This is a genomic window from Streptomyces sp. NPDC059080, assembly GCF_042739975.1.
Lineage (GTDB): Bacteria > Actinomycetota > Actinomycetes > Streptomycetales > Streptomycetaceae > Streptomyces > Streptomyces benahoarensis.
The window spans coordinates 49,489-89,977 of the sequence record NZ_JBHYGX010000003.1; the positions used below are offsets into that span (position 1 = coordinate 49,489).

The window sequence follows — 40,489 nt, forward strand, 5'->3', positions numbered from 1 at the left end:
GGGGGGGTGGGGGCGCGCCCCCCGCGGGGGCTTAAATAAACAGGTCCAACCCCTCGTGTTTGGCCTGCAAACCCCCCGGGGGGGGCCCCCCACCCCCCCCCCCCCGGGTCAGCGACCGCGAAGCAGATGCTTGCGGATCTTGCCTACCGAGGTGCGCGGCAGTCCTTCGACGACCTCCACACACCCCGGAACCTTGAAAGACGCCAGCCTTTCCGTGCACCACTCGATCAACTCGCCCTCGGTGAAGGGGTGTTGACCGTTGAGTACGACGAAGACCTTCACCGTCTCGTCCCGGATCGGGTCCGGGATCCCGACCACCGCCGACTCGAAGACCGCGGGGTGCGCGTTGACGACCCGCTCGATCTCGCTCGACGACACGTTCTCGCCCGCGCGCTTGATGACGTCCTTGCCGCGGTCCACGAAGTGCACGAACCCGTCGGCGTCCGCCCGGACGTGGTCCCCGGTGCGCAGCCAGCCGCCGCCCAGCGCCTCGGCCGTCGCCTCCGGATTGCCCAGATAGCCGGTCATCAGCGTGCGCCCCGGAACGCCGCCGACGAGCAGTTCGCCGCTCTGGCCGCGGACGACGTCCCGCAGCCGCTCGTCGACCACCCGCAGCCGCGCGCCGGGCACCGGGCGGCCCATGCTCTGGTTGCGGCGCTTCCCGTGCAGCGGGTTCATCAGCGGCGGCGCGACGGTCTCGGTCATGCCGTACAGCTGGAGCAGCGGCACCTGGAACCGGCCCTCGAAATCCGTCAGTTGGGCGTCGGTGACGTTCTGCGCGAACAGCACCGCCCGCAGCCGGTGCGCGGTGTCGTGCGCCGACGGCTGCTGCGCCAGGATCATCCGGATCGGCGCGGCGAACAGGCTCGCCACCGTCGCGTTCAGCCGCACCGCCTGCTCGGACCAGCGCGAGGCGCTGAACCGCGGGGTCAGGGCGATCGAGGCGCCGGTGACCAGCGCGGACATCGAGGAGTAGTACTGCGCGTTGCCGTGGAACAACGGCAGCACGATCAGCTGCCGGTCCTCCGGCCGCAGCCGCAGCTGCCGGGCCACCACCTCGCCGGAGTGCAGATACGCCGTGTGCGGGACGACGACGCCCTTGGGGCGGCTGGTGGTGCCGGAGGTGTAGAGCACGCCGAGCGGCGCGGACGGATCGTCCACCGGCTGCGCGGGCCGGGCCGGCGCCGTGGCCAGCGCCCGCTCCAGGGACTGCTCCCCGGTTATCAGCAGCTGCTCACAGCAGGGCGAGTCGATGGCGGCGACCTGCGCGGCGGTGAGCAGTTCGGGCTGGGTCAGGCTCAGCCGGCACTCGGCGTTCGCGAGGACGTAGGAGAGTTCGTCGGCGGTGGAGAGGGGATTGGTGGGGACCATGACGGCGCCCGCCTTCGCCGCGCCGAACCACGCGTCGAAGAACTCGGGACGATTGGTCAGATGGACGTGGAAGCGACTGCTGGGCCCGATGCCCCGGCTGACCAGAAGGTCGGCCATCCGCTCGGCACGGCGGTCCATCTCGCCGTAGCTGATCGTCGTGACCGCACCCGACTCGTCCAGGAAGGAGAGGAACGGGCGGTCCGGATGGCTCCGGGCATGTCGCCGCAGGACACCGTGGACGGTGTCCTGTCCTGGGCTGCTCTGCCGTAGTGGTTGCACGCGGACCAGAGTCCGCGGCGTAGATCAGTTCCGGCGTAACGAACCATCAACTTGCCATTAACTGACGGCTGATGGGATTTCCGTACGGTGCCCGGAACGGCAAGAAGCACCGGACGGCGAACCGTCCGGTGCTGAGGGGGAGAGGTGCGGAGGGAGGGGGCGGGCCCGCAGGGCGGAGTCGGGGGAACTCCCGGGCCCGCCCCCTCCCGGGCCGACCGCCTTCAGGGGGGCGGTCGGCGGATGGGCCCCGCGGCGGCGGCGCGGCCCGGACGGGGGAGGAACGTCCCGGGACGCGGCCGTGAGGGTCGCCGCGAGGCGGTCAGGGGGCAGTGGTCAGTGGCGGGCCGTGCCGTGCCGCCCGGTGCCCGGCCGGGGCTCCTGGTGGCGGGGGCAGCGCGCGCAGCGGCACGGCGGGAACGCGGCGCTGATCGCGGGGTGCGGCGGCGCCCCGCCCAACGGCACGTCCACGTAACGGACTTCGGTCCGGGCGGACGTCGTCGGGTCGATCCGGTACACGTTCAGGGTCATGCGGGGCACGCGGCACCTCCGGCGGGGACCGGGGCGGTGGCGCGATCGGCGGGCGCGGGCCGGGCGGGGCGTACGAGGGCAGGGGGCATGGGGGGCAAGGTCCTCTCCGTCAGGCGGGGATACGCGGGGAGGGCCGGGCGGGACTCACGGAATGGGGCGCCGGCCGACGCCGGACGGCAGACCTGCCGCGGCGACTGCCCGCCATGAAACCGTCCCCGCCGAGATGCGGGCACCCCCGCCTGGGTGCCCCCGTAAGGGGGTGACCGGCGAGGCCGCGACGCGTCGGGGGAGGACCGGGCTCCATGCCCCCCCAGTGAAGCCGGGGGCTCAACTCCCCGTTAAGGACCGGACGAGCCGCGCGAAGGGACCCTACCGACCGGCGGCCACACGGGGCAACACCCCAAGAGTGATGGCCCTTTCCGCCTTCCGGTACCGGCGTCCCCTGGCATCGGGTGATCGGGCCGTGACAGGATGTGCCCGGGAGTCCCGACGGTGGACTTAACTCGCCGTTGGGTCCGTGGAGAGGGCCGCGCACGGGCCGGGCGACGGCACGCGCAGCCCGCCACGGAACGGCCGGACACGGGGGAAGGGCGGCGGGATGGCTGCGAAGGACCACACGGAGCACGCGGAGAACGGGAACGAAGGCGGCGTGGCGGGCAAGGACGCGCGGAGCGTGACGGCACGCGGCGACGCGGCGCGCCAGGACACCGGCACCCTCGCCGACCGGCTGGGCCGCCTCTTCACGCACATGCACCCGCCCGGCGCGCCGTACACCAACGCCCATGTCGCCGAGGAGATCAGCGGCGACGCGGCGCAGTACGGCGGGGTGCGCCTGACCGAGCAGTACCTCTCCATGCTGCGCAACGGCCGCCGGCGCAATCCCTCTCCCGAAGTCCTGCGCGCCCTCGCGAAGTTCTTCGGCGTCCCGGCCGGATATCTCCTGGGCGATCTGTCGCAGCCGCAGGCCGAGAAGGTGGAGGAGGAGGTCCGCTTCCTCGCCGCCATGCGCGATCAGCGGGTCCGCGCCATCGCGCTGCGCTCGGTGGGCCTGCCGCCCGACGTCCAGGAGAGCCTGACCACCATCATCGACCAGTTCCGCCGCCAGATGGACCTGCCGGGCAGGGGTGGTGCCACCGATGACGGTTGACCTGCCCCGGACCGACGGACCGGACCGGCTCTTCGCCACTTGGCGGCGGGCGCACGACGACGGGATGACCATGCGAGTGGGGCGGATACGCAGGCGCTGCAAGCGGCTCGTCAAGGAGCTGGCGCTGCCCGCCACGGTCGATCTGCGGGGCCTGTGCGACCTCGTCGCCGCGCGCGTCGGAGCCCCCGTCCACCTGGTGCCGATGAGCCTCGACGGCGTCGCCTCCGGCATGACGGCGGCCACCGACGACGCCTACTGGGTCTTCTACGAGAGCCGCACCTCGCCCTGGCACCAGGCCCACATCGTGCTGCACGAACTCGGCCACCTCCTCCTCGGCCACGACCGGAACCCCGCGCTCACCGAGGACGCGCTGCGGCTGTGGACCCCTTCCGTCGACGCGGCGACGGCCCTGCGCCGGATGGGCCTGACCCCGGGCCTCGCCCGCCACCACGGCTACGACAACCCCGCCGAACGCGAGACGGAGGTCCTGGGCACCCTCCTGATGGAGCGCCTCGCCCCGCCCACACAGGAGCCGTCGCCCCCGCCGCACGGCCGCGCCGCCGAACTCGCCGCCGCCCTCGGCCCGGCCCTCCAGCACCTCCGCCGCCCCGCCGCACCGCACCCCCCGGACACTGCGGCCACCGACGACGGTCCCGGCCCGGCCGACGGCGGCACGGGCCCCGGACCGGCCGCGCCCTCCGGCGACGACGGCGGTGACCCAAGTGCCTGACCTCTTCGACGTCCTCTACCTCTGCTTCGCCGCCGTCGCCTGGACGATCGTCGGCTACAAGACCACCGCCTGGCTCCGCGACCGCGCCAACGCCGACCTGGGCCTGGCCTGCGTGATGACCGGCAGCGTCGCCACCGTCTTCCTCTTCTCCGCGCCCAGCCTCTACCGCGCCTTCGATCGCCTGCTGGGCATCGCCAACCTCGCCATGGTCTTCCTCTACTCCGCCGTCATGGTCTTCGCCGTCGGCGCACAGGTGATGCTGGCCCGCTGGGCGGCGGGCGAGGGCGACGCGGCCCGCCGCCGCGCCCGCACCCGGGCCCGCGCCACGATCGCCGCCGTCGCGGTGCTGTGGGCGGTGGCCGTCACCGGCTTCGCCGTCGGCCGCCCCGACGCCGTCGAGCACCCCCGCGACTTCAGCACCGCCTACACCGGCGCCCCCGGGGTGATGCTCTTCCTCGGTCTCTACCTGGCCATCTTCGGCGCCAGCCTGGCCGCCCTGGGCTCGCTCTGCCTGCGCTACGCCGCCACCCTCGGCGCGTCCTGGCTCACCCGGGGCCTGCGGGTGATGTCCGCCGGGTGCCGCCTCGGGCTGGTCTACTGTGCCGCGAAACTCCTCGGCTTCGTCCTGTCCTGGGCCGGACGCCCCGCGCCCTGGCTCTCCAACGGCGTGGCCCCGCTCAGCGCCTCGGTCGCGGCGCTCCTCGTCCTCGCCGGGTTCGCCCTCCCGGCGGCCGGTCCCCGGGTGACGGCCTGGCGCCGCCTGCGCCGCCTCACCCCGCTGTGGCGGCAGGTCACCGAGCAGAACCCGGAGGTCACGATGGAACGCGGGGCCTGGCCGGGGCGGTGGCCCTTCGCCGACCTGGAGTGGCGGGCCAACCGCCGGATGGCCGAGATCCGCGACGTCCAGCGCTCCCTGCGCCACCACGTCGAGTCCGACACCCTCGACATCGCCGGGGAACGCGCCCGCGCCGTGGTGCCGGACGCCCGCCAGCGGGCGGCCGTCGCCGAGGCCGCCGCACTCCGCCGCGGCCTGGAGAACCGCGCGGTGGGCCATGTGCCCCCGCACGGCGCCGACACCGTCGTCGTCGCCCACGGCGGCGGGGACGGCCTGCTCGCCGCCGAGTACGAGCATCTGGCCCTGGTCGCCGACGTCTACCACTCACCGCTGATCGACACCGTACTCACGGAGCTGCGCCAGCGCAGCGCGGCGGCCCGCCACTGACGGCGGCACACCGACGGGGTGGCCCGGTACGGGGGTCCGGGCCACCCGCACCGCCTCCGTCGCGGGCGGCGCCTCCTCCCGGCTTCGGGCCGGGGGCGCCGCCTGCGACCGGGGGAGCGGGTCACCGCCCCGGCCACCCGGAGGCCCCTCAACTTCCCCTTTCCGAGGCTCCCTTGGGTGCGTACACCCTTTCGGATGTCAGACCCGGCAAAAGGCTTGCCGCCCGCGCGGGGCCGGGCTGTACTGATGCCGACGGTGCCCGGCGCACCGCTCCGGCCACCGGCCACCGCGTCCCACGCAGCGGCGCGCGGGTGCCCGCGACCGACGAGTCGACCACGGGGGTCCACGATGTCGCCACGCTCCGAAAGCACCACCCCGCCCGGCGTGTTCGCCGCCGCTCCGGCGCCCGGGCGGCCGTGATGACCGAGACGTCCGAGCCGGGGACCACACCGCCCGAGGGCGCCCCTCTTCCGTCGGTCGCGGTGGACGAGAACAAGGGCCTCGTCGTGGTCGGCAACCGTAACAACATCACCTATCAGCAGGGCGGATACGTCGTCACCCCCGGTCTCGGTGACCTCCCGCTGCGCCCGGCCCTCCCGCTGTCCACCGCGCCGCCTCCGCCGCTCTTCGGCCGCGACGAGCTGGTGGCGCAGGTCCTCGCCGACCTGACCGGCAAGGGAGCGGCGCAGCTCCACGGCGAGCCGGGCGTCGGCAAGAAGGCCGTCACCGAGGCGGTGCACGCCGCCCTCGCGGCGCGTGGCAGACGGGGCCACATCCTGCGCCCGCTCACCGGCACGGACACCACCCTGGCGTCCGTCGAACGGCGGCTGGCCGGGGTGTTCTTCGGGCAGGAGTTCCTGCGGGAGGTCGACGAGTCGCTGCTGCGCACCGCCGTCGCCGAGGTCACCGACGTCCATCTCACCCTCATCGACTGCCCGCTCGACCGCTCCGATCTGACCCGGCTGCGCCAGACCTTCCCCGGCTGCACCTTCCTGCTCACCTCCCGGTACGCGACGCTGCCGGACTCCTCCGCCGTCCACCACGTCCAGCCGCTCTCCCGGGACGCCGCGACGGAACTCCTCGGCGCCGAGCTGGGGCTGCCGCTCGGACCGGTCGGCCTGCAGAACCTCCAGTTCGACCACGTCTACCGGATGTCCGAGGGGCGCCCCCAACGCCTGTGCCGGTACGCGGCGTTCATCAAGGGATCCGACGAGTGGCGGGCCAGGGTCGCCGAGGAGCCCCACGGCCGGCCACCCCTCGTCGACCCGGAACAGCTCACGCCGCTGCACCAGGCCGAGGCGCTGGCGGTCGCGCTGAGTGAACCGGCCCGCCGGGTCCTGGTCGCCCTGGAGACGTTCGCGACGCCGCTGCCCGCCGCCTGGTTCGAGCCCGTCACCGGCGGGTCCCAGGACGCGGACGCCGGCCGGGAGTTGTGCGACCGCCGACTGGTGGTCCGGTACGGCGACACCTACCACCTCACCGGCGACGCCGCCGAAGCCGTCCGCCACCAGGAGTGGCCGCCCGCCGATGCGGGCGTCGCCGCGGAGGGGCTGATGACGGCATTCGCCGCCGAGGGCGGACCGCCGCCCCCGGACGCCCATCTCTATCTGACCGTCGCCCGGGCCCTGCGGGACGCCAAGAAGTGGTCCCTGACCGTCCGCTTCGTCCACGCCGCCGTGCCGATGGCGCTGGCCGCGGGCCGGGGCCAGATCGCCCTGCAGCTCTACGTCCTGGGCAAGGCCGCCGCCACCCGGGGCGGCAGCCAGCAGGACGCCGAGCACTACACCCGTGAGGAGAAGCTGACCCGCAACCTCCTGGAGGGCGACAAGGCCGCGGCGGCCGCCGCGCTGCTGATCCTCGCCCCGGCCGCGGGCCAGGCCGTGACGCACGGCGGCAAACTCGCCGGCTATATCGGCAAGGTCACCGCCACCCTCTCCACCAAGGCCGGTGCCACGGTCGCCGCGGTGAGCGTCGCCGCGGCCGCCGCCACCGGCGTGGTCGTCGCGACGAGCAACAGCACACCCGCCGGATGCGCAGAGGCCCGGGCGGCCGTCACACCCGACAGTCACAGCTCATCCGTCCGCACCTCCGACGACCTCGCCGCCAGCTACCGGCGGACCGCCACGGACCTGGACGCCGCGGCCGCCAAGGCCACCGACACGACGATCGCCTCCGGGATACGCGGCCGGGCGGTCAAGCTCCGCACCCTGGCCGACGCCCAGCAACGCGACGGCGACGGCCTCGGCGACGTCCACCCCGATGTCCGGTCCGCCCTCCTCAGCGCGAAGGAACTCCGCGAAAACATCCAGTCCCTTCGGGTGGTGATGAAGGTCTGCCCCGAGGAGTGACGCACCGCCGGGCACGGCGGCACCCGCACTCCGCCGCCGTGCCCGCGCGGACCGGGTCGCCCGTGGCCCGAGATCCCTCCCGGGCCGTGGGCGACCACCACGTGCTCTTCGCCCACCGACGGGCAGGGCCGTGCCCCGCCCACCCGCGCAGACGTCACCAACCCTTGCCCGGCAGGGAGTTCGCCCACCGCTGCCCGGACAGTCGTTCACCAACCTCTAGGGTCGGACACCATGCAGAACACCGCCGAGACCGGCCCCGCAGACCCCGTTGACGTGACGCCTCTTCTCGATGATCCGCATGCCGCGTACGCCACGCTGCGCGCGAGCGGGCCCGTCCACCGCATCACCGGCCCCGACGGACAACCCGCCTGGCTCGTCACCCGCTACGACGACGTCCGTGCCGCGCTCGCCGACCCGCGGCTCTCCCTCGACAAACGCCATGCCGCGCCCGGTGGTTACCGCGGCTTCGCGCTGCCCCCGGCGCTCGACGCCAACCTCCTCAACATGGACCCACCGGACCACACCCGGGTGCGCCGACTGGTCGTCCGCGCCTTCACCCCGGGCCGTGTCGAGGCCCTGCGCGCACCCGTACGCCGCGTCGCGGACGACCTCCTCGACGCCGTCGAACCGGCCGGGCGCGCCGACCTGATCGCCGACTACGCGGGCCATCTGCCGATCATCGTGATCTGCGACCTGCTCGGCGTACCCCGCGCCGACCGGCGGGACTTCCGCGCCTGGACCGACCGGCTGATCACCCCCGATCCGTCCCGTCCGGAGCTGATGAAGCAGACCATCGGCGACCTGCTCGCCTACTTCACCGGCCTCATCGCCACCAAGCGCGCCCACCCCGGCGACGACCTGCTCTCCGAACTCATCGCGGTTCGCGACGCCCCGGACGACGCCCCGGACGGCCCCCCGGACGGCACCCCGGACGGCGCCCCGGACGGCAGCGCCGCGACCGGTGGCGACCGGCTCTCCGAGGACGAACTGACCTCCCTGGCCTTCCTCATCCTCTTCGGCGGATACGAGAACACCGTCCACCTCGTCGGCAACGCCGTCCTCGCCCTCCTCGACCATCCCGAGCAACTGCGCGCGTTGCGCCGCAATCCGGCCGAACTGTCGAACGCGGTCGAGGAGTTCATGCGCTTCGATTCTCCGGCGCCGCTCGCCATCCGGCGGTTCCCCCGCGAGGACCTGGACATCGGCGGCGTCCGCGTCCCGGCGGGCGACTGCGTGCTGCTCTCCGTCGGCTCCGCCAACCGCGACGAGGTCCGCTTCCCCGACGCGGACCGCCTCGACCTCGCCCGTGATCTCTCCGGCCACCTCGCCCTCGGCCACGGCATCCACTACTGCCTGGGGGCGCCGCTCGCCCGGATGGAGACGGCGGTCGCGCTGGCCGCGCTCGTCGAACGGTTCCCCGGGCTGCGGCTGGACGTCCCGCGCGAGTCGCTCACCCACCGCCGGACCCTGCGCGCACGTGGCCTGATCTCGCTGCCTGTGACGTGGTGAGCCGCCGACGAACACGCTTTCCGAGGCATAAGTGTTCTGCGATGCGGTAGAAAGGTGTGGAGACCCGCCCGGTGTGCATCCCCCGTCGCACCGGGCGGGTCGCTGTGCGTGGGGGCGCGCCGTGACGGTCCGTGCCAGGAGGTGCTTTCCCGGTCGCCCGACTGGCCCAGCCGCCCTGCGGGACGCCCGGCGCCTCCATAGCGTGATCGTTATGTCACTCGATGCGTTCCTGTCCCGGAAGGCCGGTGCAGTGGCGGTGCTCGTCGCCACCGGCGTCTCGTCGGCCTGTATACCGGCCCCGGCCCTCGCGGCCGACGCGCACCGCCCGCCCGCTCCGGCCGTCGCCGGGGTGCAGGTGGCCGACGCACCGGGAGTGCCCCACCTCCCGGAGGGCCTGTCCGCCCTGTCGTGGGCCGTCACCGACGCCGACTCCGGCAGCGTCCTGGCCGCCAAGGACCTGCACCGCAAGCTGCCGCCGGCCAGCACCCTCAAGACCCTGTTCGCGGTCACCGCGCTGCCGAAGTTCGCGGCGGATTCGGTGCACCGGGTCGAGCCCGCCGACCTCGACGGCGTCGGCTCCGGCAGCAGCGTCGTCGGCGTCGAGGCGGGCAGCAGCTACGCGGTGGCCGATCTGTGGCGCGGGGTGTTCCTGCGGTCGGGCAACGACGCGGTGCATGTCCTGGCGTCGATGAACGGCGGCTGGGAGGCCACCGCCCGTGAGATGCAGGCGAAGGCCCGGGCGCTCGGCGCCAAGGACACGACCGTGAAGTCCCCGGACGGGTACGACACCCCGGGCCAGGTCTCGTCCGCGTACGACCTGACGGTGTTCGCCCGGGCGGGGCTCGCCAACGCCGACTTCGCGCGCTACTGCTCCACCGCGCAGGCCGACTTCCCGACCTCCCACGGCGTCACCCGCATCGAGAACACCAACCGGCTGCTGTCCGGCGCGAGCGGGATACCCCGCTATCCGGGGATCATCGGGGTGAAGAACGGCTACACCACCCGCGCCGGGAACACCCTGATCGCCGCGGCCCGACGCAACGGCCACACCCTGCTGGTGACCGTCATGAACCCGCGGTCCGGCGAGGCCAACGGCGTCTACAAGGAGGCCGCCGCGCTGCTGGACTGGGGTTTTGCGAGCGTGGGCACCGCGGAGCCGATCAGTTCGATGACCCGCGCGGTGGCGCCGGGCCCGGACGCGGAGCCCGCCACGCACACCACCCGCACCGACGCGGACGGCAACTCGCCCTGGCGGGACGCGCTCGCCCTGTGGGGCGGCGGGGTCGGCGCCGCCCTCCTCGCCATGGGCGCGGCGCTGGCCCGGCGGCAGCACCTCCGCCGCCGGGCGGACGAGACGGATGGATCGCGGACGCGGTAGCGGGGACGGGCCCGGCGGTGGCGCGGGCCGTGGCGCGGGGCCCTCACCGGCGCCTCCGCCACGGCCCCGTCCGCCGCTTCCCGCCGCGGCCCCAGGTGCCGGAACCCTCCGCCGTCTCCCGTAGGCGCCCCGGCTCAGGCGCGCAGCCGGGGCGCCGAACCGGCCGCCGGGACCGGGTCCGCCGGGGCGTCGCGCAGCCGCGCCGTCAGGCCGTGGACCCAGGTGGTCAGGGCCGCGACGTCGATGCCGTATGGGGCGGTGTCCGCGTACGGGGTGAGGGCCGCCGCGCCGCGGTCGAGCAGGGCGACGGCGCCGGTGGCGTTGGCGCGGGCCGCGTGGGTGAGGCCGACGGCGAGCTGTGCCAGGCCGCGCCAGAGCGCGCGCTCCGGATCAGGGGCGGTCTTCCAGGCGTCCTCCAGCACCTCATGCGCATGGAACGGCATCCCGGCGTCGAGCAGCCGCTGCGCCTCGGTCAGCGTCGCGTCCGGCGTCCGCACGACGCCCTCGGGCTGGCGGGCCACGCCCGGGGCGCCGTACGGCAGCGGACGCCCGAGCGCGTCGCGGGGCCGCGCGTTGCGGGCCCGCCCGTCGGCGTCCCGGTCGCGGCTCCGGGCGGAAGGCGGGGGTGCGGCGGCGGCCTCGGGTTCGGCGCCGCCCGGCGCGTGCGCCTGCGTGGACGCGGCTTCCGGGGCTCTCTCCCGTACGGACGCGGCTTCCGGCGAGCCCGCCCGCACCGATTCCGCGTCCGCCCGCCCCGCCGCCTCCCCGGCGCAGAAGCGGCAGCCGTCCCGGCCGCCGTCCGCCCGGTCGTCGATCCGACCGCAGACCTCGCAGACCCGGTCCAGCCAGCAGGCCGGGTCGCCGCCCTCGTCACCGGTGGCGGCCGGGCGTGGCGTATCGGCGGTGGTCCGTCCGGTGTCCCTCTCCGTGTCACTCACCCTTCGATTGTGCGCCGCCCGGGGGCCGGTACGCGTACGGGTCAGGGCAGCCGTGCCGGGGACGAGGCGTCGGGGACGCGGAGGGCGGGGGAGCCGTGGCCGTCGGCGGGGACGGTCCAGACGTCGCTGGAGCCGGTCTCCTTGCCGGGCAGCGCGTAGGCGAGGGTGGCGTCGTCCAGCCAGGCGGCCTGGTCGTCGACGCTGCGGGTCTCGGCGAGCGGGTGCTCCTTGAAGGTGCGCAGGTCGAGGACGTACAGCCGCCACGGGTCGCGGGCGCCGTCGCGGACGCGTTTCTTGAACGCGAGGCGGGTGTTGTCGGGGGAGAGCGAGGGGCACTCGACGTTCTCGCGGAGCGTGCGGGCCTGCCATTTCCGCAGGTCACCCTTTACGAGGTAGGTCTTGCCGGCCGTGGAGACCGTCGCGTAGAAGGTGCGGTCGTCGCGGGCGAAGGTGACGCCCCAGTAGTTGACGTCGGGGGCGTGGTAGCGGCGGCCGTCGAGGGTGAGGGGGACGCCCTCCATGTTCTTGATCAGATAGCCGGTGCGGGTGTCGAGGATCGAGGTGCGGGTGGAGAACGACGTGGTGGCGTACGAGTCGCCGGTGGCGAACATCGTCCAGGACAGCATCCGGCCGGAGGCCGAGACCCGCGCCCGGTTGGGGATGCCGGTCAGCCCGATCCGGCGCTTCTCCCGCAGGTGCTCGTCGAGGACGACGGCGTACGAGCGCGGCGGGATGCCGGGGCGGCGCTGGAGGCACAGTCCGGTGCGGGCCGCCGCGTAGAAGCGGTCGCAGCGCGGGCCGCCGGTGGTGCGCTCCCCCGGCTCGCGGGCGGCGGCGGGGGAGACGGCGGTGCGGCCGGTGGCGGGCAGCCGGGCGACGCGTCCCGCACCGGCACCGGTGGAGCGGAAGTACAGCCGGCCGTGGTCGAGGCCGAACGCCGAGACGGGGTCGGCCGGTTCGGCACGACGGGCCGCGCCCACGGTGTAGGCCACGGCGACACCGGCCAGCAGCGCCCCCGTCACGGCCAGCGCGAGGACGCGCATCCGCAGCGGCAGCGCGGCGAACCGGGCCGCGGCCCCGGAGGGCGCGGGCCGGACGCCCGGGGAGGCGGCGTCCGGCTCACCACCTTCCGGCGTCGGCGCATCCGGTGTGGTGGCCGCCCCGCAGGGCGGGGGGCTCGCGGGTGTCTCCCGCCGCTCCCCGCCCAGGGTCTCGCGCCCTTCGGCGGACTCGGCGGACTCGGCGGATCGGGACGGGCGTTGAGGCGGATTCATGCGGGCGTGAGGTGCCTTTCCGTGCGGGGGAGCAGGAGGGCCGACGCGAGCAGGGCCACCGCCAGCGCGACGAACGCGGCGATCAGCGCCGGGCGGGTGCCCCACAGCGTCCAGGCGGCGCCGAACCCGGCGGACGCCAGCAGACGGCACAGCGCCTGGCCGGTCTGGAGCAGCGCCATGCCGCTCGCCCGGCGTTCGGCCGGGAGCACCGGTCCGGCGAGTGCCATCAGGACGCCGTCGGTGGCCGCGTAGAAGACGCCGAGGAGCAGCAGGACGGCGGCGAGCAGCGGCAGTCCGGCGCCGGTCGTCAGCAGCAGGAGGTAGCCGCCGAGGAGGGCGGCGTGGCCGACGAGGAACGGCACCCGGCGGCCGATGCGGTCGCCGAGCCGCCCGGCGGGCACCGCCAGCAGCAGATAGACCGCCGCGGCGCCCAGCGGCAGCAGCGGGAACCAGCTGACCGCGAACTCCAGCCGCCGCTGCAACAGCAGATAGAGGAACGAGTCGCCGATGGTCGCGGCGCCCAGCAGTGCGGCGGCGGCGAAGATCCGCCGGAACGCCGCATCGCGCAGCGGGGCCAGCAGCGCGGCGCGCGGCCGGGGCGCGGCGGGCGGCCGGGGCGCGGCGGGCGGCGGCACGGGCGCCGTCGCGCGGTCCGGGACGAGGACGACGAGCATCAGCACGCCCAGCAGCCCCACGCAGAAGCTGACGACGAAGACCGCGTCGTAGGCGTCGGCGGTGGCCCACAGCAGCGCGAACGCGGCGAGGGGGCCGAGCAGCGCGCCGGTGGTGTCCATCGCGCGGTGCACGCCGAAGGCGCGGCCGAGCGCGTCGGGCGGGGCGCTGAGCGAGATCAGCGCGTCGCGGGGGGCGGTACGGACGCCCTTGCCGAGGCGGTCCGCGGCGAGGGCGGCGCCGATGCCGAGGGTGGCGCCGCCGGACAGCAGCAGTCCGAGGCGGGAGAGCGCGGAGAGGGCGTAGCCCCATCCGGCGACGAGTTTGTGGCGCCCGCCGCGGTCGGCGGCGTGCCCGCCGAGCAGCCGGACGAGGGCGGTGGCGCCGTTGTAGAGGCCGTCGAGGAAGCCGAACTGAAGGGGGGAGAGGCCGAGTTGGATGACGAAGTACAGCGGCAGCACGGCGGTGACCATCTCCGAGGAGATGTCGGTGACGAGGCTGACCGCGCCGAGGGCCAGTACCGGCCCGCCGACGCGGCCCCGCGTCACCTTGGTCGCCGTGCTAGCCGCGTCCGTGGTCGCGAGATACATGGTGCCCGGTGCCCGCCTTCGGGATCAGTGGCAGGTGTAGGACGGGCTGCTGTCCTTGGTCTTGCCGTCCGTGCCGATCAGATCCCAGGAGTAGCCGGTGTCGGTGAAGTTGAGCTTCACCACCCCGAAGGTGTCGGTCAGCCGCTTCTGGCTGTTGGGCTGCACCTCCTCGATCTTGTAGGGGTTGGCGCCGCCCATGCCGCCAAGGAGTTCGACGATGCCGTTCTTGTCGTCCCGCTTGCCGTCCGGGGTCTGCGGGGCGAACCGCTCGTAGTGGTGGTCGTGGCCGTTGAGGACCAGATCCGCCTTGGCGTCGTAGAGCGCCTTCCACACGGGGCGGCTGACCGGTTCGTTGCCGTGCTCGCCGGAGGAGAAGAGCGGGTGGTGGAAGTAGGTGGCGACGCACTTCTTCGTGGTGGCCTTGAGGTCGTCCTTGAACCACTTCAGCTGCGTGGAGTTGAGGTTGTTGGTGTCGAGGGCGATGAAGTGCCAGTTGCCCTCGTCGTAGCTGTAGTACGGCTTGCCCTTGGGGTAGGCGATGTCACCGAAGTACCCCTTGTAGCCCTTGAACTCGCCGTCCGGGTCGTACGTCTCGTGGTTGCCCGGGATGGGGTGGGTCTTGTTCTTGAAGGCGCCCCAGGTCTTGTCGTAGTAGCGGGTGAAGTCCTTGAGGCGGGCGTCGTCGTACTGGTTGTCGCCCATCGTCATGATGAACTTCGGGTTGATCTTCTTCACCAGCGCGGCGGTCTTGGGGTGTTCGCAGTCCTTGTCGTCCGCGGTGCACTGCTCGGCGATGTCCCCGGCGGCGACGACGGTGAAGGCGCCCGCCGCGCGGTCCGTGGAGGCGTCGGCGCGCCCGGCGGGGGACCACATCAGCACGCCGCCGGCGAGCGCGAGGGCGGCGGCGCCGGCCGCCGGGATGCCGATACGGGGGTTCTTGTGCAGGGGCTTCTTGGCGCGGGGGGTGGGCGTCATTTCCGTCTCCTGGTTCGGCACGGGGGGAGCCGTTCCCGAGGAATCCTGACGCTGGGTCATGTACGGGTCAAGATGTCGGCCCGTCATTGTTAGGAAACTTTCCTACTCGCCTTTCGTGAAGGACGTCAAGACCCCAAATCCCCTTGTCACGGCCAAAGTTCGGGCGTGGAGGCGTACTCGGGGTGCGTGCGCCGGGCGGTGCGCCGGGGCCGGAACCGCATACGCCGGGGCCCCCGGAGGATGTCCTCCGAGGGCCCCGGCGGCGGAGCGTCAGACCTCGCGGATGCCGCGTCCCGCCCAGGCGGGTGCGGGCACCACGAGCCCGGTGAGCGTCCGGTGCGTCGCCTCGGGCAGCGGCGCGGAGCGGCCGGTGCTCTGGTCGACGTGGAGTGCGAACAGCTCCTCCGTCGCCACCGGGTGGTCACCCGGTTCGCCCACGAACATCTCGTGCGCGAACCGCACCTTCTTCGCGTCGACGCCCAGCACCGAGGTGCGGACCGTCAGTGCGCTGCCGCGCGCCACCTCGTCGAGGTACCGCACATGCGCCTCGACCGTGTACAGCGAGCAGCCCGACCGCGTGCGGTAGGCGTCGTCCAGCCCGGTCTCCGCCATCAGTGCGTCCGTCGCGAAGCCGAACACCAGGACGTAGTACGCCTCGCTGAGGTGGCCGTTGTAGTCGATCCACTCGTCCCGGACGGTCTGCCGGAAGAGGGGGAGCGGGGCCGTCATCGGGCGGTGCCTCCCAGGCGGCCGGTGGCGCGCAGCACGTCGATGACGCCCTGGTCGCGCTCGGCGACGAGATCCGCGTACGTCCGCTCCCCGGCGGCCTCCTCGCAGCCGTCGACCATCGCGTCGCGCAGCTCGCGGTCCAGCTCGGGGGCCTCCAGGCGGGTCCACGGCGACTTCAGCGACGGGCCGAAGTGGTCGAGCATGTGGCCCATGCCGCCCTCGCCGCCGGCCAGCGCGAAGGTCAGGCAGGGACCCATGAACGCCCAGCGCAGGCCCGGGCCCTCGGTGATCGAGTCGTCGATGTCCTTCACCGTCGCCTCACCGTTGGCGACCATGTGCAGCGCCTCGCGCCACAGCGCCTCCTGGAGGCGGTTGGCGATGAAGCCGGGCAGCTCGCGGTCCATGGTGATGACGGACTTGCCCGCCACGTCGTAGAACCGCGACGACCACGCGACGGTGTCCGCGGCGGTGCTCTCGCCGCCGACGACCTCGACCAGCGGAATCAGGTACGGCGGGTTGAACGGGTGGCCGACGACCAGGCGGCCGGGGTCGGCGCCGTCACCGGACTGGGGCTGCATGTCGGTCATCGGGTAGCCGGAGGTCGACGAGGCGATGACCACGCCGGGCGGGGTGGCGGCGTCCAGCTCGGCGAGGAGGGAGCGCTTCAGCTCCAGCTTCTCCGGGGCGCTCTCCTGCACGAACTGCGCGTCGGCGACGGCCTCGGCGAGCGTCGCGGTGACCGTCAGCCGGTCCTGCGAGGCGCCCTCGGCAAGGCCGAGCTGCTCCAGCGCGGGCCAGGCGGCGGCAACCAGGCGCCGCAGCTTGTCCTCGGCGTCGGGGGCCGGGTCCCAGGCGGTCACGTCGTAGCCGCGGGCGAGGAAGTGGGCGACCCAGCCGCCGCCGATGACGCCCGCGCCGATACAGGCGACGCGGCGGACGTCCTCGGGGGCGCAGGGGGCAGGAGTGGCGGGAGTGGCAGGAGTGGTGTCGGTCATGGGAACTCCAGGTGTTCCGGGTGGGGAGGGAAGGGGACGGTCAGCCGCGGGGCTTGAGGCCGAGGCGGGCGCGGGCCTGGTCGGGGGTGGCGACCGTGGCGCCCAGCAACTCGGTGATCTGCACGGCGCGTTCGACGAGCTGGCCGTTGGTGGCCTTCACACCCCGGCTGAGGTAGAGGTTGTCCTCCAGGCCGACCCGGACGTTGCCGCCGAGCAGGATCGACTGCGCCACCCACGGCATCTGCATCCGGCCCAGCGCGAAGCTGGCCCACTGCGCGCCCTCGGGCAGCATGTTCACCATCGACTGGAGCACACCGGGCTCGGCGGGGGCGCCCCACGGGACGCCCATGCACAGCTGGAAGACGGTCGGGTCGTCGAGCAGGCCCTCGGCCAGCAGCTGCTTGGCGAACCACAGCTGACCGGTGTCGAAGATCTCCAGCTCCGGCCGCACGCCCAGCTCCTGGATGCGCTTGGCGCCGGCCCGCAGCATGTCGGGGGTGGAGACGTAGAGGTTGGAGCCGTCACCGAAGTTGAGCGAACCGCAGTCCAGGGTGCAGATGTCCGGCAGCAGGTCCTCGACGTGCGGCAGCCGCTCAAGACCGCCGACGAGGTCGGTGCCCGGCAGGTGCTTCAGCGGCTCGTCGGGGTCGACGACGAGGTCGCCGCCCATCCCGGCGGTGAGGTTGATGACGACGTCGGTGCCGGTGTCCTTGATCCGCGCGACGGTCTCCGCGTAGAGCTTCGGATCGCGCGAGGGCGCGCCGGTCTCGGGGTCGCGGACGTGGATGTGGACGACGGCGGCGCCCGCCGCGGCCGCCTCGACGGCGGAGGCGGCGATCTGCTCCGGCGTCACCGGGACGTGCGGGGAGCGGCCGACGGTGTCGCCCGCGCCGGTCAGCGCACAGGTGATGATGACCTCGTTGTTCACGGGATTCCCTTCGGAGGGGGGCAGGGGAGGGCCGGCGCCGGGCGGCGGCGGCCGGTAGGACGTGCGGACTCAGTCCGCGGTGACCTCGCTCGCCACGAAGGCGAGCAGGGCGTCGTGCATGGTGTCGGGGCCGGTGCTGTCCGGCGCGGTGGCCAGGACCTGGGTGGCCAGACCGTCGATCAGCGCGGTCAGCCGCAGCGCGGTGAACTCCGGGTCCAGGTCGCGGAAGACGCCCTGGCCGATGCCGCGGCGCAGCACCTCGGCGACGGTGGTGCGCCACTGCCGGTAGTAGTGCTCGTGGAGGCGGCCGATCGCGGTGGAGCGGGCGGCCTGCGCCCACAGGTCCAGCCAGACCAGCCACTGACAGCGCTGCTGGTCGGTGCGGGGCGTCTGGAGGGCGATCAGATGCAGCAGCTCGGCGCGGGCGTCGGCCGCCGTGGCAAGGCCCGCGGCCCGGCGGGCGGTGTCCTCGTCCATGCACCAGCGCACCGCGGCCTCCAGCAGCTCGTCGCGGCCGGGGAAGTGGTAGTGCACGGCCGCGGTGCTGGTGCCGCAGGCCGCCGCGATGTCGGCGACCCGTACGCCGTGGAAGCCGTGCTCGGCGATGAGCCGGACGGTCTCGCGGACGATCTGGAGCGGGCGGCCGCCGTCCGGTACCGGCACCGGACCGGCCGCGGGCGGCGGCGCGGGGCGCTGCGCCGGGCCGAGGAGGCGGCCCGCGTCGACGCCGGTGATGCCGGCGATCCGGACGATCTCGGCGACGGTGAAGCGGCGGCCGCCGTTGAGCGAACGGGAGAGCTTCGAGGGGTCCATCACGATCCGGCGGGCGACCTCGCGGCGGCTGCATCCCAGCCCGTCGATCGCCTGCCGGACGCGTTCCGTGAGCGCCCCGGCGTCATCGGGCACCCGGGCTGCGGGGTTGTCCGTCATGGTCCGGGACCGTAGCAGCCGTGTTGAGATCATCGCAACGGTGAGAAGGAATCAAGCAATCTAAACTCGCTTTGAGCAGGGATTTTCTCGCGTTGTGGTGACTGACTGATGCGAAAGTCAGTCGCGGGAGCCGTGGGTCGGCCGGTGCGGGAGGGGCGCCCGAAAAGCCCTGATACCGGCGCGTATGGGACAGTGGCGGCATGGCTGACCGGGGAGCGAAGCGGCCCACCGTGTCGGTGCCGGACGACTGGCCCGCCCACCCGGATCTCACCCTTGCCCTCAACCGCATGGGCGGATTCGACTGGGACCTCGACCGGGGGCTGCTGCACATGGACCCGCCCGCGCTACGGCTCTTCGACATGCCCCCGCAGGCGTACGACGACCGGCCCGCCACCCTCGCCGACCGCGTCCCGCCCGGCGAGGCCGCCCGCCTCGACGCCCACGTCGCCCGCGCCCTCAAGGACGGCAGCGACTCCTACGGCGCCTACCGAAGGGCTCTGCCGACCGCTGCCCGCCGCCGGGGGCCTGCCCCTTGGACTCTCCGCTGAGTTCACCCGTCTGGATTACCCCGTCACCACAGTGCAGCTCGCTCCGGGTGACACGCTCCTGCTCTGCACTGACGGCCTCGTCGAGACGCCCGGCATTGATCTCTGCTCGTGGACCGGCTGGTCGATGTCTGGGGAGTGGAACCGCGGGGCGGCGGCAAGTGCGTATGGTGCGAGTTCAACTGCCCCTGACCGGGGGCCGAACGGCCACCTGGGCCGGGCGCCCGGCCCACCCGCCCCGCGGGCCGGGCCGCCGCGCCGCGTACGCACCCCGGGGGCACCGGACGCCGAGACATCGGCACGCGCGAGTGAAGGACGCACCATGGAATCGCGGTCGGCACAACAGTCGGCACAGGCACGTCAGCTGTCGGCGCGGCTGGACGCCGAAGGGGTCCGCAACACCGCCCTGACCTGGGTCGACAATGCGGGCATCGCCCGCGTCAAGGCCGTCCCGGCACACCGCCTGGAGCAGGTCGCCCACCGTGGCGTCGGCATGTCCCCCGTCTTCGACGTGTTCACCTCCGACGACGCCATCACCGAATCCGCCCACATCGGTGGCCCCGACGGCGATCTGCGGCTCTTCCCCGACCTGGACCGCGTCACCCCGCTCGCCGCACAGCCCGGCTGGGCCTGGGCGCCCGCCGACCGCTACGACCAGCTGGGCGCCCCGCACCCCGCCTGCCAGCGGCAGTTCGCCCGCCGGATGACCGACCGCGCGGCGGAGCACGGCCTGGGGCTGCGGATGGGCTTCGAGACCGAATGGGTCGTCACCCGCGTCCCCGAGCCCGGCACGCCGGCCGCCACCGGCCCGGAAGCCCCGCTCGACTTCCCCTGCGCCGGGCCCGCCTACGGCATGACCCGCGTCGTCGAACTCTCCGACTACCTCCGCGACACCACCGAGGCGCTCACCGTCCAGGGCATCGACGTCCTCCAGATCCACCCGGAGTACGCGGCCGGCCAGTTCGAGGTCTCCACCGCCGCCGCCGACCCGGTGCGCGCCGCCGACGACGTCGTTCTCGTCCGCGAGACCGTCCGCGCCGTCTCCGCCCGCCACGGGCTGCGCGCCTCCTTCGCCCCCACCGTCGTCGCCGGGCTCGTCGGCAACGGCTGCCACCTCCACCTCAGCCTCCACCGCGACGGCCGCTCCCTGCACCGCGACCCCGTCGCCGCCCACGGTCTGGCGCCCGACGCGGCGGCGTTCCTCGGCGGCGTCCTGGAGGCGCTGCCCGCCCTCCTCGCCCTCGGCTGCCCGTCACCCGCCAGCTATCTGCGCCTCCAGCCGTCGCACTGGGCGGGCGTCTACCAGTGCTGGGGCGTGGAGAACCGCGAGGCCGCGATGCGGCTGGTCACCGGCGCGCCCGACGACCCGGACGGCGGCCACGCCGAGCTGAAGCCGTTCGACGCCGCCGCCAACCCCTATCTCGTCGTCGGCGCGGTCCTCGCCGCCGGGCTCCACGGCCTGACCTCCGGAGACCGTCTCCCCGACCCGGTCAGCGGCGACCCCGGCGTCCTCGGTGTCCGCGAGCGTGGCCGCCGCGGCATCGTCCGCCTCCCCACCACCCTCACCGACTCCACCGACCATCTGGAGAAGTCGGCGCCGCTGCGGGAGGCGATGGGCGACGTGCTGCACGGCGCGGTGCTCGCCGTGCGCCGCGCGGAGGCCGCGCGGTTCGCGGGCGAGGGCGACGAGGAGATCGCCGCCGAGACCCGGTGGCGCTGGTGACGCCGCCGGACGGGCTGCCGCCGCTCGTCGACCACCACTGCCACGGCGTGATCCGCCACCACCCGGAGGCCGACGAGTTCGCCGGATATCTCACCGAGTCCGACCGGCCGCCCGCCCCGGGCACCAGCTACCTCGACACCCAGGCCGGGTTCGCGGTCCGCCGCTGGTGCCCGCCCGCCCTCGGCCTGCCGCCGCACTGCCCGCCCGCCGACTACCTCGCCCGCCGCGCCGAACTCGGCCCCGACGAGGCCCGCCGCCGCCTGCTCACCGCGGCGGGCATCGGCGCCTACCTCGTCGACACCGGACTGCCCGGACCGCTCACCGGCCCCGCAGAGACCGCCGCGTCCGGCGACGGCACCGGGCACGAGGTCGTCCGCCTGGAGAACCTGGCCGAACGCGCCGCCCAACAGGCCGCGGACGCCGAGGAGTTCACCCACACCCTGGCGCGCTTCGTACGCGACGCCGCGGCGCACGCCGTCGCCTTCAAGACCGTCGCCGCCTACCGCCACGGACTCGCCCTCCAGGCCCGCCCGCCCGGCCCGGACGCGGTACACGCCGCCGCCCGCGCCTGGCTCGCCGCCGAGGCCGGTCGTCACACTCCCGGCCCGGCCCGGCTCACCGACCCGGTCCTCCTGCGCCACCTCCTCGAACTCGCCGTCGCCACCGGCCTGCCGCTCCAGATCCACACCGGCTTCGGCGACCCCGACCTGCGTCTGCACCACGCCGACCCGTCCCTGCTCACCGACTTCGTCCGCGCCACCGCCGACACCGGCACCCCGCTCGTCCTGCTGCACTGCTACCCGTACCACCGCCAGGCCGCCTACCTCGCGGCCGTGTACCCGCACGTGTACGCCGACGTCGGCCTCACCCTCGGCCACACCGGCGCCCACGCCGCCGCCGTGCTCGCCGAATTCCTGGAACTGACCCCGTTCGGCAAACTCCTCTTCTCCACCGACGCGTACGGCCTGCCCGAGCTGTACACCGTCGGCAGCGCCGTCTTCCGCTCCGCGCTGCGCACCGTCCTCGACGGCTGGACACACACCGGCGCCTGGTCGTACGAGGACGCCGCCCGCATCGCCGCACTGATCGCGGCGGGCAACGCACGGCGGGTGTACGGGCTGGGGGAGGGCTCCTAGCGGCGGAGAGCCGGCGGACGGCGTGCGCCCCGGCCGGTCCGCCACTCTGACGGGGGCCACGGGCCGCCGGGAAGCCGAGCGGGCCGCCCCGGAAACTGCCCGCCGCCCGGTGCCGAGAGCATGCTTTACTTCCGCGTGCCCGACGCAACGAAATCCTCCACGGTCCCCGTACCGCCGCGCTCGCGAATATTCGCCGACCTCACACCGCTGCGTGCCTCACCGGACTACCGGCGGCTGTGGTGCGGCAACACGATCTCCTGGATGGGCCAGCAGATGACCGCGCTCGCGGTCTCCCTCCAGGTCTACGACCTCACCCACTCCACCTTCGCGGTCGGTCTGGTCGGCCTCTGCTCCCTCGTCCCGCTCGTCGTCTTCGGTCTCTACGGCGGTGCCATCGCCGACACCGTCGACCGCCGCAAACTCGGCCTCTACAGCGCGAGCGGCGCCACCGTCCTCTCCGTCGTCCTGGCCGCCGCGGCGCTCGCCCACCGGCACCATGTGGCGCTGCTCTACGGCGTCGTCGCCCTCCAGGCCGTGTGCTTCGCGATCAACTCCCCGGCGCGTTCGTCGATGATCCCGCGGCTGCTGCCCGTCGAGCAGCTGCCCGCCGCCAACGCCCTCAACTCGCTGACCAGCAACCTCGGCATGATGGGCGGCCCGATGCTGGGCGGCGTCATCGTCGGGCTGTGGGGCTATCAGGCCGCCTACCTGATCGATGTGGCCGCCTTCGGCGCCTCCCTGTACGCGATGTGGCGGCTGCCCGCGATGCGGCCCGAGCAGGGCGACGGCGACAGCGAGCAGCGGCGCCGCGCCTCCGTCCTGGACGGGCTGCGGTTCCTCGCCACCCGCCCCAACCTGCGGATGACGTTCTTCACCGACCTCGCCGCGATGGTGCTGGCCCAGCCGCGGGCGCTCTTCCCCGCCGTCGCGGTGCTGTGGTTCGCGGGCGATGCGAAGACGGTGGGGCTGCTGGTCGCCGCGCCCGCCGTCGGCGCCGTCCTCGGCGGGCTGTTCTCCGGCTGGCTCGGCGGCATCCGCCGCCACGGGCTGGCGATCCTGCTGGCCGTCGCCTCCTGGGGCGCGGCCGTCGCCTGCTTCGGCCTGGCCCGCAACCTCTGGCTCGGCCTGTTCTTCCTGGCCGTCGCGGGCTGCGCCGACACCGTCTCGATGGTCTTCCGCTCCACCATGCTGCAGGCCGCGACGCCGGACCGGATGCGCGGCCGCCTCCAGGGCGTCTTCATCGTGGTCGTCGCGGGCGGCCCCCGCCTCGGCGACTTCCTCGCCGGTTCGGCCGCCGATCTGACCTCCCCGGCGGTCGCCGTCATCGGCGGCGGCCTCGCCTGCGTCCTGACCGTCACCGCCCTCGGCCTGGGCCGCCGCGCCTTCGCCCGCTACGACGCCCGCGACCCGCAGCCGTAACGGGCGTACGGGCGCGGGGCCGCCGGAGGCCCGGCCCGGCCGGGCGTGCGGGGTGGCCGGGAACGGGCCAGACTCGGATACGGGGGTACTCGCGCACGCAGCAGTCCACCTCCGAAAGGCATGCCGTGCAGCCGCAACCGATCCCGTACCGTCCCCGGGCCCGCGGCGGCGGCCGGGTGACGCCCGGCGCCCCGGGCCACGGGCGGTACGGCCCCGCCGCGACCGATCCGGTCACCCCGCCCGACCCCGGCGGCCCCGCGCCCGTCCCGACGCCCGAGCCTGTGCCGCTGCCCCCCGACCCGGGCGGCCCGCCTCCCGATCCGGACGGGCCGGCACCGGAGCCCGGCGGGCCGCCGCCGGGGCCCGTCCCCGAACCGCCGCCGGGGCCTGTCCCCGAACCGCCGCCGGGGCCTGTCCCCGAACCGCCGCCGGGTCCCGTTCCGGGGCCGCCGGGGCCCGAGCCGTCCCCGATCCCGCGCCCGCCGGGGCCCGATCCCGTACCGGATCCGTCACCGGCACCGTCGCCGCTGAGCTGAGACGGCCGCGCGCCCGTAGCCCCGCCGAGCCGATCGTCCCCGTCCCACCGAGGAGGTGCTGTTCATGGCCATCGCCACGGTCAACCCGGCCACCGGCGAAACGCTCAAGACCTTCGAACCGCTCAACCCGGGCGAGCTCGAAGACCGCCTGGTCCTCGCCGAGCAGGCGTACGAAGCGCACCGGCGCACCTCGTTCGCCATCCGCGCCGGATGGCTGCACGAGGCCGCCGCCCTGCTGGACGCGGACCACGACGCCGTCGCCCGCACCATGACCACCGAGATGGGCAAGACGCTCGTGGCGGCCCGCGCCGAGGTCGCCAAATGCGCCAAGGCCATGCGCTGGTACGCCGACCACGCCGCCGCCCTCCTCGCCGACGAGCACCCCGACCCCGCCGACGTCCGCGACTCCGGTGCGGCCCGCGCCGTGGTGCGCTACCGCCCGCTGGGCGTCGTCCTCGCCGTGATGCCGTGGAACTTCCCGCTCTGGCAGGTCGTACGGTTCGCCGCGCCGACCCTGATGGCCGGGAACACCGGGCTGCTCAAACACGCCTCCAACGTTCCGCAGACCGCCCTCTACCTGGAGGAACTGTTCCGCCGGGCCGGATTCCCCACCGGATGCTTCCAGACCCTGCTGATCGGCTCGGGCGCGGTGGAGGGCGTACTGCGTGATCCGCGGATCGCGGCCGCCACCCTCACCGGCAGCGAACCGGCCGGTCGCGCGGTCGCCTCCGTCGCGGGCGACGAGATCAAGAAGACGGTGCTCGAACTCGGCGGCAGCGATCCGTTCGTCGTGCTGCCCTCCGCCGACCTCGACGCCGCGGTGCGGGTCGCGGTGACCGCCCGGGTCCAGAACAACGGCCAGTCCTGCATCGCCGCCAAACGCTTCCTCCTGCACACCGACATCCACGACGCGTTCGCCGAACGGTTCACCGCCGCGATGGCCGCGCTCACCATCGGCGACCCGATGGACGAGAGCACCGACGTCGGACCGCTCGCCAGCGCACAGGGCCGCTCCGATCTGGAGGAGCTGGTAGACGACGCGGTGCACCGCGGCGCCACCGCGCTCTGCGGCGCCCGCCGCCCGCCGCAGCACCCGGCGGGCTGGTTCTACGAGCCGACGGTCCTCACCGGCATCACCCCCGACATGCGCATCCACCACGAGGAGGCGTTCGGTCCGGTCGCCTCGCTCTACCGCGTCGCCGACCTCGACGAGGCGGTGGCCGTCGCCAACGACACCCCGTTCGGCCTCAGTTCCAACGCCTGGACCCGCAACGAGGCCGAACAGGAACGCCTCGCCCGCGACCTGCGCGCCGGGGGCGTGTACTTCAACGGCATGACCGCCTCCCACCCCGGCCTGCCCTTCGGCGGCGCCAAACGCTCCGGCTACGGCAGGGAGCTGTCCGGCCACGGCATCCGGGAGTTCTGCAACGTCACGACCTTGTGGTACGGGCCGTAGGGGCGCGCCTCAGGGGGAGAGGACCGGCCGCCGTTCCTGATCCGTAGGGCGGCGGCCCGGTCCCGTACGGGACGGGCCGGGGAGCGGGCCAGGCCCCTTGGGGGACGGGCCGGGGCGGGGAGCGGGAGCGTCCTCACCCCCCGTCCGCCGCTGCTTCCCCGTCCGTGGGCCCCTCCCCGTCCGGGACCACGAACTCGCACCACAGCGCCTTGCCGGAACCGCGGGGTTCGGCGCCCCAGGAGTCGGACAGCGCCTCCACCAGCATCAGGCCCCGTCCGGACGTGGCCGTCTCGCCGGGGCTGCGGCGCCGGGGCCACTGGCTGGAGCGGTCCTCGACCTCCAGCCGGATCCGCCGCGGTTCGCCGGGCAGCAGTTCCATCGTCACCAGCGCCCCGCTCTCCGTGTGCGTCAGCGCGTTGGCGATCAGCTCGCTCGCCGCCACCTCGATGTCGTACCTCACCGGTCCGGCCCGCCACTGGTCCACCGTGCGCCGCAGTGTCGACCGGACATCGGCGGCGCCCGACGGATCGGCCTGGTGCACATGGAGCCGCAGCCGTGGCACCGCGCTGGTGCCCGGGTCCGGTACCCGCCGCAGCAGCAACAGCGCCAGATCGTCCTCCGACCCGGGCGCCGACCACAGCAGCTCCGCGAGCTGGTCGGCGAGCGCCCCCAACTCCTGGGGACCCGCCCGTACCGCCGCCGTCAGCGCGTCGATGCCGGCCGCGATGTCCTGCCCCGGCTGCTCCACCAGACCGTCGCTGCACAGCAGCAGCGTCGAACCGGGCTCCAGGAACAGCTGCGTCTCGGGAAAGTGGTCGTGCCCGAACGCGGTGGCCACGCCGAGCGGCAGCCCGCCGCGGATCTCCGGCCAGTCCACATGCCCGGAACCGTCCCGGACCAGCGGCCCGAGATGCCCGGCCCGCGCCACATGCAGCGCCCCCGAGTCCAGATCCGCCTGCACGTAGGTGCAGGTCGCGAAGCGGTCGGTCTCCAGCTCCGCCAGGAACCGCGACGCCCGCACCAGCACCGTCTCCGGGGAATGCCCCTCGCTCGCGTACGCCCGCAACGCGATCCGCAACTGCCCCATCACCGCCGCCGCGTGGGTGTCGTGCCCCTCGACGTCGCCGACCACCAGCCCCGTACGGCCCTGCGGCAGGGCGATCACGTCGTACCAGTCGCCGCCGATGTCGCGGCCCACGCTCGCCGGGTGGTACCGCACCGTCACCTCGCCGCCGGGGATCTCCGGCACCCGGCGCGGCAGCATCGTCGCCTGGAGGCCCGTCGCGAACTCCCGCTCCTGGTCGAAGAGGGTCGCCCGCTGCAACGACTGCGCCACCACACCCGCCAGCGCCAGCGCCAGGTTCCGCGCCTCGGCGGACTGCCCCGACGGCTCGTTGCCGAACAGGCCCAGCGCCCCGATGACGGTGTCCTGCGCGACCAGTGGCAGGAACGACGCGCTGCCCGGCGGAAGCATCTCCCCGTACGGCCGCAGCCGCGGGAACCGCGCGATCATCTCGCCGCGGGTGCGCAGAAAGCTGGGGCGCCGCGACGCCACCGTGTCGGACAGCGGCAGCGTGTCGTCCAGCCGTGAGCGCAGCATGTCCTCGGGCACGTCGCCGTCCAGCCCCGCCGCCGCGATCACCTCGAACCGGCCGCCCGCCACCAGCCCGAGGACCAGCGCGTCCGCCCCGAACCGCCGGGCCCCGCCCGGACCGGTCAGCACCCGCGTCACATCGGCCACCGACATCGCCCGCGCCATCGCCGCCGTGGTCTGCTGCACCATCACCGTCTGCCGCTGCCGCTCCTGCTGCAACGACCGCAGCAGCGCCGAGTCCGCCAGCTCGTTCGACGCCTCCCGCACCACCCCGATCACCCGGTACGGCATACCGTCCGCGTCGTGCAGGATCCGGCCCTGGGAGTGTGCCCAGTGCATCGTCCCGTCGCGGTACCGCACCCGGAAGTACGCGCCGTACGAGGAGGCGCCGTCCTGGAGCGCCAGCGACAGTGCCCGGTCCAGCCGCGCGCCCTCCTCCGGCGGCACCCGCGCGGACAGCGACAGCGGTTCGCCGTCCCATTCGCCGGCCCGCAGGTCGTACATCCTCAGCGCGCCGTCGTCGAGGTTCATGTGGCCGCTGGTCAGGTCCCAGTCGAACGTGCCCATGAGATTGAGGTCGAGGCGGCGGCGCAGGCCGATCGGCTCATGGTGCGAGACGCCCGGCGCCTCCTCGGGTACCGCGCGCACCCCCGGGGCGGCCAGCGGGTCGTAGCGGCGGCCGGGATCCCCGCCCCTCCCGGCGGTCACCAAAGCGCCCGTCGCCCGGCTGCCACGGGCGTACGGGAACGGAGGAGGGGCGGCGCCGCGGCCCGGTCCGGGCGGTGCGGCGCCGCACGGACGTGCGGGCCCCGGGCCCGCGGCCGCGCGCCGTTGACCAGGGCCGGTATCCACCGGGACGCGGCCATGCGCTCACCCTAGGCCGGGGTGCGGTCCGCCGCATGTCCCGCTCCCCCGGCCGGGGCGCCAGGCCGACGGCCGGCTCCACGCCCTCGGCGCGGCAGACGTCCCGCGCCGCGGCGGCCACCGCATACTGCGCCTCGTCGCCGGCGCCCGCGTCGCCCGTCACCAGTACGGCGGACTCGCCCTTACGGTGGGGGCGTTCGGGGAAGGGGAACGCGCCGGTCGCGCCGCCCCGGGGTGCGGCGGCGGCCGTGCGGACCCGGGCGCCGAACTGGACTTATGTGCGGCGCTGAGTGCCGAGTGCGGGAGTTTTCGGTGCGCTCGGTGCCGTATGAGGTGAGAGGTGCGCGGTCCGCCGCCGACCGCGTCCGGCACCCGGCGCCGCCAACGGGCAGGCCGGGGCCGCGTACCCACCCGCCCCGCGCCCGGCGTGCGCCCCCCGCCACGCCCGTACGCCGTCGCGCCGCCCCGCCCCCGAAGCGGCCGAAGGAGCGCTGTGCGGCGCCCCACCGCGCCACTACAGTCCTGGCCAACCGGTGTGCTCGGCGAAGGGGGCGTGGCGTGATCGAGCTGTCCAGCGTGATCAGGGACCTGCGGGACGAGCTGGAACAGGCGGTCGCCGCGGCCGAAGGGGAGGCGCTCCGCTTCGAGTTGGGGACGATCGAGCTGGAGGTCTCGGTGGCGCTGGAGCGCACCGGGCAGGCGGGGGCGAAGGTCAGGTTCTGGGTGGTGGAGACCGACGCGGACGCGACCGTCGCCGCCACCTCGACCCAGCGCCTCACCCTCGCCCTGCGGCCGACCCTCACCGGCCCGGACGGCCCGGACAGCTCGGGTTCCTCGGCCTATGTCGCCGGAACCGCAGAGCCCGACGAGTCGTGAGCCCCGGGGCGTACGCGCCGGGCGGCCCCGACCCCCGGCGCGTGGTCCAGATCCTCACCGAACGGAGCGCGGGGCCCCCGTGGCGCGGATCGGGCTACCGGGTGAGCGACGGCGCCGTGCTCACCGCCGCACATGTGGTCAGCGACGCTGCATCGGTCCGGCTGCGCTTCGTCACCGAGAACGGCGGCACGGCCGAACTGCCCGCCGAGCCGGTCTGGACGGACACCGGCATCGATGTCGCGGTCCTGCGGATCGTGGACGGGACGGGCCTCCCGGGCGGCCCCTCGGTCCCGCCGGTGCGGTTCGCCCGCATCACGGCGCCCGTGGCGTGCGAGGCGCTGGGGTTCCCCCGCTTCCGGCTGCGCCGCGACCCCGCGGCCACGGAACGCACCGGGTCCCGGTACCGCGACACCCACCACGCCCGCGGCTCGGCGACGCCGTTGTCGTATCTCCGCGCCGGTCTGCTGGAGATCACCGTGGACGGGCCGGGGCACGACCCGGACCACTCCCCGTGGGAGGGGATGTCGGGCGCCGCGGTGTGGAGCGACGGCTGTCTGATCGGGGTGGTCAGCGAGCACCCCGCAGGCGACGGGCCCGGCCGCCTCGCGGCGAGCCGGGTGGAGCGCTGGTACCCGCTGCCCGAGGACCGGCGCGACGCGCTCCACGGCCTGATCGGCCTGCCGGCCGGCCCCGACGCGCTCACCGCGCTGCCGCCGGCCGCCGAGCCGGACGCACCCGAGCCGGACGATCCGCCGGAGGTGCGGGCGGCCGCCGTACGGCTCGTCCGCGATCTGGACCAGCAGTGGCGCAAGGAACAGGAACAACGGAAGGTGCACCACCCCTTCCCGCTGAACGTGCGCTTCCGGTGCACCCCCGCCCGGGACCTGTTCGACCACTGGGAGAACATCCGCGAGGACCCGTCCGCCACGACCGCGGCGCCGCTCCCGCTGGACGGCGGGGTCACACGGATCGCGGCGGTCCACGCCTCGGTCCCGTCCGGCCGCCTGGTGGTGCTCGGTGAGGCCGGTTCCGGGAAGTCGGTCCTCACCCTGCGCTTCGTCCTCGACCGGCTCGCCACCCGTAAGCCCGGCGCACCCGTACCGGTGCTCTTCGGCCTGGGGTCGTGGGACCCGTCCACCGTCTCGCTGCGCGACTGGATGAGCGGCCAACTGGTGCGCGACCACCCCTTCCTCGCCACCCCCGACGGGCACGGCGGGACCCTCGCCGGCGCCCTCGTCGACGCGCGCCGCATCCTGCCCGTGCTCGACGGCCTCGACGAACTGGCCGCGGGACTGCGTCCCCGGGCACTCGGCGTCCTGCACGGCACCACCCTGCCCCTGCTGCTCACCAGCCGCCCCGCCGAGTACCGCGCGGCCGTGGAACGCACCGGTGTGCTCGGCAAGGCCGCCGTCGTCGAACTGTGCCCCCTCACCGTCGACGACTACGGCTCCTACCTGTGCCGCGCCGCCGGACCGCCCGCGGGGGGCGACCCGGACAAGCACGGATGGAAGCCGGTCCTGGACACACTCCGGGAGGAGCCGTCCGCCCCCGGCGCGGCCCGCCTCGGCGCGGTGCTCACCACCCCGCTGATGGTCTCCCTCGCCCGCGCCGTCTACAGCGACACCCTCGGGCAGGACCCCGGGAAGCTCCTGGACACCGTGCGCTTCGAGAACCCCGAGGCCCTGCGGGCCCACCTCCTGGCCGCCTTCCTCCCCGCCGTCTACGACCGCCCACCGGACGACCGCGCCGCCGGAACCGGGCGCCGGTGGAAACCCGAACGCGCCCGGAAGTGGCTCGGCCACCTCGCCGCGGATCTGCACGCCCGCGGCACGCGCGACCTCGCCTGGTGGGAGGTGGGTCTCACCGTGCCCCGCGCCACCCGCATGCGCGTGATCGGCTTCCTCGCCGCACTCGCCTTCGGCCTGACCACCGGCATCGGCAACCTCCCGGTGGACCTCGTCGCCACCCCGCACGGCCCCGGATTCGCGTCCGCTCGCGGTCTCCTGGTCGGCCTGCTGCACGGCGCCATCACCGGACTCGTCTTCGGGATGGTGTACGGCCGCCTCGCCCGCGGGACGCCGGTCACCCCCTCGCATCTGCGCATACGGCTCTTCGGCGGGGGCCGGGAGCGGTCCGCGCCGTTCGGCCGCCGGTTCCTGCTGGGCGTCGTGTTCGGGGTGCCGGCCGGGCTGGCGCTGGTGCTGGCCGACCGGTGCGTGGTGGCGCCGCTCGGGTTCGACGACGGACTCGACGGCGGGCCCCTGGGTGCGGTCCTGCTCCCGCTCCAGCTCGGACTGGGCGCCGGGCTGGTCCTCGGCGTCATGACCCGCGTGGAGGTCCCCCTCGCCACCGATACGGCGGTCAGCGCCGCGGACCTGCTGCACACCAACCGCCGGAACGTCGTCGTCCATATGCTGGTGTGGCTGCTGGTGTTCGGGATCCCCGGCGGGTTCGCCGCCGGGCTCACCGAGGGGCCGGTCCGCGGGGTGCTGGCCGGGCTGGTCTTCGGCCTTGAGGGCGCCTTCGGCGGTGGCCTCGGATACGGGCTGAGCTTCACCGCCTGGGGCCAGTGGGTGGCCCTCGCCCGCATCTGGCTGCCGCTCACCGGCCGGGCGCCCTGGGCCCTGATCGCCTTCCTGGACGACGCCCGGCGGCGCGGCGTGCTGCGCCGGGCCGGTGCGGTCTACCAGTTCCGCCACGCCAGCCTCCAGGACCACCTGGCTCACGACTTCCGGGAGCGGCACCCCTCGCGGGCGCCGGTCCCGGAACCACCCGCCACCGGACAAGCGTCCTGATAGCGGGAACTGCCGGTCATCTCGTACCGACCGGATCACCGACGCACCGACCCACGGGGGGTGGCACATGGCCGCCGCGCACAGCACACCGACACCGACGACGACAGGTCCGGCACCGAGGGATACGGCGGCGCCGCGGCGGAAGCGGCCCGGCCCGGCGGGCGCGGTGCGGCGCGCCCTGTGCCCGGTGGTGGCCGTCGCGGCCACCGTCGCCGCCGTGGGGGCGGGCGGCGCTCCGGCGGCGGCCGCGCGGCCCGCGCCGCCCGCGCTCGCGTACGCCTGCCAGCTGCCCTGGATCGGCGAACAGCGGGCCACGGCGCGGATCCATGCGGATATCCCGGGCTCGGTCGCGGTCGGCGCGCGCAGCCGGACGTTCCCGATCGGCGCCACGACACCGGTGGCCGCGGGCGTCACCTCGCTGCTCGGCCAGGTCGGGGTGGTGAGCGCCGAGGGGACGGTGACCGCGCGGATCGGCGTGGCCGCACCACAGGGCGACCGCCAGGTCACGGTGGCCCTCACCATCCCCCGGACCGCCGTCCCGGCATCCGGCACCCTGGTCGTGGCGGCGCACGGCACCGCGCCCGCGATGATCTTCAGCCGCCCGGGCCCCGGCCGGCTCACCGCCGGTGACCTCGTGCTGCATCTCGTCGGACGGGCGTCGGACGGCAGCGTGCGGGGCGTGATCGACGCGCGGTGCACGCCGTCGGGCGGACGGCCCGTCGCCATCGCCTCGTTCACGATCACGCGGGCCCCGGCGGACCCGGGACCGTCCCCCACCCCCGGCCCGGGCCCGCGGCCGTCCCGCCCCGCCGACGGAGGCGCTGACGGGAGGAGACCGGCGGGCCACCGCCCGGCGCCGGGTTCGCTCCCGGGCACCGGTCAGGACGTCGGCTTCGTGGTCCTCCCGGCCGTCGGCACGCTCGCCGCGGGCGTCGCCGCGTGGGGGGACGGGGTCCGGCGGAAGCAGGGCCATGCGGCCGGCGACGGATCCTGAACTCCGCGGCCCTGCCCGGCGGGTGGCCGCCCGCCGGTGCCGGGTTCCGTCTCAGGACGGCGCCCACCCCGTCGCCGCCGCCCACCCCGTCGTCGCCGCCCGCCGCTCGGCCCCGAGCATCAGTGCCTCGGTGGCCGGTTCCTTGATCTGGCCGTAGGCGGCGAGGTCCGGCACCTGCGCGGCGAGCCGCTGTGTGAACGTGCCCCAGGCCCGGCGGGCGGCGGCGTCCGCGCGCAGGTGGTCGCGGAAGAGCAGCGCGTACCGGGCGTGGGGCGCAGTCCTTCGCCGCCAGACCCGGTACGGAGGTGGAGCCCACAGGGTCGACCGCGACCGCGAGGTCCCCCAGAACGGTCCGCAGCCGGGCGGCGTGCCCGGTGAACTCCCGTGGCCAGCACGTCCGGTAGGCGACCACGGCCACCGGGGTGATCTCGTCGTCGAAGGGCATGGGCGGACGCTACCGCCCCGGTGGCCGCGCGGATCCCCCGTGTGCGCCCCCCGTGCCGTGTCCGCCGGGCGCACTCCCGTCCGCCGCCGTCGGCCTCCTACGCCGCCCGGGCCTCAGTGCGCGTCACCGGTACGGGTGCGCTCCAGGATCGCGGTGAGGTCCGTGCCGGGCGGCAGGGTGCCGAAGGCGTTGCCCCACGCCCCGTCCAGCCGGGAGGCGCAGAACGCGTCGGCGACCGCCGGGGAGCTGTACCGCACCAGCAGCGCCCCCTGGAGCACCAGCGCCATCCGCTCGGCAACGGTGCGGGCCAGCAGCTGCGCCCGCTCCGGGTCGTCCAGCTCGCCCAGCAGCTTCCGCAGCCCGGCGGCGGCGGCGTCCAGCCGCCGGTCGGCGCCCGCGGCCGCGTCGATCTCCGCGAAGTAGGCGTCCCGCGCTTCCGGTTCGCGCTGCAGTGCCCGCAGCACGTCGAGCGCCGCGACATTGCCCGAGCCCTCCCAGATCGACAGCAGCGGCGCCTCCCGGTAGAGCCGCGGCATCCCGGACTCCTCGACGTAGCCGTTGCCGCCCAGGCACTCCAGCGCCTCGCCGACATGGGTGCTGCCGCGCTTGCACACCCAGTACTTGGCGGCCGCCAGCGCCAGCCGCCGCAGTGCCGCCTCCCGCGCGTCCCCGGCCTGCGAGCGGTCCACGGCGGCCGCCAGCCGCATCCCCAGCAGCGTCGCCGCCTCCGACTCGACGGCGAGATCCGCGAGGACCGACCGCATCAGCGGCTGGTGGTCCAGCGCCCGGCCGAACGCCTGCCGGTGCGCGGTGTGGTGGAGCGCCTGCCGCAGCCCGGCCCGCATCGCGGCGGCCGACCCCAGCACGCAGTCCAGGCGGGTCATGTTGACCATCTCCACGATGGTCCGCACCCCGCGCCCCGGCTCGCCCACCGGCCAGGCCACCGCCGCCTCGTACTCGATCTCCGCCGACGCGTTGGAGCGGTTGCCGAGCTTGTTCTTGAGGCGCATCAGCCGCAGCCCGTTCCGGCTGCCGTCCGGGAGGACGCGCGGTAGCAGAAAACAGCTGAGACCCTCCGCTGTCTGTGCCAAGGTCAGGAAGACATCGCTCATCGGTGCGGAGGTGAACCACTTGTGGCCGGTGATCCGGTAGCTCCCGTCGGCGGCGGCCACCGCGCGCGTGGTGTTGGCGCGGACGTCGGAGCCGCCCTGCTTCTCCGTCATCGACATGCCCGCGATCAGGCCCGACTTGGTCAGCGGCGGCCGCAGCCCGTAGTCGTAGCGGCGGGCGGTGAGCAGCGGTTCGTACGCCGCCGCCAACTCGGGTGCGGCCCGCAGTGCCGGGACGGCGGCGTACGTCATCGACACCGGACAGCCGTGGCCCGGCTCGGCCTGGGACCAGAGGTAGAACTTCGCGGCGCGCACCAGATGGGCGCCGGGCCGGTCGTCCGCCCAGGGTGCGGCGTGCAGCCCCTGCTCCACGGCGACGGTCATCAGCTGATGCCAGGCGGGGTGGAACTCGACCTCGTCGACGCGGTGGCCGAAGCGGTCGTGGGTGTGCAGCCGGGGCGGCACCTCCTCCGCCCAGCGGGACTGCTCCTGGACGGCCGCGGTGCCCGCCAGCGCGCCCAGTTCGGTCACCTCCCGCTCGCCCCATCCGGCGCCTTCCCGGCGCAGCGTCTCCAGCAGGGCCGGCTCGTCCGCGGCGGTGAAACCGGTCAGCGGCGGCGGCTGATTCACGACTTCATGAGTGACGGTCATACCTCGACGTTACAGTTGTACGACAAGCGTGGAAAGGATGTAATGAATGAACGGCGCGGACGGCTGTGACGGCACCCGCGGGACGCCCCCCACGGGCACCCTGCGGAGCGCGGCGGACAATGCGGAGGACCTGGGGGTACGGCCGCTCACCGCGCGCTCCGTCGTCCTCAGCACCCTCCTCGGAAACCATCCGGCGCAACTGCCGGTCCGCGCCCTCGTCCGTATCGGGGAACTCTTCGGCATCGCCGAGGGCACGGTCCGTGTCGCACTCTCCCGCATGGTGGCCGCCGGAGACCTCACCCACGCCGACGGGGACTACGCCCTCACCTCCCGGCTGCTGGCCCGCCAGCGCCGTCAGGACGACAGCCGCACCCCGCACACCCTGCCGTGGACCGGTGTCTGGGAGATCGCCCTGGTCACCGGCGAGCGCCGGACCGCCGCCGAACGCACCGCGCTGCGCCGCGCCATGGACGGGCTGCGCCTGGCCGAGCTGCGCGAGGGCAGCTGGCTGCGCCCCGCCAACCTCGACCGGCCCCGCCCGGCCGCCGCCGACCAGTGCACCTGGCTCACCGGCACCCCCGACGGTGACCCGGTCGCCCTCGCGGGAAAGCTCTGGGACCTCGACGGCTGGGCCGCCCGCGCCCGCGACCTCGACGCCCGGCTCGGCGCCGCCGACGACCCCGCGCACCGCTTCACCGTCGCCGCCGCGGCCCAGCGCCATCTGCTGACCGACCCGCTGCTGCCCGCGGCCCTGCTGCCCGCCGACTGGCCCGGCGGCGCCCTGCGGCAGAGCTACGACGCCTTCGTCGACCACCTACGCGATCTGCTCCACCACTACCTCTCGCCGGTCGCCGCCCCCACGACGTCCGGCTCCGGAACCGGTCCCGCGGGTGCTGTACGGTCCGGAGCCGCCGGGGCCCGCCGCCGGACCTCGTAGCCCACCAGCACCACCGCCACCAGGATCCAGCCAGCGGGTACCGGGCTTCAGCCCGGTAGGGAAGGGTTTCTCACTGCCGCACTGTTGCCGCAGTGTTTCCCTCCCCTCCGAGTGCCCGATTCCGCGGCGCGGCGGGCCCGCTCACCGCGGCAGTACGCACACCGCAGCCGCCGCCGCGAACGGCTCCCCGCGCCGCACCAGCGCACCGGAGTCCGCGTCGACCGCGAACACCGTCACCGTCCCCGACTTCTGGTTCGCCGCGAACAACAGCCGCCCGTCCGGCGAGAAGGCGATCTGCCGCGGGAAGTCGCCGCCCACCGGCACCGTGTCCAGCAGCCGCAGCCGCGCCCCGCCGTCCTCGACCGCGTACCGCGTCAGACTGTTGTGCCCCCGGTTGGCCAGGAACGCGAACGTGCCGTCCGCGGTGACCAGCAGCTGCGCCGGACAGCTGGTGCCCTCGCCGGTCCCGGTCGGCTGCGGCTCGCCCGGAGTCAGCCGCCCGCTGCCCCGGTCGTAGCCGCAGACCACCACCGTGTTGTCGACCTCGTTCGCCAGATACGCGAACCGGCCCGACGGATGGAACGTCAGATGCCGCGGCCCCGCCCCCGGCCGCAGCGCCGCCCGCGACACCTCGCCCAGCGTCCCGGCGGACGTGTCCAGCCGGTAGGTGTAGACCGTGTCGGTCCCCAGGTCCACCGCGAGGACATGGCCGCCGTCCGGGGAGGTGACGATCTGGTGCGCGTGCGGCCCGTCCTGGCCCGGGCCGGGCGGCGGCGCGGAGTGGATGACGAGATCCGTCCGCTCGCCCAGCGAACCGTCCGCCGGGTCGATCGGGTGCACCGCCACGCTCCCCGACGTGTAGTTGGCGCTCAGCAGCCAGCGGCCGCCCGGGTGGACCGACAGATGGCAGGGCCCGGCGCCGCCGGTGCGACGGCTGCCCAGCACCTTCGGCGGCCCCTGCTCCGGCAGCGCCAGCGCGGTCACCGCGCCCTCCTGCTGCTCGTCGACCGCGTAGAGAGCCCTGCCGTCGGGGGAGAGCGCCAGATACGACGGGTCGGGAACGCCGCCGACCGCGCTGGTGGAGGTCAGCGTGCCGTCCGCGGTGTACTCCGCGAGGACGACGCCGGCGCCGCCCGACGAGGTGTACGTCCCCAGGAACACGGCCCGCGCCGCCCGCGGCCGCCGGGCGTCCTCCCGATTCCGGTCCCGGGCCTGCGCCGGAGCGGCGTCGCGGCCGGTCAGCGCCGCGCCCCCGGCCGTGACGGCCAGCCCGGCGGCGACGCCCCCGAGAAAACGCCGACGGCCGACGCCCGGCCCCGTCCCTGCTGCGCTCATGCTCCACCTCGGTATCCGGCGCCCGCGGCCCGCGATCCCGCCGTAGATCGGCCGCCCGCGGAGGGACGGGAGCCAGCCTGACCCGGACGGCACGGCTCGGCAAGGGGACGGCGGGCCACGGGGGAGCGCGGACCGGGGCCGGCAGAACCGACGCACCGTCATACGGCGTCGGCCTTCCCCCTGTTGGGCGTGAGGTCCACCCGTACATCGCGGTGATGACAGGAAGGGCGATGCGTAGCACTTCAGAGGTACATGGGGACGGGCACCGAGGGGGATTCGGGCTACAGGCCCGATTTCATAGTGTCATGATCAAGACTGATCATGAACGAGAGGGCCCGCGACATGTACGGCAAGGCATTCGCCCCCGAGTACCAGGGCGCGCTGGGCGCGAAGCTCGGCGTCAACTCCTCCTACGAGGAGGTGCTGGCCGCCGCCACGCGCGCCCGCGCGGAGGCCGAAAGCCCGCTGGAGCGGGCCCGCGCCGCCCTCGCGGCGGGCGAGGCCAACCGCCGCCTGGGCCGGGTCGAGGCCGCCGGTGCCGCCTGGCGCGACAGCTACCGCAACGCCCGGGAGGCGGGCGACCGCGGCGCCATGGGCTGGGCGCTGTGGAGCGGCGGCACCCTCGCCCGGCAGTGCGGTGCGCTGCCGCTCGCCCGCCGTCTGCTCACCCACGCCGTCGCCCTCGCCGACGGCGCCGACCGGCTGGCCCACGGTTACGCCCTCGCCGGGCTCGCCGAGACCGGCCGTATCCAGGGCGACTACGCCGCCGTCACCGACCTCCACGAACAGCTCCTGGCGCAGGCGCGGGCCCACGGCGAGCCCCGCCACGCGGTCTGGGCGCTGTCCGGCATCGCGCAGATGCACCGCAACACCGGTGACCTCCCCAAGGCGCTGGCCCTCTTCGAGGAGTGCGTCGCCATCGCCGCCGCCGCGGACGACAGCCGCGGCCACGCCTGGTCGCTGCGCGGCGTGGCGGACGTCCGCTCGGCGCAGGGCGAGACCGGCCCCGCGTTGGAGCTGCTGTCCGAGGCGGAGGCGATATGCCGCACCATGGACCTCGCCGCCGCCCTCGCCTACAACCACAAGATGCGCGGCAACGTCCTCTTCCGTGCCGGGCGTTACGGTCAGGCACGCGAGATGTACGCCCTCGCGCTGCGGGAGTTCACGGAGATGGAGGAGCCCCGCGGCCACGCCCTGGCCGCGCTGGGCCTGGCCAAATCCCGCTCCCGGCTCGGCCGCGACCACGGCGAGACGCTCGCCGAACTCGACGTGCTGGAGCAGGTGTTCCGCCGCATCGGACTGCGGGAGGCGCTGCGGACGCTCACCGCCTTCCGGGACGAGGTGACCGCGCGGTGGGCGGCAGAAACAGACGGACTTCTCGACGGTGCCACCATGCGCCTGACTCCCGTAGCTCGCGCCACGTCGTGAAGCGGTACTCGAAGAGCCGGGCCCGCACCCGCAGCGGCGGGGCGTCCGGGAACGGATTGCCGCGCAGCAGCCGCAGCGTGTCCCGGTCACCGGCGAGCAGCCGCTCCACGAAGCCGCCGAACCAGCCGGCGGCGTAGCCCGGCGACAGCGCGGCGAACCACATCAGCCAGTCGAGCCGCAGATGGTAGGGGGCGAACTGGCGCGGCAGCCGCCCCACCTCGCCCGGCTTCCCGTGGAAGGCGTACTCCTTCCACACCGTGTCCGGCCCGTCCACCGCCGACGCCGTCCCCTCCACCACCACCTCCCGCCGCACCCGCGTGACACTGCCGAAGGCGCCGTACGAGTTGACCAGGTGCAGCGGTTCGTACGAGGTGTTCATCCGCTGGCGGCGGGCGAGGAGGTTGCGGGCCGGGCGGTAGCTGAGGACCAGGACCCCGGCGGTCAGCGCGCAGACCAGGACGGTGAACCACACCGGGGCGCCCGCCGGGAGCGGCGGCGGGGCGACCCAGGGGCGGGCCCCGGCGGCGACGGAGAGGGCGAGCGCGAGGGTCAGCCAGTTCAGCCACGCGAAGTTGCCGGAGAACACCAGCCACAGCTGCGTGACGGCCATCGCCACCGCCGCCCACCCCGCCACCGGCTGCGGGGTGAACAGCAGCACGGGCAGCGCCAGCTGCGCCACATGGTTGGCGGCCGTCTCGGCCTTGTGCAGCGGGCGCGGCAGACGGTGGAAGAACCAGCTCAGCGGCCCCGGCATCGGCTGCGTCTCGTGGTGGTAGTAGAGACACGTCAGATCGCGCCAGCAGCGGTCCCCACGCATCTTGATCAGCCCGGCGCCGAACTCCACCCGGAACAGCAGCCAGCGCAGCAGCCACATCACGAGGACCGGCGGCGCGATGTCGTCGTTGCCGAGGAAGACCGCCAGCACCCCGGTCTCCAGCAGCAGCGACTCCCAGCCGAAGCCGTACCAGGTCTGACCGACGTTCACGATCGACAGATACATCACCCACAGCACCGCCCACAGGGCCATGGCCACGCCCAGCGGCACCGCGTCGGCGGCGCCCGCGGCCACCGCGGCGGCCAGCAGCGCCCCGCACCACGCCCACGCGGCGAAGAACCGGTCCGAGTAGCGCCAATGGAAGACGGACGGCGCGGCGCGGAACGGTACCAGTGCCACGAAGCGCGGCACGGGCAGCATCCCCTGCGCGCCGATCAGCGCCCGGAACTGCCGCGCCGCGGCCACGAACGCGGTCAGATAGACGAGGGCCAGCAGCCGCTGGAAGACCAGGCGGCCGAGCCAGTAACCGGAGTCGGTGAACCAATCCACCCGCCCAGGGGTAGCACCACCCGGCGCCGTCCCGTGGGCAGACGCTCCGGCCGCCACCCGACGCGCCGGTCCGGCCGGGCGGCGGCCCCCGGGCGGACCGGCGGCGGTCATCCGAATGGCGGGCCCCGCCGGGCGGCCGCGGCCCCCGTCGGCCACCCCGTCCGGGCCGATGACCGGGGCCGACGCGCCGCGGACGGAACCCGAGCCGGGGACAGCGGGGGACGAAGCCGCCGGGAAAAGTCGCGCGTGAGGGGTGAGGTGTCGTTAGGGTGGGGGACGACGGACGACCCTCCTGGGAGACGCCAACACCATTTGGCCCGTCGCGGGAACGCCACAAACCCTGGCCGACCTCCCGGTTTGTGAACCAGGCGCCACCGCGTCGGAATCCATATCTCTGATGAAGGAGTGCGTGGTGGCATTCGACAAGACGCAGTACAGGGAGCCCCGCTCCAAGCAGCGTGAACGACCCGGCCGTATCAAGGAAGTCCGCAACCTTGAGGTGTGGGGCCGCTGCGCCCCGGTCCGGCTCGCCGGCTGTGACGAGGAGCCCGTCGAGCCGCACATCTTCCGCGGCATCGACTGACCCGGAGCCCCCCGTCCGCCCCCGGACCCCGGGGCGCGGAGGGATTCCTGGCACCGCAGCACCGCAGCACCGCCCGCTCCCGGCCGGGAGCGGCGCCCGCCCGGGGGGGGGCCCCGGGCGGGGGGCCCCCCCCCCCCCGCGGGCGGGGGGCGCCCGGGGGTGACGCCCCCCCTCACGCCAGGCGCGGGGCGCCCCA

The 40,489-nt window shown here is 74.6% G+C and carries 31 protein-coding genes and 3 pseudogenes; 17 read left to right on the forward strand and 17 right to left on the reverse strand.

Going from position 1 to position 40,489, the window contains the following annotated elements:
- Positions 1-108 precede the first annotated feature (108 nt).
- Both ACFWWQ_RS02705 and ACFWWQ_RS02710 read right to left on the reverse strand, forming a co-directional pair.
- Complete coding sequence (locus ACFWWQ_RS02705; RefSeq protein ID WP_384588949.1) at positions 109-1,650, reverse strand: AMP-binding protein; 1,542 nt, start codon at positions 1,648-1,650, stop codon at positions 109-111.
- Between the two features lie 333 nt (positions 1,651-1,983).
- On the reverse strand, positions 1,984-2,178 hold the full coding sequence (locus ACFWWQ_RS02710) for a hypothetical protein (RefSeq protein WP_384588952.1): 195 nt from the start codon (positions 2,176-2,178) through the stop codon (positions 1,984-1,986).
- Positions 2,179-2,851: 673 nt separating this feature from the next.
- On the opposite strand from ACFWWQ_RS02710, the gene ACFWWQ_RS02715 reads away from it, so the two are divergent.
- The 6 genes from ACFWWQ_RS02715 (at position 2,852) to ACFWWQ_RS02740 (ending at position 10,512) form a co-directional block, all read left to right on the forward strand.
- The gene (locus tag ACFWWQ_RS02715) at positions 2,852-3,325 is read left to right on the forward strand and encodes a helix-turn-helix domain-containing protein (protein WP_384589501.1); all 474 of its coding nucleotides are present in this window, start codon (positions 2,852-2,854) and stop codon (positions 3,323-3,325) included.
- Entirely contained in the window at positions 3,315-4,055 is a 741-nt protein-coding gene (locus ACFWWQ_RS02720) for a hypothetical protein (protein WP_384588954.1), read from the forward strand. Before ACFWWQ_RS02715 ends, ACFWWQ_RS02720 begins: the two co-directional genes overlap by 11 nt.
- Positions 4,048-5,277, forward strand: a complete 1,230-nt coding sequence (locus ACFWWQ_RS02725) for an MAB_1171c family putative transporter (protein ID WP_384588957.1) — start codon at positions 4,048-4,050, stop codon at positions 5,275-5,277. Before ACFWWQ_RS02720 ends, ACFWWQ_RS02725 begins: the two co-directional genes overlap by 8 nt.
- 419 nt (positions 5,278-5,696) lie before the next feature.
- Positions 5,697-7,625 (forward strand): hypothetical protein, encoded by a 1,929-nt coding sequence (locus ACFWWQ_RS02730; protein ID WP_384588960.1) that lies wholly within the window; start codon positions 5,697-5,699, stop codon positions 7,623-7,625.
- A 231-nt stretch (positions 7,626-7,856) separates the two neighbouring features.
- On the forward strand, positions 7,857-9,134 hold the full coding sequence (locus ACFWWQ_RS02735; RefSeq protein ID WP_384588963.1) for a cytochrome P450: 1,278 nt from the start codon (positions 7,857-7,859) through the stop codon (positions 9,132-9,134).
- Between the two features lie 211 nt (positions 9,135-9,345).
- The gene (locus ACFWWQ_RS02740; RefSeq protein ID WP_384588966.1) at positions 9,346-10,512 is read left to right on the forward strand and encodes a D-alanyl-D-alanine carboxypeptidase family protein; all 1,167 of its coding nucleotides are present in this window, start codon (positions 9,346-9,348) and stop codon (positions 10,510-10,512) included.
- A gap of 134 nt (positions 10,513-10,646) precedes the next feature.
- On the opposite strand, the gene ACFWWQ_RS02745 is transcribed toward ACFWWQ_RS02740, so the two are convergent.
- The 8 genes from ACFWWQ_RS02745 to ACFWWQ_RS02780 form a co-directional block, all read right to left on the reverse strand.
- A complete protein-coding gene (locus ACFWWQ_RS02745; RefSeq protein ID WP_384588969.1) occupies positions 10,647-11,450 on the reverse strand; it encodes a DUF309 domain-containing protein in 804 nt (267 codons plus the stop codon).
- A gap of 41 nt (positions 11,451-11,491) precedes the next feature.
- Positions 11,492-12,493 carry a hypothetical protein gene (locus tag ACFWWQ_RS02750; RefSeq protein ID WP_384589504.1) on the reverse strand — a complete coding sequence of 334 codons (1,002 nt, stop codon included), beginning with the start codon at positions 12,491-12,493 and terminating at the stop codon, positions 11,492-11,494.
- Between the two features lie 227 nt (positions 12,494-12,720).
- Positions 12,721-13,986, reverse strand: a complete 1,266-nt coding sequence (locus ACFWWQ_RS02755; RefSeq protein WP_384588972.1) for an MFS transporter — start codon at positions 13,984-13,986, stop codon at positions 12,721-12,723.
- 24 nt (positions 13,987-14,010) lie between these two features.
- Positions 14,011-14,961 carry a metallophosphoesterase family protein gene (locus ACFWWQ_RS02760; protein WP_384588975.1) on the reverse strand — a complete coding sequence of 317 codons (951 nt, stop codon included), beginning with the start codon at positions 14,959-14,961 and terminating at the stop codon, positions 14,011-14,013.
- 270 nt (positions 14,962-15,231) lie between these two features.
- Entirely contained in the window at positions 15,232-15,690 is a 459-nt protein-coding gene (locus ACFWWQ_RS02765) for a thioesterase family protein (protein WP_384588978.1), read from the reverse strand.
- Complete coding sequence (locus ACFWWQ_RS02770; RefSeq protein WP_384588981.1) at positions 15,687-16,685, reverse strand: 3-hydroxyacyl-CoA dehydrogenase NAD-binding domain-containing protein; 999 nt, start codon at positions 16,683-16,685, stop codon at positions 15,687-15,689. Before ACFWWQ_RS02770 ends, ACFWWQ_RS02765 begins: the two co-directional genes overlap by 4 nt.
- A 40-nt stretch (positions 16,686-16,725) precedes the next feature.
- A complete protein-coding gene (locus ACFWWQ_RS02775; protein WP_384588984.1) occupies positions 16,726-17,613 on the reverse strand; it encodes a 3-keto-5-aminohexanoate cleavage protein in 888 nt (295 codons plus the stop codon).
- A gap of 69 nt (positions 17,614-17,682) precedes the next feature.
- Positions 17,683-18,543: a TetR family transcriptional regulator C-terminal domain-containing protein gene (locus ACFWWQ_RS02780; protein ID WP_384588987.1), complete on the reverse strand. Its 861-nt coding sequence runs from the start codon at positions 18,541-18,543 to the stop codon at positions 17,683-17,685.
- Between the two features lie 200 nt (positions 18,544-18,743).
- Here ACFWWQ_RS02780 and ACFWWQ_RS02785 point away from each other — a divergent pair.
- The 5 genes and pseudogenes from ACFWWQ_RS02785 to ACFWWQ_RS02805 form a co-directional block, all read left to right on the forward strand.
- Positions 18,744-19,082: pseudogene (locus ACFWWQ_RS02785) on the forward strand (protein phosphatase); the annotation flags it as partial.
- Positions 19,083-19,410: 328 nt separating this feature from the next.
- Positions 19,411-20,811: a glutamine synthetase gene (locus ACFWWQ_RS02790; protein WP_384589507.1), complete on the forward strand. Its 1,401-nt coding sequence runs from the start codon at positions 19,411-19,413 to the stop codon at positions 20,809-20,811.
- On the forward strand, positions 20,799-21,947 hold the full coding sequence (locus ACFWWQ_RS02795; protein ID WP_384588990.1) for an amidohydrolase family protein: 1,149 nt from the start codon (positions 20,799-20,801) through the stop codon (positions 21,945-21,947). Before ACFWWQ_RS02790 ends, ACFWWQ_RS02795 begins: the two co-directional genes overlap by 13 nt.
- Before the next feature lie 120 nt (positions 21,948-22,067).
- Positions 22,068-23,366, forward strand: a complete 1,299-nt coding sequence (locus ACFWWQ_RS02800) for an MFS transporter (RefSeq protein WP_384588993.1) — start codon at positions 22,068-22,070, stop codon at positions 23,364-23,366.
- A 600-nt stretch (positions 23,367-23,966) separates the two neighbouring features.
- Positions 23,967-25,358 (forward strand): NADP-dependent succinic semialdehyde dehydrogenase, encoded by a 1,392-nt coding sequence (locus ACFWWQ_RS02805; protein ID WP_384588996.1) that lies wholly within the window; start codon positions 23,967-23,969, stop codon positions 25,356-25,358.
- Between the two features lie 133 nt (positions 25,359-25,491).
- Here the strand turns inward: ACFWWQ_RS02805 and ACFWWQ_RS02810 are convergent, their stop codons facing one another.
- Complete coding sequence (locus ACFWWQ_RS02810; RefSeq protein WP_384588999.1) at positions 25,492-27,660, reverse strand: SpoIIE family protein phosphatase; 2,169 nt, start codon at positions 27,658-27,660, stop codon at positions 25,492-25,494.
- Between the two features lie 714 nt (positions 27,661-28,374).
- Here ACFWWQ_RS02810 and ACFWWQ_RS02815 point away from each other — a divergent pair.
- The 3 genes from ACFWWQ_RS02815 (at position 28,375) to ACFWWQ_RS02825 (ending at position 32,481) form a co-directional block, all read left to right on the forward strand.
- Positions 28,375-28,692, forward strand: coding sequence for a trypco2 family protein (locus tag ACFWWQ_RS02815; protein ID WP_384589002.1), 318 nt, complete (start codon positions 28,375-28,377; stop codon positions 28,690-28,692).
- Positions 28,693-28,733: 41 nt separating this feature from the next.
- On the forward strand, positions 28,734-31,487 hold the full coding sequence (locus ACFWWQ_RS02820; protein ID WP_384589005.1) for a trypsin-like peptidase domain-containing protein: 2,754 nt from the start codon (positions 28,734-28,736) through the stop codon (positions 31,485-31,487).
- Positions 31,488-31,554: 67 nt separating this feature from the next.
- Positions 31,555-32,481, forward strand: a complete 927-nt coding sequence (locus ACFWWQ_RS02825; RefSeq protein ID WP_384589009.1) for a DUF6801 domain-containing protein — start codon at positions 31,555-31,557, stop codon at positions 32,479-32,481.
- Positions 32,482-32,532: 51 nt separating this feature from the next.
- Here ACFWWQ_RS02825 and ACFWWQ_RS02830 read toward each other — a convergent pair whose 3' ends face one another.
- From ACFWWQ_RS02830 to ACFWWQ_RS02845, 4 genes and pseudogenes are all read right to left on the reverse strand, one after another.
- Positions 32,533-32,655, reverse strand: coding sequence for a hypothetical protein (locus tag ACFWWQ_RS02830; protein ID WP_384589534.1), 123 nt, complete (start codon positions 32,653-32,655; stop codon positions 32,533-32,535).
- Between the two features lie 9 nt (positions 32,656-32,664).
- Positions 32,665-32,799 (reverse strand): annotated as a pseudogene (locus tag ACFWWQ_RS02835) (hypothetical protein); the annotation flags it as partial.
- A 16-nt stretch (positions 32,800-32,815) separates the two neighbouring features.
- Positions 32,816-32,926 (reverse strand): annotated as a pseudogene (locus tag ACFWWQ_RS02840) (hypothetical protein); the annotation flags it as partial.
- Between the two features lie 113 nt (positions 32,927-33,039).
- The gene (locus tag ACFWWQ_RS02845) at positions 33,040-34,686 is read right to left on the reverse strand and encodes an acyl-CoA dehydrogenase family protein (RefSeq protein WP_384589012.1); all 1,647 of its coding nucleotides are present in this window, start codon (positions 34,684-34,686) and stop codon (positions 33,040-33,042) included.
- Between the two features lie 46 nt (positions 34,687-34,732).
- On the opposite strand from ACFWWQ_RS02845, the gene ACFWWQ_RS02850 reads away from it, so the two are divergent.
- The gene (locus ACFWWQ_RS02850) at positions 34,733-35,623 is read left to right on the forward strand and encodes a PaaX family transcriptional regulator C-terminal domain-containing protein (RefSeq protein WP_384589015.1); all 891 of its coding nucleotides are present in this window, start codon (positions 34,733-34,735) and stop codon (positions 35,621-35,623) included.
- A gap of 141 nt (positions 35,624-35,764) precedes the next feature.
- Here the strand turns inward: ACFWWQ_RS02850 and ACFWWQ_RS02855 are convergent, their stop codons facing one another.
- Positions 35,765-36,958, reverse strand: a complete 1,194-nt coding sequence (locus ACFWWQ_RS02855; protein ID WP_384589018.1) for a lactonase family protein — start codon at positions 36,956-36,958, stop codon at positions 35,765-35,767.
- A gap of 342 nt (positions 36,959-37,300) precedes the next feature.
- Between ACFWWQ_RS02855 and ACFWWQ_RS02860 the strand changes: the two genes are divergently transcribed.
- A complete protein-coding gene (locus ACFWWQ_RS02860; RefSeq protein WP_384589510.1) occupies positions 37,301-38,386 on the forward strand; it encodes a tetratricopeptide repeat protein in 1,086 nt (361 codons plus the stop codon).
- Here ACFWWQ_RS02860 and ACFWWQ_RS02865 read toward each other — a convergent pair.
- Entirely contained in the window at positions 38,280-39,710 is a 1,431-nt protein-coding gene (locus ACFWWQ_RS02865; protein ID WP_384589021.1) for a lipase maturation factor family protein, read from the reverse strand. The two genes, ACFWWQ_RS02860 and ACFWWQ_RS02865, sit on opposite strands and share 107 nt — an antisense overlap.
- Before the next feature lie 412 nt (positions 39,711-40,122).
- Here ACFWWQ_RS02865 and ACFWWQ_RS02870 point away from each other — a divergent pair, with 412 nt between their 5' ends.
- A complete protein-coding gene (locus tag ACFWWQ_RS02870; RefSeq protein ID WP_384589024.1) occupies positions 40,123-40,293 on the forward strand; it encodes a hypothetical protein in 171 nt (56 codons plus the stop codon).
- Positions 40,294-40,489 lie beyond the last annotated feature (196 nt).

Coding starts and splice junctions, on each gene's coding strand:
- ACFWWQ_RS02855 (WP_384589018.1), bottom strand. CDS start 36,958: ATGAGCGCAGCAGGGACGGGGCCGGGCGTCGGCCGTCGGCGTTTTCTC.
- ACFWWQ_RS02845 (WP_384589012.1), bottom strand. CDS start 34,686: ATGACCGTCACTCATGAAGTCGTGAATCAGCCGCCGCCGCTGACCGGT.
- ACFWWQ_RS02755 (WP_384588972.1), bottom strand. CDS start 13,986: ATGTATCTCGCGACCACGGACGCGGCTAGCACGGCGACCAAGGTGACG.
- ACFWWQ_RS02805 (WP_384588996.1), top strand. CDS start 23,967: ATGGCCATCGCCACGGTCAACCCGGCCACCGGCGAAACGCTCAAGACC.
- ACFWWQ_RS02800 (WP_384588993.1), top strand. CDS start 22,068: ATGCTTTACTTCCGCGTGCCCGACGCAACGAAATCCTCCACGGTCCCC.
- ACFWWQ_RS02770 (WP_384588981.1), bottom strand. CDS start 16,685: ATGACCGACACCACTCCTGCCACTCCCGCCACTCCTGCCCCCTGCGCC.
- ACFWWQ_RS02720 (WP_384588954.1), top strand. CDS start 3,315: ATGACGGTTGACCTGCCCCGGACCGACGGACCGGACCGGCTCTTCGCC.
- ACFWWQ_RS02740 (WP_384588966.1), top strand. CDS start 9,346: ATGTCACTCGATGCGTTCCTGTCCCGGAAGGCCGGTGCAGTGGCGGTG.
- ACFWWQ_RS02825 (WP_384589009.1), top strand. CDS start 31,555: ATGGCCGCCGCGCACAGCACACCGACACCGACGACGACAGGTCCGGCA.
- ACFWWQ_RS02790 (WP_384589507.1), top strand. CDS start 19,411: ATGGAATCGCGGTCGGCACAACAGTCGGCACAGGCACGTCAGCTGTCG.
- ACFWWQ_RS02730 (WP_384588960.1), top strand. CDS start 5,697: ATGACCGAGACGTCCGAGCCGGGGACCACACCGCCCGAGGGCGCCCCT.
- ACFWWQ_RS02850 (WP_384589015.1), top strand. CDS start 34,733: ATGAACGGCGCGGACGGCTGTGACGGCACCCGCGGGACGCCCCCCACG.
- ACFWWQ_RS02860 (WP_384589510.1), top strand. CDS start 37,301: ATGTACGGCAAGGCATTCGCCCCCGAGTACCAGGGCGCGCTGGGCGCG.
- ACFWWQ_RS02760 (WP_384588975.1), bottom strand. CDS start 14,961: ATGACGCCCACCCCCCGCGCCAAGAAGCCCCTGCACAAGAACCCCCGT.
- ACFWWQ_RS02710 (WP_384588952.1), bottom strand. CDS start 2,178: ATGACCCTGAACGTGTACCGGATCGACCCGACGACGTCCGCCCGGACC.
- ACFWWQ_RS02735 (WP_384588963.1), top strand. CDS start 7,857: ATGCAGAACACCGCCGAGACCGGCCCCGCAGACCCCGTTGACGTGACG.
- ACFWWQ_RS02765 (WP_384588978.1), bottom strand. CDS start 15,690: ATGACGGCCCCGCTCCCCCTCTTCCGGCAGACCGTCCGGGACGAGTGG.
- ACFWWQ_RS02750 (WP_384589504.1), bottom strand. CDS start 12,493: ATGCGCGTCCTCGCGCTGGCCGTGACGGGGGCGCTGCTGGCCGGTGTC.
- ACFWWQ_RS02780 (WP_384588987.1), bottom strand. CDS start 18,543: ATGACGGACAACCCCGCAGCCCGGGTGCCCGATGACGCCGGGGCGCTC.